We start from the raw sequence: 53,931 nt of genomic DNA on the forward strand, positions 1-53,931 counted from the left end.
GATCTCCGGGAGCTGGGAGGGCAGCCACATGCCTTCGTCGGCGAAGGCGGTGGCGGGCAGCAGGACGGCGGCGAGGGCGGCGGCGACAGGACTCAGGCGCATGTGGTTCCCGGTGTGCGGACAGCCCGCGACCATAGGCCGGCCCGGCGGCCGGGTGCAAATGCCGCCGGTCACGCGACCGGCCGTGGCCGCGCCCGGCGGTACAATCGCGGTTTCGACCCAGCAGACCGGCCCAACCATGTCGCAGCCCCAGCAGTCCACGATCCCGACCACCATGAAGGCGCTGGTCAAGCGCGAGCTCGCCAAGGGCATCTGGATGGAGGAAGTCCCGGTGCCCGAGCCGGGCCCCAACGAGGTCCTGATCCGCCTGGAGAAGACCGCGATCTGCGGCACCGACCTGCACATCTACCTCTGGGACGAGTGGGCGCAGCGCACCATTCCGCAGGGGCTGACCATCGGCCACGAGTTCGTCGGCCGCGTGGTCAGGCTGGGCCCGGGCGCGACCGGCTATGACATCGGCCAGCGGGTCTCGGCCGAAGGCCACATCGTTTGCGGCCAGTGCCGCAACTGCCGTGCCGGCCGCCAGCACCTGTGCCCGAACACGGTCGGCATCGGCGTCAACCGCAACGGCGCCTTCGCCGAGTACATCGTGATGCCGGCCTCGAACCTGTGGCCGATCCCCGACCAGATCCCGTCGGAGCTGGCGGCGTTCTTCGATCCCTACGGCAACGCCGCGCACTGCGCGCTGGAGTTCGACGTGGTCGGCGAAGACGTGCTGATCACCGGCGCCGGCCCGATCGGCGTGATGGCCGCGGGCATCTGCAAGCACATCGGCGCGCGCAACGTGGTGGTCACCGACGTCAACGACTTCCGCCTGAAGCTGGCCGCGGACATGGGCGCCACGCGCGTGGTCAACGTCAGCAAGACCTCGGTGAAGGAGGTCATGGCGGAGCTCAACATGGACGGCTTCGACGTCGGCCTGGAAATGAGCGGCAATCCGGCGGCCTTCAACGACATGCTCGACTGCATGTACCACGGCGGCAAGGTCGCCCTGCTCGGCCTGCTGCCCAAGGGCGCGGGCATCGACTGGGACCGGGTGATCTTCAAGGGCCTCGTGCTGCACGGCATCTACGGCCGGCGCATGTACGAGACCTGGTACAAGATGACCCAGCTGGTGCTGGCGGGCTTCCCGCTCGAAAAGGTGCTGAGCCACCAGCTGCCGGCCGACGAGTTCCAGAAGGGCTTCGACCTGATGGAATCGGGGAAATCCGGCAAGGTCGTGCTCGACTGGCGTTGAGCCGTCGGTTCCACGCCGCGGACGGCTGGTCGCCGCGGTCGAGAGTCCAACCATGGAAGGTGGTGCGCGTGCTCAAGCAATTCGCGGTGATGGCGTTGCTGGCGATACCCGGCGTGGCGACGGCGGGCGACCTGCTGTGCCCGGAGGTGGAAGCGCCGCCTGCACCGGTGTGCGTGTCGACTCCCCACGGGCTGGCGTACGCCGACACCGGAGAAGAAGCCCACCGGGCGGCGGATGCGCTCGGCGATGCGGCGCAGCACTACATGCTCCACTTCGGCCGTGCACCAGTCGGCACCTTGATCCTGAGTACGGATCTGGACCCGCTCGTCGCCAACGACCATGCCCGGGCCCACGGGCTCGACTACGCCCAGGTCTGGCTGCCCGCCAGTGCCAAGCGGGCCATGACCGAGCGCGCGATGCGCCAGGCCGGTGTCGACCGCGCAGGCATCACCCGGGCCCTGGCTGGCGCGGCGGAACGCGAAGCGGTCACGCTGCGTCACGAAGTCGGCCATGCGATGTACGCCGCGATGTACTGGCCGGACGCCGCCGGGGCGTCGCTGCAGGTGCGATATGGCACACCAGCCCCGGACTGGCTCGATGAGGCAGTCGCGATCCTGATGGAGCCGCCTGAAGCCCAGGCGCGCCACCTGGAATCGTTCATCGACGCGGCGAAGCACCGGCCGCAGACCATCCCTGGGCTGACCGACTTCCTCCAGGCCGAGCATCCGGTCCGCTCCGCTGCGCTTGCCCGCGCCCTGTCCCGCGGCCCCCGGTCCGGATCGGGCGTGCAGATGGTGGTCGCGGACGGCGGTGAGTTCCCCGGCGTCGACAGCTTCTACGGACAATCGCTGCTGCTGGCCCTGTTCCTGGCCGAGACCAGTGGCGACCCGCGCATCCTCGTCCCGATCAGCGCTGCAATCGCCGGCGGCGCCACGTTCGACCAGTGGCTGGCTTCGGAGGGCGTGGCGCACGGGCTGCCAATCGACGTCCCCGCGTTGCAGGCCCTGTGGGATGGCTGGCTGAAAAGCCAGGTGCTGCAGCGGGGCCGCGGCGGCAAAGGCTGAAGGCGACACGTAGAATCCGGGATCCGTTTTCGCGAAGGCGTCCCGACCATGTCCATCACCCAGCGCTACGCCGACACCCTCGAGGAGATCCGCGAGGCCGGCCTGTTCAAGGCCGAGCGCATCATCACCAGCCCCCAGTCCGCCGAGATCACGCTCGAGGACGGTCGCAGGGTGCTGAACTTCTGCGCCAACAACTACCTGGGCCTGGCGGACCACCCGGACATCATCGCGACCGCGCGCGAAGCATTGGACACGCATGGCTTCGGCCTGGCCTCGGTGCGCTTCATCTGCGGCACCCAGGACCTGCACAAGGAGCTGGAGCGCACGATCGCGGGCTTCTTCGGCAAGGAGGACACGATCCTCTATGCCGCCTGCTTCGACGCCAACGGCGGCCTGTTCGAACCGCTGCTGGGCGAAGCCGACGCGATCATCAGCGACGCGCTCAACCACGCCTCGATCATCGACGGCGTGCGCCTGTCCAAGGCGAAGCGCTACCGCTACGCCAACTGCGACATGGCCGACCTGGAGGCGCAGCTGAAGCAGGCCCGCGCCGACGGCGCGCGCACGATCATGATCACCACCGACGGCGTGTTCTCGATGGACGGCTTCATCGCGCCCTTGGACGAGATCACGGCGCTGGCGGCGAAGTACGAGGCGCTGGTCCATATCGACGAATGCCATGCCACCGGCTTCATCGGCGCCACCGGCCGCGGCTCGGCCGAGGTCAAGGGCGTGCTCGACCGGATCGACATCATCACCGGCACCCTGGGCAAGGCCATGGGCGGCGCCCTGGGCGGCTTCACCACGGCGAAGGCGGAAGTGATCGAACTGCTGCGCCAGCGCTCGCGGCCCTACCTGTTCTCGAACTCGCTGCCGCCGCACGTGGTCGCCGCGGGCACCAAGGCATTCCAGATGCTCGATGCGGCCGGCGAGCTGCGTGAGCGGCTGGCGGAGAACACCGCCTACTTCCGCGAGCGGATGACCGCCGCGGGCTTCGACATCAAGCCGGGGGTGCATCCGATCAGTCCGGTGATGCTGTACGACGCGCCGCTGGCGCAGCGCTTCGCCGAGCGCCTGCTCGAGGAAGGCATCTACGCGATCGGCTTCTTCTTTCCCGTGGTGCCCCAGGGCCAGGCGCGCATCCGCACCCAGCTGTCGGCGGCACATACCCGCGAGCACCTCGACAGGGCGATCGATGCCTTCACGCGCATCGGCCACGAGCTGGGCGTGCTCAAGGCCTGACCGGACCGGACCGGCCGCGGCCCTGCCGCTCGCGGGCGCCGCAAACGCCCTGCCCCACGCGGGCCTCGGCGGCCCTCAGGCCGCGGCGGGTGTCGACGGCGGAACCAGGGCCGCCAGCTCCGCGTCGTCCAGGGCGCGCCACGCGCCCTTGGCGAGCTCGCCCAGCACCACCGGACCGATCGCCACGCGTACCAGGCGCAACACCTCGAGGCCGCAGGCGGCCATCAGCCTGCGGATCTGCCGGTTGCGGCCCTCGTGCAGCACCACTTCGAGCCATGCGTTGCGGGCGCCTGTCCGCAGTACCCGCACCGACGCGACCGACAGGCGTTCGCCATCCACGCGCAGGCCGCGCAGCATCGCTTCGAGCAGCGGCTCGGCGGGACAGGCGTCGACCTGCACGTGGTAGGTCTTGTCGGGTCCGCGAGCCGGGTCGGTGACCGCTGCCGCCCACGCGGGATCATTGGTGAACAGCAGCAGGCCTTCGCTGGCCTGGTCCAGGCGTCCCACGGGCGCGATCCAGCCCAGGCCGGCGCCGTCGAAGCAGCGGTAGACGGTCTCGCGGCCGCGCTCGTCGCTGGCCGTGGTGACCAGGCCGCGCGGCTTGTTCAGGACGAGGTAGCGGGCCACCGGCAGCGCGGCGTCCACGCCGTCGACGTGGATACGGGCGCGACTGACGTCGACCGGGTGCTCGGGATCACGCACCACCCGGCCATCGACTTCTACCCGGCCCTCGCGGACCCGGCGTTCGGCCTCGCTGCGCGAACAGATGCCGCGCTTGGACAGCGCGCGCGCCAGCCCGTGCCGGACGCCCGGGCGCGGCGCGTCCCTCAGCGGCGCTCGCCGTCGTCGGACGTCGGCGCAGGCGCCGGCTGTGCGGTCGGCGCAGCGGCTTCGGCAGCCGCAGGCGCTTCGGCGCCGGGCGCTCCGGGGGCAACCGCCGGCACGGCCGCCGGCGCGCTGCCGCGCGCGACGCGGACGCCGCGCGCCTTCATCCAGGCATCGAACTCGTCGGCGGTCATGCGACGGCCGTTCTGGTTCATGTCGAAGCGCCAGGGGGTGTTGTCGAACTCGGTCTGCGGCTTGTAGGCGCCCGGATCGTTCGGATTGGCAACGCTGGCCGGCGTGGCGATGGCCACGTTGCGGCAGCCTTCGATCCGGCGGCGAAGCAGCACCTCGTCGACGGTCTGCGACTCGTCATAGGCGTGGCCGAGGACGCCGCTGTTGGCGCCGAGCATGTACGACGGCGCCACCAGTTCGGTCGCCAGCGGCGCAAGCACGCTGGCGCGCGGCGCGGTACCGGCGGCCGGCAGGCTGCCGCAATCGACCGCGGCCATCGCAAGGCCGGGAGTCACCAGGCCGATCGCCACCACCACCCACGCTGCACGCTTCATTTCGTCGATCCACTTCGTCTGCACAGGGCCGCGAGTGTAGCAGCCGCAAACGCACGAAGCCCGGCGCGAGGCCGGGCTTCGTGTTCACTGCGGGTGCCGACGTCCTCAGTTCTGGACGTTCAGCTCCGTGCGGCGGTTGCGCGCGCGGCCGTCCGGGTTGTCCGAACCGTCGTCATTGGTGTTCGGCGCGATCGGACGGCTCTCGCCGTAACCGTTCGGACCCACCAGGCGCGAAGCGTCGATGCCGTTGCCGGTCAGGTAGTCGTACACCGCGGTCGCGCGGCGCTCCGACAGCGACTGGTTGTAGGCGTCGGTGCCCTTCGAGTCGGTGTGGCCAGCCACCTCGACCTTCAGCTCCGGGTAACGCTTCAGGATCTCGATCGCCTCGTTGAGGATCGAAACCGCGTCCGGGCGCAGGGTCGACTTGTCGAAGTCGAAGTTGACGCCCTTCAGGTCGATCGACACCGGCACCGGGCAGCCGTCCGGACCGATGGTCTGGCCAGCCTGCGAACCGGGGCACTTGTCGTCGCAATCGTTCACGCCGTCACCGTCGCTGTCCATGTCGGCGCAGCTCGGGGCCACCGGCGCCGGGGCGACCGGGGCGGTCGGCTCCGGACCCAGCGGGATCACCACACCGACCGAGGCCAGCACGTCGCCGAACCAGTCTTCGCTGGGGGCACTGACGCTGGTGTCGTCGAAGTCGGCGCGGTAGGCGAGCTCGGTGCGCAGCTTCACGCGACCGGTGCCGCCCTGGGCGCCCACGCCGACCTTGGCGGCGAAGTTGCCGTCTTCACGCTGGCCGGGCGAATCCGGGCTCGGGAACGCGTCGTACTCTTCTTCCGAGCGCTGGTAACCGACGCCCATCAGCAGGTAGGGGTTCCAGCTGCGGCCTTCGGCCAGGAAGTGGCGACGCAGGTCGAGCGAGATGCCGTACTGGCTCCAGTTCAGGTCCTGGTTCGCGTTGTTGTTGGGGTTCTGGTAGTTCAGTTCCGCATCGACCGACCACTCGGGTGCGATGAACTTGCCGAGGCCCAGGCCGACGAACGGCGCGTCGTTGGTGCCGCGGTCGTTGTCCTGGAGGTTGAAGCCGGCGCTGCCGGTGAGGTACCAGCGGTCGTCGAATTCCTGGGCGGCGGCGGCCTGCGAGAACGCAAGGCCTGCCAGCAAGGCAGTGCTCAGCACGCGAATCTTCATTGATTACTCCTAAGGTCAATCAGGAATGAAAAGGGGGAACGGCGGGAGCATCGGGGCCAATCCAGAGGACCGACCCCGGCCAGTCGCGGGGGCATGATACACATTCAGGTAGATGTTAACCATCCATTAAACGCACGGGGCCCGGCAGTGCCGGGCCCCATGGCACGAAGCCCGGCGCAAGGCCGGGCTTCGTGTTCACTGCGGGTGCCGATGTCCTCAGTTCTGGACGTTCAGCTCCGTGCGGCGGTTGCGCGCGCGGCCGTCCGGGTTGTCCGAACCGTCGTCATTGGTGTTCGGCGCGATCGGACGGCTCTCGCCGTAACCGTTCGGACCCACCAGGCGCGAAGCGTCGATGCCGTTGCCGGTCAGGTAGTCGTACACCGCGGTCGCGCGGCGCTCCGACAGCGACTGGTTGTAGGCGTCGGTGCCCTTCGAGTCGGTGTGGCCAGCCACCTCGACCTTCAGCTCCGGGTAACGCTTCAGGATCTCGATCGCCTCGTTGAGGATCGAAACCGCGTCCGGGCGCAGGGTCGACTTGTCGAAGTCGAAGTTGACGCCCTTCAGGTCGATCGACACCGGCACCGGGCAGCCGTCCGGACCGATGGTCTGGCCAGCCTGCGAACCGGGGCACTTGTCGTCGCAATCGTTCACGCCGTCACCGTCGCTGTCCATGTCGGCGCAGCTCGGGGCCACCGGCGCCGGGGCGACCGGGGCGGTCGGCTCCGGACCCAGCGGGATCACCACGCCGACCGAGGCCAGCACGTCGCCGAACCAGTCTTCGCCGTCATTGCGCTCCGGCGGCGGATCGTCGTTCAGCAGCTGGGCGCGGGTGTCGTCGAGCGCCACCGCGCGATAGGCGAGCTCGGCACGCAGGCGCGCACGCCCGGCATTGCCCTGCACGCCCACGCCGAACTTGCCGGCGACCGCACCGTCTTCTTCCTGGAACGGGGAATCGGGGTTCGGGAAGTTGTCCAGTTCGATCTCTTCGCGCTGGTAGCCCAGGCCCATCAGCAGGTACGGGTTCCAGCTGCGGCCTTCAGCGATGAAGTGGCGGCGGGCGTCGAACGAGATGCCGTACTGGCTCCAGTTCAGGTCCTGGTTGGCGTCCCAGTTCGGGTTCTGGTAGTTCAGCTCGGCGTCCACCGACCAGTTGGGCGAGACGAACTTGCCGATGCCCAGCGTGCCGAACGGCGCGTCGTTGGTGCCGCGGTCGTTGTCCTGGATGTTGAAGCCGACGCTGCCGGTCACATACCAGCGGTCGTCGAATTCCTGCGCGGCGGCACTGTGGGCAGCGCCCAGACCGGCCAGCAGCATGGCTGCACACAGCAGCTTCTTGTTGATCATGTTGTTGCTCCTTGGGTGGTGGACGGTGCCGAGCGATGCCGAAGCCGCCTGAAACTGTCAATGGACACGACCATCAGCATGGCCGGATCGCGCTGCAGGTTAGGTTCGGTGCCGTGAAGACCGCGTTAACGATGGCATAACAAACTTCGGGCCAATCACGGCGCCAGCGCCAAACGTCCGACGAGCGGCGAGGCCTTCTCGAACCAGCCACCGGCCGGAGTTGCACCACACCCCTGTTCAGCCAGCGTTTCGAAACCGGGCAGTAACGTGCGCCAACTTTTTCTCCGCCACGTCTTCGGCGGAAACCGGCACGTCCCGCACTTCCGCGGGCTTCGCGCCCGGGCAGCAAGCGCGCCAGAGAGTGCCGCCGCCCTCCCCAACACGCCAGGCCGTTCCGCGATGCGGTGGCACGGGTCCAACAGGACCCGGCCATGGCGCGCGGCCGGCGCAACGGAGCAAGGAGCCGTCATGAAACTCGCCTGGATCCTGTGGCTGGCATCGGTATTGCCGCCGCAGGCCGCAGATTCCCTCTGCCTCAGCACCACCCTGTACCTCGAAGCCCGCGACCAGTCCGTGCTCGGGCAGCGCGCCGTGGCGGAAGTCGCCCTGCGCCGCACCGACAGCGGGCTGTGGGGTGACTCGGTGTGCGAGGTGGTGACCGCGCGCAAGCAGTTCGCACCGACCATCGTGTCGCCGCGTACGCGCCTGTCCAATACCGAGGCCTGGTCGCAGGCGGTCACCATCGCGCTGGAGTCGCAACGCAACTGGGCGCTGCCGGCCGGCGAGCGCAAGGAAGTCGTGCCCGGGGCCAGCCACTTCATGGCCCACGCGATCGCCAGCCCGAGCTGGCGCAACGCCTACCAGGTCGCGACCATCGGCGACCACACCTTCCTCCGGGTGCAGAACCTGAAGCCGAAGTCCTGACGGCCGGCGACAGCGCGGCGCCCGCGGCTTGAGCGCCCCGGACGCAGCGCCGATGATGGTGGCTTCCCCATGCCTGGAGCCGCACATGAAGCTGTATTCGAAGTCGGGCGCCTGCTCGACCGCCGTCCACATGGCGCTGGAGTGGAGCGGCCGCCCCTACGAGGTCGAGATCCTCGACGCCGGATCGATGAAGGCACCGGCGTTCCTCGCGATCAATCCCGCAGGCGCGGTGCCCGCGCTGGTCGATGGCGAGTTCGTGCTCACCCAGAACGCCGCGATCATGGGCTACATCGCCGACAGCCGGCCCGAGGCGGGACTGGCCGGCGACGGCTCGCCACGGCAGCGCGCCGAAGCGACGCGCTGGCTGTCGTTCGTCAATTCCGACCTGCACCCCGCGTTCAAGCCGATCTTCTCCGCCGCGCGCTACATCGGCGACGAAGGCCGGCACGATGCGGTCAAGGCGGCCGCCCGGACCCAGGTGCGGGCGCTGATGGAGACCGCCGACCGGCGCCTGGACGGCAAGGAGTGGCTGGCCGGATTCCGCAGTTTCGCCGACCCGTACTTCTATATGACGCTGCGCTGGGCACAGGGCACCGGCGTGGACATGTCGGGCCTGGACAACGTGGCGGCCTTCAAGGCGCGGATGGAGCAGGACGCGGGCGTGCAGGCCGCGCTCAGGGCCGAAGGCCTGGCGTAAGCGCCACGTTCGTCCGTGCGCCCGTGGGCGCGCGGCAGTAGCTCACAGCGAAACGGCGCCTCTGGGGCGCCGTTTCCGTGTCGAAGCGGCTGTCCGCAGCCAGGCGGGACTCAGCCGCGCTCGGCCATCGGCACCCAGTCGCGGTTGTCGGGACCGGTGTAGTTCGCGCTCGGACGGATGATCTTGCCGTCGATGCGCTGCTCGATCACGTGCGCGCTCCAGCCGCTGGTGCGCGCGATCACGAACAGCGGGGTGAACATCGCCGTCGGCACGCCCATCATGTGGTAGCTCACCGCGCTGAACCAGTCGAGGTTGGGGAACATCTTCTTGATGTCCCACATCACCGATTCCAGTCGCTCGGCGATGGCGTACATGCGGGTGTCGCCCTGCTCTTCCGAGAGGTCCTTCGCCACCTGCTTGATGATGCCGTTGCGCGGATCACCGACGGTGTAGACCGGATGGCCGAAGCCGATCACCACTTCCTTGCGGCCCACGCGCTCGCGGATGTCGGCCTCGGCCTCGTCCGGCGTGTCGTAGCGCTTCTGCACCTCGAAGGCGACCTCGTTGGCGCCACCGTGCTTCGGGCCGCGCAGCGCGCCGATCGCGCCGGCGATGCAGGAGTGCATGTCGCTGCCGGTTCCGGCGATGACGCGCGCGGTGAAGGTCGACGCATTGAATTCGTGTTCTGCGTACAGGTTCAGCGAGGTGTGCATGGCGCGCACCCAGCTCTCCGGCGGCGGCTCGCCGTGCAGCAGGTGCAGGAAATGCCCGCCGATCGAGTCGTCGTCGGTCTCGACGTCGATGACCCGGCCGTTGTGGCTGTAGTGGTACCAGTACAGCAGCATCGAGCCCAGCGACGCCATCAGCTTGTCGGCGATGTCGCGCGCGCCGGGGTGGTTGTGGTCGTCCTTTTCGGGCGCCAGGCAGCCCATGACCGAAACGCCGGTACGCATCACGTCCATGGGATGCGCCGACGGCGGCAGCTCTTCCAGCGCGGCCTTGACCGCGGCCGGGATGCCCCGCAGCGACTTCAGCTTCGCCTTGTAGCGCGCGAGTTCCGGCTTGGACGGCAGCTTGCCGTGCACCAGCAGGTAGGCCACTTCCTCGAACTCGGCGGCGGTCGCGAACTGCGTGATGTCGTAGCCGCGGTAATGCAGGTCGTTGCCGCTGCGGCCGACGCTGCACAGCGCGGTGTTGCCGGCGGCGGTGCCGGACAGGGCCACCGACTTCTTCGGCTTGGGCAGGGTGCTGGGGGTCTCGCTCATCAGGTACTCCATTGACGCATGATGTGGTGGCGCGCAGCGCGCGGCGATGTGGCACGGCGTGCGAGGCTGGCAGCGCTTCGCACGGCGCCGCTCAGTCCTTCGAGAACAGCGTGTCGAGCTTGTCCTCGTAGGCGTGGTAGCCGAGGAAGTCGTACAGCTCCGCACGCGTCTGCAGGGTGTCGATGATGTTCTTCTGCGTGCCCTCGCGGCGCACGGTCTCGTAGAAGTTCAGCGCCGCCTTGTTCATGGCGCGATAGGCGCCGCAGCAGTACAGCGCGATGTCGACACCGGCCGAGCGCAGCTCGTCGGTGGTGAAGAAGGGCGTGGAGCCGAACTCGGTGAGGTTGGCCAGGATCGGCACCTTCACCGCGTCCTTGAACTTGCGGTAGTCCTCGAGCGACTTCATCGCCTCGGGGAAGATCATGTCGGCGCCGGCTTCGACGTAGGCCACGGCGCGCTCGATCGCGGCATCGATGCCCTCGACGGCGGCGGCGTCGGTGCGCGCCATGATCACGAAGCCGGCTTCCATGCGGCCGTCCACCGCGGCCTTGACGCGATCGACCATCTCGCCCTTTGGCACCACTTCCTTGTTGGGACGGTGGCCGCAGCGCTTCTGGCCGACCTGGTCCTCCATGTGCACGGCGGCGACGCCAGCGCGCTCGAAGCTGCGGATGGTGCGCGAGATGTTGAAGGCGCCGCCCCAGCCGGTGTCGATGTCGACCAGCAGCGGAAGGCCGGTGGCCTCGACGATGCGACGGGCGTCGATCAGCACGTCCTCCATCGTGGAGATGCCGAGGTCAGGCATGCCCAGCGAGTTCGCGGCCACGCCGCCGCCCGACAGGTACAGCGCCTTGTAGCCGGTGCGCTTGGCCATCAGGCCGGCATAGGCGGTGATGGCGCCCATCACCTGCAGGGGGGATTCGTCGGCGACGGCGGCGCGGAAGCGCGCGCCTGCGGAAACATGCTCGGACATGGGACATTCTGCGTAGGGGATCGGCACCATTCTAACGGAGCCGGCAGGTGCCAAGCCCGCTGCCCGGAGGTGCAACCCGGACGCCCCGGGCGCGAAGCCGCGCCGCCTGCGGGACCTCAGCTACCGGCGTCGGCCCCGCGCTTGATCGCATCGGCGATCTCGCCCAGCGCCCCGGGATCGTCCAGGGTCGACAGGTCGCCCGGATCGCGATGCTCTGCCAGGGCCTGGATCGAGCGCCGCAGCAGCTTGCCCGAGCGCGTTTTGGGCAGTGACGCGACCACGTAGATCCGCGCCGGGCGCGCGATCGCGCCCAGCTGCTCCACCACCCTGCCCTGCATTTCGTGCGCGGCCAGCGACGCATCTGCGGCCTGCTTCAGCGTGGCGAACACCACCGGCACCTGGCCCTTGATCTCGTCGTGAACGCCGATCACCGCGACCTCGGCCACGCCCGGATGGCCCGACACCGATTCTTCGATCTCGCGCGTGCCCAGGCGATGCCCGGCGACGTTGATGACGTCGTCGGTGCGGCCGAGGATGTACGCATAGCCGTCCTCGTCGCGGATCGCCCAGTCCAGCGAGCTGTAGAGCGGCTCGCTGAAGTGGCTGAAGTAGCTGGCGATGAAGCGCTCGTCGTTGCGCCAGACCGTGCTCAGGCATCCCGGCGGCAGCGGCGGCTGGATCACCAGCACGCCCTTTTCGCCGGCCGGCGCGTCCTCGCCGGTGGCCTCGTCGATCACCCGCAGCCGGTAGCCCAGGTTCGGCAGGCCGGGAGAGCCCAGCTTGATGGGCTTCATGTCCAGCCCCGGCATCATGGTCAGCACCGGCCAGCCGGTCTCGGTCTGCCAGTAGTTGTCGATCACCGGCTTGCCCAGCACGCCGGAGATCCAGCGCGCGGTCGGCTCGTCCAGCGGTTCGCCGGCCAGGAACAGGTATTCCAGCTTCGACAGGTCGCGGTCGGTGATGTACGCGGTGTCGAACTTCTTCAGCACCCGCAGCGCTGTGGGCGCGGAAAACAGCGTGCGCACGCCGTAGCGTTCGCACAGCTCCCACCAGATGCCCGGATCCGGCCGGGTCGGCATTCCCTCGTAGATGATCGAAGTCGCGCCCGCGATCAGCGGCCCGTAGACGTTGTAGGAATGCCCCACCACCCAGCCGATGTCGGAGGTGGAGAACATCACCTGGCCGGGCCGGATGTCGTAGACCGCCCACATCGACAGCGCCAGCGCCACCGCGTAGCCGCCGACGTCGCGCTGCACGCCCTTGGGCGTGCCGGTGGTTCCGGAGGTGTAGAGGATGTAGCTGGGTTCGTTCGACTCCAGCCACTGCACGGGCACCTGCACGTCTTCATGGTCGCGCCGTAGCGTGGCGTAGTCGAAGTCACGACCCTCCTGCATCGCCACCTCGGCCAGCCCGCGGCTGACCACCAGCACGTGCGCGGGCGGATGCGCTGCCTGGGCCAGCGCGTCGTCCACCAGCGGCTTGAACGGGATGACCTTGCCGCCGCGGCTGCCGGCGTCGGCGCAGATCAGCACCTTCGGCTCGGCATCGTCGATCCGCAGCGCCAGGTTCTTCGCGGCGAAGCCGCCGAACACCACCGAGTGGATCGCGCCGATGCGCGCGCAGGCCAGCATCGCCACCACCGCATCCACGGTGTGCGGCATGTAGATCACCACCCGGTCGCCCTTGCCAACGCCCAGTGAGCCGAGCACGGCCGCGAACACGTTCACTTCGCGATGCAGCTCGCGGTAGCTCAGCTCGCGGACGCTGTCGGTCTCGGTGGAGTAGCCCACCAGCGCGAGCTGGTCGCCGCGATCCTCCAGATGCCGGTCGACAGCGTTGTGGCAGAGGTTGGTCTCGCCGCCGACGAACCATTTGCGGAACGGCGGGTTGGAGTAATCGAGGATCTTCTCCGGCGCCTTGTGCCAGTAAACAGCCTGCGCCTGTTCGGCCCAGAAGGCCTCCGGCTCCTCGACCGAACGCCGGTACACGTCTTCGTAGCGCATGGCGGTCTCCAAGTGTCCCGATCGAGGCTAGTCCGCCACGCCGCCACGCGCGCTACGACGTTGGTCGAATGCCTTCGCCGCACGATGTCCGGGGGCCGGACACGAAAAGGCTCTTTCCACACAGCGCGGGGTGATGGCGTGTGTGCCGGTGCACTTGGTGCGCCTGGTGCGCCTGGTGCGCTCTGGGGAGTCGATGGGGCGCGCTCCGTCGTGATCCGGGCTGTGGCGTTATTCGGCTTCGGACCGAAGATCAAAAGCGGGGCGCCCGTGTGGCCGGGCCCTGATCGTCAGGTCCGGTGAGGGCTCGATCGCTCCGGACGTAGGCGCGCTTGCTCCACCCGATCGCCCAGAAGGTCCAGGCCCGCCGTGGATGCAGGGGGAAGCCCAGAGCCGACCATGGATGGCCGGCGGCCGGATGATGGGAGCAGGGACGCGGAGACATCCGGCTGGGCATCCCCCTGCGTCCACGGCGGGCGGCGCGCATCTTCTTGAAGCAATGCCCCGCCGATCTTGAGAAGAGCCAAAACGAAAACGACCGGGCCAGGCCCGGTCGTTCCGATAGCGCCATTGCGGGACGGATCCCGCAGGCGTGTCAGCCCAGCAGGTGGGCGACGCCTTCGCGCTCTTCCTCGAGCTCGGCAAGCGTCTTGTCCATCGCCGCCCGGCTGAATTCGTCGATCTCGAGACCTTCGATCCGGGTGTACTCGCCGTTTTCGGTAGTCACAGCGACGCCGTAGATCACGCCCTCGGGGATGCCATAGCCGCCATCGGATGGCACGCCCATGGTCACCCACTTGCCGTTCGAACCCAGCACCCAGTCGCGGATGTGGTCGATGGCGGCGTTGGCGGCGGAGGCGGCCGAGGACAGGCCGCGGGCCTCGATGATCGCCGCACCGCGCTTGCCGACCTGCGGGATGAAGGCGTTCGCGTTCCAGTCGGCGTCGTTGATGCGGTCCTTCAGCGATTCGCCCTTGACGGTCGCGAAGCGGTAGTCGGGATACATGGTCGGGCTGTGGTTGCCCCAGACCACCAGCTTCTCGATGTCGCCCACAGCCACGCCGGCCTTGTTGGCCAGCTGGCTCAGCGCGCGGTTGTGGTCCAGGCGCAGCATCGCGGTGAAGTTCGTCGCCTTGAGGTCCGGCGCCGACTTCATCGCGATATAGGCATTGGTATTGGCCGGGTTGCCGACCACCAGCACCTTGACGTCGCGGCTGGCGACCTTGTTCAGCGCCGCACCCTGGGCGGTGAAGATCTTGGCGTTCTCCAGCAGCAGGTCCTTGCGCTCCATGCCCGGGCCGCGCGGGCGCGCGCCGACCAGGAGCGCGATGTCGGCGTCCTTGAACGCGACTTCGGGATCATCGGTGCCGACCATGCCGGCCAGCAGCGGGAACGCGCAGTCTTCCAGCTCCATCATCACGCCCTTGAGCGCGGCCTGGGCCTTGTCCATCGGCAGCTCGAGCAGCTGCAGGATCACGGGCTGGTCGCGGCCCAGCATCTCGCCGGAAGCGATGCGGAACAGGAGGGCGTAACCGATCTGGCCGGCGGCGCCGGTGACGGCAACTCGGACGGGGGTCTTCATGGGGTGGCTCCGATGGTGCGTGGGATTGGAGGGAATGCGTGTGCGGCGCAGGACGCGGCGACGGTCCGGGCCCGTGGATCCGGCCCGGACCGGCCAGGGCTCATTCGAGCTCGGCGAAGAATTCCTGGATGCGCGCAAGGCCCGGCGCCAGCTGCGGCGTCGGGCAGGTGTAGCTGATGCGCAGGCCGCGCGGCTCGCCGAAGGCCGAACCGGGCACGCAGGCCACGCCCTTCGCTTCAAGCAGGACGGCGCAGAACTCGACATCGTTGTTGATGACCTTGCCCGCGTGCGACTTGCCGAAGGCGCAGCTGATGTCGGGGAAGGCATAGAACGCGCCCTGCGGCACCGGGCAGACCACGCCGGGAATGGCATTGAGCGCGGCCACGACCTGGTCGCGCTTGCCCTGGAACTCGGCGCAGCGCGCGGCGGGCACGTCCTGCGGGCCCGACAGCGCGGCCGCGGCGGCGGCGGCCACGACTTCCGGCAGGCTGGTGATGTGGTTCGAGTTCATCGTGGTCACGGCCTGCGCCACGACCTCGGGGCCGGCCATCAGGCCGACGCGCCAGCCCGGCATGCCATAGGTCTTGGACAGCGAATCGACGAAGATCACGCGGTCGCGCAGCTCGGGGCGCGCGTGCACGAAGTTGTGGTAGCCGACGCCATCGAACACCATCGTGTTGTAGATGTCGTCGGTGATGATCCAGGTGTCGGGGTGGCGGGCGACGACGTCGGCCAGCGCCGCGACCTCGTCCTTCGTATAGACCATGCCCGTCGGGTTGGACGGGTTGTTGAACAGGAAGAGCTTCGGCCTCCTGGCCAACGCGGCGTCGAGCTGCTCCGGGGTCAGCTTGTAGTCCTGCTCCGCCGGGCACGGCAGCAGCTGGACGTCGGCGCCGACGATCTCGGCGATGTCCATGTAGCTGGTCCAGTACGGGGTGGCGAAGGCGAACCCGTCGCCCTCGTCCAGCAGCGCTTCGGCCAGGTTGTAGAGGATGTGCTTGGCGCCCACGCCGGTCGCGCAGTTGGCGCGGGCGTAGCCCGTCAGGCCCAGGCCGTCGAGATGGCCGATGAAGGCGTCGAGCAGGCCGGCGGCGCCGCGGTTGCTGCCGTACTGGCCGGAATCGACGTCCAGCGCCTTGCGGGCGGCGGCATAGACGTGCTCGCCGGGCAGGAAGTTGGGGACGCCGATCGAGAAGCTGATGATGTCGCGGCCTTCGGCCTTGAGGCGCTGGGCCGTTTCGGCCACCACCATGATCGCGCTGGGCTTGGCGCGACCCATGCGCTTGGCAAGCTGGGGCATTGCGGGAACCTCGGGAAGTGGAGTGGCGGGGCGCGCCGGGAAAGCCCGGAAAACGCGGTTTGCAGCCGCGTATTCTAGCATCGCGCCCCGCCGGGACCGCTGGCTCAGGCGGCCAGGATCCGGTTCCACTCGGCGACGCGGTCGGCCTTCGCGGCCAGCACGGTGTCGGCATCGCCCTCGATTTTCACCGACTTGATGGCGTCGCCCTGCTTGACGGCATCGACCACGTCCAGGCCTTCGGTGACCTTGCCGAACACGGTGTGCTTGCCATCCAGCCAGTCGGTCTTGATGTGGGTGATGAAGAACTGGCTGCCATTGGTGTTGGGGCCGGCGTTGGCCATGGACAGCACGCCGCGGTCGTGCTTCACGCCGTTGCTGGCCTCGTCCTCGAACTTGTAGCCGGGGCCGCCGGTCCCGGTGCCCTTGGGGCAGCCGCCCTGGATCATGAAGTCGGGAATGACGCGGTGGAAGGTCAGGCCATCGTAGAAGCCGCGCCTGGCGAGGTTCACGAAGCTGGCGACGGTCAGCGGGGCCTTGTCGGCGTAAAGCTCGACCTTGATCTGGCCACGGTCGGTGTCGAAAACGGCGTTCAGGGACATGTCGGGGATTCCTCGGGGGGTGTCGGGACGGGAGCTGGACCGGGCGGCGCCGGGCCGCGGACCTGAAGTGGAGCCACCCTGCCGCATTGCAACACTAGGTGGCGGGGGCCAGTGACAGTATAATGGTCGGCTTCCCCGCCACAGGCCCAATGCGCCCTGCCCCAAGAAGGCACGAGGTGCGGTTTTCCCGATGTCCATCGAACGCCTCCGCAACATCGCCATCGTCGCCCACGTCGACCACGGCAAGACCACCCTCGTCGACCAGCTGCTCAAGTCGTCCGGCACCCTTGACGAACGCGCCGCCGTCCCCGACCGCGTGATGGACAGCGGCGACATCGAAAAGGAACGTGGCATCACGATCCTGTCCAAGAACACCGCCATCCGCTGGACCAATCCGACCACCGGCGAGGTCTGGCGCATCAACATCGTCGACACCCCCGGCCACGCCGACTTCGGTGGCGAGGTCGAGCGCGTGCTGTCGATGGTCGACTCGGTGCTCGTGCTGGTCGACGCGATGGACGGCCCCATGCCGCAGACGCGCTTCGTGACCCAGAAGGCCTTCGCGATGGGCTTCCGGCCGATCGTCGTGGTGAACAAGGTCGACCGCCCGGGCGCGCGTCCCAGCTGGGTGCTGGACCAGACCTTCGACCTCTTCGACCGCCTCGGCGCCACCGACGACCAGCTCGACTTCCCGGTGGTCTACGCCTCCGGCCTCAACGGCTACGCCGGCCTCGAGGACACCGTGCGCAGCGGCGACATGACGCCCCTGTTCGAGGCGATCTGCGAGCACGTGCCCGCGCCGCCAGTCGATCCGGATGGCCCGTTCCAGATGCGCGTCACCTCGCTGGACTACAACAACTATGTCGGCGTGATCGGCATCGGCCGCGTCCAGCGTGGCAAGGTCAAGACCAACCAGTCGGTGACCGTCATCGCCGCCGACGGCAAGACCCGCAACGCCAAGGTGCTGCAGGTGCTCGGATTCATGGGTCTGGAGCGCGTCGAGGTGCAGGAAGCGCGCGCCGGCGACATCATCGCCTTCTCGGGCATCGAGGGCCTGGGCATCTCGGACACGCTGTGCGACCCCTCGGCGGTCGAGCAGCTGCCGGTGCTGACCGTCGACGAACCCACGATCTCGATGACCTTCCAGGTCAACGATTCGCCCTTCGCCGGCGTCAAGGACCGCTCGGGTGGCAAGTACCTCACCAGCCGCCAGCTGCGCGACCGCCTCACCCGCGAGACCGCGCACAACGTCGCGCTGCGGGTCGAGGACACCGCCGACGCCGACAAGTTCAAGGTGTCCGGCCGCGGCGAGCTGCACCTGTCGATCCTGATCGAGAACATGCGCCGCGAAGGCTACGAGCTGGCGGTGTCGCGCCCGGAAGTCATCGTGCGCACGGTTGATGGCGTGGTCGAGGAACCCTACGAGGCGCTGGTCGTCGACATGGACGAGCAGTTCCAGGGCGGCGTCATGGGCCGCCTGGGCGAGCGCAAGGCGCTGCTGCAGAACATGGAGCCCGACGGCAAGGGCCGCGTGCGCCTGGACTACATCATCCCGGCGCGTGGCCTGATCGGCTTCCAGACCGAGTTCAAGACGCTGACCGCCGGTACCGGCCTGCTCTTCCACGTCTTCGACCACTACGGTCCTAAGGCGGACGGCGACATCGGCCAGCGCAACAACGGCGTGCTGATCTCCAACGGCACCGGCCCCTCGCCCGCCTACGCGCAGATGGCGATGCAGGAACGTGGCCGGCTGTTCATCGAGCCGGGCGAGGAGATCTACGAGGGCCAGATCCTCGGCATCAACTCCAAGGACAACGACCTGACGGTCAATGCCCTGCGCGGCAAGCAGCTGACCAACTTCCGCGCGTCCGGCAAGGACGACGACGAGGGGCTGATCCCCGCGATCAAGTTCTCGCTCGAGCAGGCGCTGGAGTTCATCGACGACGACGAGCTGGTCGAGGTCACGCCGAAGCAGATCCGCCTGCGCAAGAAGCTGCGCACCGAGGTCGACCGCAAGCGGGCCAGCCGCGCGGCCTGATCGATCGGGGTCGACTCCGCCGCGGCCCCATCGCCGCGGCCCTGCCCAGCGCCGCCGCCGCATGATCCAGGCGGCGGCCGGGCACACGAAGACCGGCGGGGCCTGATGCCCCGCCGGCGTCGTTTCAGACGCTGACCGGCGCCTTGAGCTGCGCGTGCTTGCGCACGATCGCCATCGCGATTTCCAGCGACTGCTCGTAGTTGAGGCGCGGGTCCACCGTCGAGCGGTAGGCGCGCTCGAGGTCCACCTCGCCCAGGTCGCGAGCGCCGCCGGTGCACTCGGTGACGTCCTCGCCGGTCAGTTCGAGGTGCACGCCGCCCAGACGCGTGCCGGCGGCCGCGTGCAGGTCGAAGCTCTGTTCGATTTCGCTGCGGATGTTGTCGAAGCGGCGCGTCTTGTAGCCGTTGCTGGTCGCCTCGGTATTGCCGTGCATCGGATCGCAGACCCAGAGCACGCGCCGGCCTTCGCGCCGGACCGCGTCCAGCAACGGCGGCAGGCGGCCGGCCACCTGTCCCGCGCCCATCCGGCAGATCAGCGCAAGCCGCCCGGGCTCGTCGTCGGGATTGAGCAGGTCCGCCAGCCGCAGCAACTCGTCGGCGCCGACCGTGGGGCCGACCTTGACCGCCACCGGATTGCGGATGCCGCGGAAGTACTCGGCGTGCGCCCCATCCAGCGCGGCGGTGCGCATGCCGATCCACGGGAAGTGCGTGCTCAGGTTGAACCAGCCCCACTGCCGCGGCACCTGGCGGGTGAAGGCCTCCTCGTAGGGAAGCAGCAGCGCCTCGTGCGAGGTGAAGAAGTCGACCCGGTTGAGGTTGTGCACCTCGGCGCCCGACAGCGTCTCCATGAAGCGCACGGCCTCGCCGATGTTGGCGACCATGCGCTGGTATTCGTGGGCCAGCGGCGAATGCGTGACCCAGCCCAGGTCCCAGTATTCCGGGTGGTGCAGGTCGGCGAAGCCGCCGTCGACCAGGGCGCGCACGAAGTTCATCGTCATCGCCGAGCGCGCGTGCGCCTTGACCATGCGCCGCGGATCGGGGATGCGCGCCTGCGCGCTGAACCCGGGGCCGTTGACGATGTCGCCGCGATAGCTGGGAAGCGTGGTGTCGCCGCGCGTCTCCAGGTCGGCCGAGCGCGGCTTGGCGTACTGGCCGGCGAAGCGGCCCACGCGCACCACCGGCTGGCGCAGGCCGTGCACCAGCACCAGGCTCATCTGCAGCAGCACCTTCAGCCGGTTTGAAATCACCGTCGAGCTGCAGTCGGAAAAGTTCTCGGCACAGTCGCCGCCCTGCAGCAGGAAGCGCTTGCCTTCCTGGGCCTCGGCCAGCTGCTGCTTCAGCGCCTGGACTTCCCAGGACGTTACCAGCGGCGGAAGGTGGCGCAGTTCATCCTGGACGCCGGCGAGCTCGGCGGCGTCGGGGTAGCTCGGCATCTGCAGCGCGGTGCGCTCGCGCCAGCTGCCTGGATTCCAGTCCAGGGGCAGGTTCACGGGCCGGAGATTGCGTTCGTTGGCGGACATCGGGACTCGTCGGTGTTGCACTGCAGCGAGTCGACCATCATCCGCGCACCGGCGGATGATCGCAATGACTCAGCGCTGGCCGCGACGCCGCGTCTTGAACGCCGCCACCAGGAAGAACAGCCCCAGCAGCACGAACCACACCAGGCTCCATGCGGGCATCGACAGGCCCAGGAAGCTCCAGTCGACCGCGCTGCAGTCGCCCGAGCCGGTCAGCACGCGGCGAATCACGCCCGTGGTCGACATGGTCTCGCGCATGAACGACAGCGGCGGCAGGCAGCCGGGGATCTCGGGCGGGTTGAGCTGCAGCCAGACGTGGCGGCCCGCGAGGGCCATCCCGACCGCAGCCGCGATGAACCCCAGGAGGCCGTAGGCATGGCGGGAACCCGGCGTACGTGGCGCGTGCAGCCCGGCAACCAGGAACACCAGGCCCAGCGCGGCGAATGCCAGGCGCTGGAAGATGCACATCGGACAGGGCTCGAGGCCCCAGGCGAACTGCGAATAGATCGCGAAGCCGATCAGTGCCGCGCAGGCGGCGAAGCCCGCCAGGCACTGGCTGCGGAAGGTCCAGCGGAACGGATTGAAGGTCATCGGCAGGCTCGCGCAAAACGGAGGCCAAGATAGCAAAAACCCCGGCACGCAGGCCGGGGTTCTCACGTGCAGCGGTGCGCCACTTACTCGGCGGCGGCCTGCGGCCGGTCGACGAGCTCGACGTAGGCCATCGGCGCGTTGTCGCCGTCGCGGAAGCCGCACTTGATGATGCGCAGGTAGCCGCCCGGACGCTCGCGGTAACGCGGGCCCAGTTCGACGAACAGCTTGCCCACGGCTTCCTTGTCGCGCAGGCGCGAGAAGGCCAGGCGGCGGTTGGAAACGCCGTCGGTCTTGCCCATGGTGATCAGCGGCTCGGCGACGCGGCGAAGCTCCTTGGCCTTCGGGAGCGTGGTCTTGATCAGCTCGTGCTTGAGCAGCGACGCCGCCATGTTGGTGAACATGGCATCGCGGTGTGCGCTGGTGCGGCTGAACTTGCGGCCGGATTTCTGGTGGCGCATGGTCTTGGTTCCTGTCTGTCTTGTCTTAGCCGAGCATGCCGTGCGCCGAGACGCCGGCCGGCGGCCAGTTCTCGAGCTTCATGCCGAGCGAGAGGCCACGCTGGGCCAGCACTTCCTTGATCTCGGTGAGCGACTTCTTGCCGAGGTTCGGGGTCTTGAGCAGCTCGACTTCCGTCTTCTGGATCAGGTCGCCGATGTAGTAGATGCTCTCGGCCTTGAGGCAGTTGGCCGAACGCACCGTCAGCTCCAGGTCGTCGATCGGGCGCAGCAGCACCGGGTCGACGCCCGGGGTCGCGGCCTTCTGGCTCGCACCCTCGCGACGGGTGAAATCACCGAAAACGCTGAGCTGGTCGGTGAGGATGTCGGCGGCGGTGCGCACGGCTTCCTCGGCGTCGATCGTGCCGTTGGTCTCGATGTCCAGCACCAGCTTGTCGAGGTCGGTGCGCTGCTCGACGCGGGCCGCTTCGACCTCGTAGGCCACGCGGCGCACGGGCGAGAACGACGCGTCCAGCATCAGGCGACCGATGGCGCGGGTCTCCTCGTCCGGGCGACGACGCGCGGAGGCCGGCTGGTAGCCGAAGCCGCGCTCGATCTTCAGGCGCATGTTGATCGACGCATCCTTGGTCAGATGGCAGATCACGTGTTCGCCGTTCAGCACTTCCACGTTGTGGTCGGTCTTGATGTCGGCGGCGGTGACGACGCCCGGGCCGGACTTGGCCAGGGTGAGCGTCGAGCTGTCGCCGGTGCCCATGCGGATGGCGACGTCCTTGAGGTTCAACAGCACCTCGAGCACGTCTTCCTGCAGGCCTTCGATCGTGCTGTACTCATGCAGCACGCCGTCGATCTCGACCTCGGTGATGGCGAAGCCGGGGATCGACGACAGCAGCACGCGGCGCAGGGCATTGCCGAGCGTGTGGCCGTAGCCGCGCTCGAGCGGCTCGATCACGACCTTGGCGCGGTTGCCCGTGATGCGCTCGATCTGGGGGCCACGCGGGCGCAGGACCTGGTTGGCGGTAACCGTCATGTTTGGTGTCTCCTGGGGCCTGCCGGAGTGAACCGGCAGGCCGGGTGAATTACTTCGAGTACAGCTCGACGATCAGCGCTTCGTTGATGTCGGCGGGCAGGTCGCCGCGGTCGGGGACCGCCTTGAACACGCCGCTGAACTTCTTCGAGTCGACCTCGACCCAGGACGGCGACAGGTCCATGGTGGACGACACCGTCAGTGCCTCCTGGACGCGCATCTGCTTCTGGGCCTTTTCCGACAGGGCGATCGCGTCGCCGGCCTTGACCTGGTACGACGGCAGGTTCACGGACTTGCCGTTGACCGTCACGCCGCGGTGCGAGACCAGCTGGCGGGCCGCCGGGCGGGTGACCGCGAAGCCCATGCGGTAGACGACGTTGTCGAGGCGCGTCTCGAGGAGCTGCAGCAGGTTCTCACCCGTGTTGCCCTTCTTGGTCGAAGCCTTCTTGTAGTAGTTGCGGAACTGGCGCTCGAGCAGGCCATAGATACGCTTGACCTTCTGCTTTTCACGCAGCTGGACGGCGTAGTCGGAGAGCTTGCTGCGACGCGCGCCGGTGCCGGCACCGTGCTGGCCGGGCTTCTGCTCCAGCTTGCACTTCGAGTCGAGGGCGCGCGCGGGCGACTTCAGGGAGAGGTCGGCGCCTTCGCGGCGGGCGAGCTTGCAGGTGGGACCGATATAACGAGCCATTTCTTATCGCCCCCTTTAGACGCGACGCTTCTTCGGCGGACGGCACCCGTTGTGCGGGATTGGCGTCACGTCGATGATGTTGGTGATCTTGTAGCCCACGTTGTTGAGCGAGCGGACGGCGGACTCACGGCCCGGGCCCGGGCCCTTGATGCGGACTTCAAGCGACTTCACGCCGTAGTCGAGGGCGGCCTTGCCGGCCTTCTCCGCGGCGACCTGGGCAGCGAACGGGGTCGACTTGCGCGAGCCGCGGAAACCCGCGCCGCCCGAAGTCGCCCACGACAGCGCATTGCCCTGGCGGTCGGTGATGGTGATGATCGTATTGTTGAACGAAGCGTGGACGTGGGCGATGCCGTCGGTGACGACGCGCTTGATCTTCTTCTTCGGCTTAGCTGCCGGCTTGGCCATGATCTTGTTTCCTTATTTCCTGATGGCCTTGCGCGGACCCTTGCGGGTGCGGGCATTGGTCCGGGTGCGCTGGCCGCGCAGCGGGAGGCCACGACGATGGCGGAGGCCGCGGTAGCAGGCCAGGTCCATCAGGCGCTTGATCGCCATGCCGATCTCGCGACGAAGGTCGCCCTCGACCACGAACTTGCCGACTTCCGAGCGCAGGCGCTCGACTTCGGGTTCCGACAGGTCGCGGATCTTGGTGTTCGAGGCCACGCCGGCGGCGTCGCAGACGAGCTTCGAACGGGTACGGCCAATGCCGTAGATGCTTTGCAGCCCGACCCAGACGTGCTTCTGGGCAGGCAGGTTGACACCTGCAATACGCGCCATGCGCGGATCTCCAACTGTTTGGGGCGGCCGGACAGGTCATCCGGCGCAGTGAACAAGAAATTGTATCAGGATCCCGCGTTCCAAGGAAGCCCGCGGCCGCCAAAGGCGTCCGACCGGCCCGGCATGGGGAGTGTGCCCATGCTCCGGCGACGGTTCCAGGCTGGACATGCCCCCTTTCGGGGACCTGCCCGCCCGGCGCTACTCTGGCGCCGGGACTGGCCGGGGAACCACCTGCGTGCGGGACCGCCGCGCAGGTCGCCCATCAAGGCCCGGCCGCAAGGCGGTCGGGCCATGGATCCCTGGGCGTTCCGGCAGTGCCGGGCCCGGGATCCGTCTTGAATCTTCAGCCGCGCGGCAGGCCGCGCGCGCCACCCTTCAGGTTGGCCTTCTTGAGCAGGCTCTCGTACTGGTGCGACATGAGGTGGGCCTGGATCTGGGAAATGAAGTCCATCACCACCACCACCACGATCAGCAGCGACGTGCCGCCGAAGTAGAACGAGGCATTGAGCTCGCCGCGCATGAATTCCGGCAGCAGGCAGACCAGCACCAGGTAGGCCGCGCCGGCGGCGGTCAGCCGCGTCAGCACGCCATCGATGTAGTCGGCCGTGGCCTTGCCCGGACGGATGCCCGGGATCAGCGCGCCGGACTTCTTCAGGTTGTCCGCGGTTTCCTGGGAGTTGAAGACCAGGGCCGTGTAGAAGAACGTGAAGCCGGCGATCAGGCCCGCATACAGCAGGATGTAGAGCGGCTCGCCCGGCGACAGGGCCTGGCTCACGCGCTGCAGCCAGTTGGCCTGGCCGGCCTGGCTGAACCAGGTCGAGGCCGTGGCCGGGAACATGATGATCGACGACGCGAAGATCGCCGGGATCACGCCCGCCATGTTGAGCTTGAGCGGCAGGAACGAGCTCTGGTTCATGTACGCGTTGCGGCCACCCTGGCGGCGCGCGTAGTTCACCGTGATGCGGCGCTGGCCGCGCTCGACGAAGACCACGAAGTAGGTGAACGCCGCCACCAGAAGCACGATCAGGATCACCGCGATCGGGCTCATGTCGCCGTTGCGGGCGGCCTCGAAGGTGGTGATGACCGCGCTCGGCAGGCCGGCCACGATGCCGGCGAAGATGATCAGCGACACGCCGTTGCCGACGCCGCGCTCGGTGACCTGCTCACCCAGCCAGACCAGGAACATGGTGCCCGCGGTCAGGGCCACGATCGCCGTCAGCACGAAGCCGAGGCCCGGCGCGTAGGCCACGCCCTGGCTCTGCAGCATCGTGGCGATGCCGGCGGCCTGGAAGATCGCCAGCGGGATCGCGCCGATGCGCGACCACTGGGTGATCCTGCGCCGGCCGGATTCGCCTTCCTTCTGGATCGCCTTCAGGCTCGGCACGATCTGCACCAGGAGCTGGATGATGATCGAGGCGGAGATGTAGGGAATCACGTTCAGCGCGAACAGGCTGAAGCGCTCGAGGGCACCACCGGAGAACATGTTGAACATGTCCACGATGGTGCCTTCGGTCTGCTCCATCAGCCGCAGCATGGCGTCGGGATTGACGCCCGGCACCGGGATGTAGCACCCGATGCGGTAGACGATCAACGCGCCGAGGACGAACAGCAGGCGCTGGCGCAGCTCGGTGAACTTGCCGAGCCCGCCCACGCCCCCCATTGCGCTGCCGCTGCGTGCCATGCGGTGCTTACTCCTCGACCTTGCCGCCGGCGGCTTCGATCGCCGCGCGGGCACCGGCCGTGGCCAGCAGGCCCTTCAGCACCAGGGCCTTGCCGATCTCGCCCTTGAGCACGATCTTGGCGCGCTTGGCGGTGGACGGCACCAGCTTCGCGGCGCGCAGCGCCTTGAAGTCGATGTCGCCTTCCAGGCGGTCAAGCTGGTACAGCATGACTTCGGCGGTGTCGCCGGCGATGCGCGAACGGAAGCCGACCTTGGGCAGGCGCTTGCGCAGCGGCATCTGGCCGCCTTCGAAGCCGGCCTTGATCTTGCCCTTGCCCGAGCGGGCGAAGGAACCCTTGTGGCCGCGACCGGCGGTCTTGCCGAGGCCGGAGCCGATGCCGCGGCCGACGCGCTTGCGGTCGGTGCGGGCGCCCTCTGCGGGCTGCATGGTGTTGAGCTTCATGTGCTTATTCCTCGACCCGGACCAGGTAGTGGACCTTGTTGATGAGGCCACGGACCTGCGGGCTGTCCTTCAGTTCGCGGACGCTGTTGAGCTTGCCAAGGCCCAGGGCCTTGACGGACAGGCGGTGCTTGGCCTGCGAGCCGCGGAGGCCCTTGACCAGGCGCACCTTGACGGTGCCGCTGCCGGCTTCGTTCTTAGCCATGGACGATGTCCTCCAGCTTCTTGCCGCGCTTGGCCGCGATGTCGCCGGGCGAGTGCATGCCGGCGAGGCCCTTGACCGTGGCGCGGACGAGGTTGATCGGGTTGCGCGAACCGACGGCCTTGGCCAGCACGTCCTTGACGCCCACGGCCTCGAGCACGGCGCGCATCGCGCCACCGGCGATGACGCCGGTACCTTCCGAGGCAGGCTGCATGAACACGCGGGCGGCGCCGTGGCCGGCCTTCACCGTGTGGTACAGCGTGCCGCCGTTGAGATGCACGCTGGTCATGTTGCGGCGCGCCTGCTCCATCGACTTCTGGATGGCAACGGGGACCTCGCGGGCCTTGCCGTAGCCGAAGCCGACCTTGCCGGCGCCGTCACCGACCACGGTGAGCGCGGTGAAGGTGAACTGGCGGCCACCCTTGACCGTCTTGCTGACGCGGTTGACCGCGATCAGCTTCTCGATCATGCCGTCGTCGATTTCCTCGCGGTTGCGGTCGCGGTCACGACCGCGCGGTGCGCGTTCTTCTGCCATTTCGATGCTGCCTGTGTTGTTGAGGGATGTACGGCTTGGCGCCGCTTATGGTTGTGGTGCGGATCGGTGGACCGCGTTCCCGGGCAGAAGCCGGAAGGCGTCCGATGCAGCCCGCATCGGCAGGAGGCGAAGGGTGGGGCCTGCGCCCCACCCTTTCAATGCGTCGTCGTGACGCTTAGAACTGCAGGCCGCCTTCGCGCGCGGCGTCGGCCAGGGCCTTGATCCGCCCATGATACCTGTAACCGGAGCGGTCGAAGGCAACCGCGTCGATCCCGGCGGCCTTGGCCTTCTCCGCGATCGCGCGGCCGACCTTGGCGGCGGCCTCGATGTTGTTGCGGTTCTTCAGGCCTTCGCCCACGTCGGCCTGGGTGGTGCTGGCGGCAGCCAGGACCTTCGAGCCGTCGGCGGTGAACACCTGGGCGTAGAGGTGCTGGCCGGTGCGCAGCACCGACAGGCGCGGAACGCCGAGTTCGCGGATATGGGCGCGCGTCGACTTGGCGCGGCGCAGGCGGGCAATTTTCTTCTGCATGGTCTCGTTCTCCGAAAGCTGAAGGCCGGCTTAGGCCTTCTTGGCTTCCTTGCGGATGATGTTCTCGCCGGCGTACTTGACGCCCTTGCCCTTGTACGGCTCCGGCGGACGGTAGCCGCGGATCTTGGCGGCCACTTCGCCGACCTGCTGCTTGTCAGCGCCGTTGACCACGATTTCGGTCTGGGTCGGGGTGCTGATGGTGATTCCCGCCGGCGGCTTGAACAGCACCGGGTGGGAGAAACCGAGCGACAGGTTCAGGTCCTGGCCCTGCATGGCGGCACGGTAGCCGACGCCGACCAGCTCGAGCTTGCGCTCGAAGCCTTCGGAGACGCCCTGGACCATGTTGGCGATGACCGAGCGCATGGTGCCGGTGATCGCCATGTCTTCGGCGGTTGCCGGGGACAGGACGAGCTGGCCGTCTTCCATGTTGAACTCGACGCCGGACGGCATCGCCATCGACAGCGAGCCCTTCGGGCCCTTCGCGACGACGGTGCCGTCCTGGATCTTCAGCTCCACGCCCTTCGCCAGCGGGATGGGCTTCTTGGCAATTCGGGACATTACGGTTCCTCCCTTAGGCCACGAAGCACAGGACCTCGCCGCCGACGCCCAGTTGGCGCGCCTGCGCATCGGTCATGATGCCCTTCGAGGTGGAGATGATGGCGATGCCGAGGCCGTTGAGGACCTTGGGCAGTTCGGACTTGCCGCGGTAGTGGCGCAGGCCGGAGCGCGAAATGCGCTGCATGCGCTCGATGACCGGGCGGCCCTCGTAGTACTTCAGTTCGATCTCGAGCTCGGCCTTGGCGCCGTTCTCGTTCACGCGTGCGCCGGCGATGTAGCCTTCATCCTGCAGCACCTTGGCGATGGCCACCTTGGTCTTGGAGGACGGCATCTTCACCGTCGGCTTGCCGACGGCCGCCGCATTGCGCATGCGGGTCAGCATATCGGCGATGGGATCAGTCATGCTCATTGATGAATACCTTTGAGTGCACCGATATCCGCGGGATTGCGAATTCGTTGGACCGGGCCCTCGCGGACCCGGGTGTCGCTGTGGTTACCAGCTCGCCTTGCGCAGGCCGGGAACGTCACCGTTCATCGTCGCCTTGCGCAGCATGTTGCGGCCCAGGCCGAACTTGCTGTACACGGCGCGCGGACGGCCGGTCAGGGCGCAACGCGTGGTCTGGCGCGAGGGCGAGGAATCGCGGGGAAGCTTCTGCAGCTTGACCGCCGCGTCCATCTTCTCCTCGTAGCTCGCCGACTCGCTGCTGACGATCTTCTTCAGCTCGTCGCGCTTGGCGGCGAACTTCTTCGCCAGCTTCGCGCGCTTCGCTTCGCGGTTGATCATTGAGGTCTTGGCCATGGTCTCTTGTCCGGTCAGTTGCGGAACGGGAAGCGGAACGCCTCGAGCAGGGCGCGGGCTTCGTCGTTGGTCTTGGCGGTCGTGGTGATGGCGATGTCCATGCCACGCAGGGCGTCGACCTGGTCGAAATCGATCTCCGGGAAGATGATCTGTTCCTTGACGCCCATGTTGTAGTTGCCACGGCCGTCGAACGAACGACCCGAGACGCCACGGAAGTCGCGGACGCGCGGCAGCGCGACGTTGACCAGGCGGTCGAAGAACTCGTACATGTGGGCCCTGCGCAGCGTGACCTTGCAGCCGATCGGCCAGCCGTCGCGGATCTTGAACGAGGCCACCGACACGCGCGACTTGGTGACCAGCGGCTTCTGACCGGAGATCTTGGCCATGTCGGCGGTGGCGTTCTCGAGCACCTTCTTGTTCGCGGCGGCTTCGCCCACGCCCATGTTGAGCGTGATCTTGCTCAGGCGCGGAACCTGCATCGGATTCGTGTAGCCGAACTGCTCGGTGAGCTTCGGCACCACTTCTTCCTTGTAGAACTTTTCCAGACGGGTGGTCATTTCACATTCCTCAGGCGTCAATCGCCTCACCACTCGAGCGGAACACGCGTACGCGGCGTCCATCCTCGAGGACCTTGGTTCCAATGCGCTCGCCCTTGCCCGAGGCAGGGTTGAAGTGCATCACGTTCGAAGCGTCGATCGGAGCTTCGCGCTCGATCACGCCGCCCGGCTGGTTGGCCTGGGGGTTGGGCTTGGTGTGGCGCTTGATGATGTTGACGTTCGCGACGACAACCTTCTCGCCGAGCACGCGGACGACTTCGCCCTGCTTGCCCTTGTCCTTGCCTGCGGTGACGACGACGCGGTCACCCTTCTTGATGCGGTTCATGTCGGTTTCCTCTTCGTCCGGCTCAGAGCACTTCGGGTGCGAGCGAGACGATCTTCATGAACTTCTCGGAGCGCAGCTCGCGGGTCACGGGCCCGAAGATGCGGGTGCCGATCGGCTCCTGCTTGTTGTTGAGCAGCACGGCGGCGTTGCCGTCGAAGCGGATCAGCGAACCATCGGCACGACGCACGCCCTTGCGGGTGCGCACCACGACGGCGTCGTAGACCTCGCCCTTCTTGACCTTGCCGCGCGGAATGGCGTCCTTGACGGACACCTTGATGATGTCACCGATGCCGGCGTAGCGACGCTTCGAGCCGCCCAGCACCTTGATGCACATCACTTCCTTGGCACCGGAGTTGTCCGCCACCGTCAGGTGGCTCTGCATCTGGATCATTTCGGAGCCTCCTTATTCAGCGGCGCGCGTGACGATTTCGACGACGCGCCAGTTCTTGGTCTTGGACATCGGCGCGATCTCCACAACCCGGACGGTGTCGCCCTCGTTGCAGGAGTTCTCGGCGTCGTGCGCGTGCAGCTTGGTCGAGCGACGGATGTACTTGCCGTACAGCGCGTGCTTGACCTGGCGCTCGACGAGCACCGTCACGGTCTTGTCCATCTTGTTGCTGACGACGCGGCCTTCGACCGTGCGCAGCTTCTTTTCGGTATTTTCGGTCATGTCTGCCCGGTCCTTACTGCTTGGCGCCGAGGAGGGCATTGACGCGAGCGATCTCGCGGCGTACCCGACGGGCGTCGTGGGTCTTGGCGAGCTGGCCGGTCGCCTTCTGCATGCGCAGCGAGAACTGCTCCTTCTGCAGCTCGAGCAGGTGCGCCTTCAGATCGTCCGAAGACTTCTGGCGGAGTTCCTTGATGTCCATCAGCGCACCGTCCGGGTCACGAAAGTGGTGGTGACCGAGAGCTTGGCGGCCGCCAGGCGGAACGCCTCGCGTGCCGTCACTTCATCGACGCCCTCGATCTCGTAGATCATGCGGCCGGGCTGGATCTGGGCCACCCAGTACTCGACGTTGCCCTTGCCCGAGCCCATGCGGACTTCGATCGGCTTCTTCGAGATCGGCTTGTCGGGGAACACGCGGATCCACATCTTGCCGCCGCGCTTGACGTAGCGGCTGATGGCACGACGCGCGGCCTCGATCTGGCGGGCGGTCAGCTGGCCGGTCTGAGTGGCCTTCAGGCCGAACTCGCCGAAGCTGACTGCGTTCGCGCTCCAGGACAGGCCGTCGTTGCGGCCCTTGTGCATCTTGCGGTATTTGGTTCGCTTGGGTTGCAGCATGACTTAGTCCCTCGCCTCGCGTTCGCGACGCGGGCCACGCGGGCGCTCGCGGTCGCCACGATCACCACGCTCGCCGCGCGGAGAATCGTCCTGCTTTTCCTGGCCGACCTGGGCGAAGTCGAAGATCTCGCCCTTGTAGATCCAGGTCTTGATTCCAATGATTCCGTAGGTCGTCTTGGCCTCGGCGAAGCCGTAGTCGACGTCGGCGCGCAGCGTGTGAAGCGGCACGCGACCTTCGCGGTACCACTCCGAACGCGCGATCTCGGCGCCGTTCAGGCGACCGGCCACGTTGACCTTGATGCCGAGCGCGCCCAGGCGCATCGCGTTGCCGACGGCGCGCTTCATCGCGCGGCGGAACATGATGCGGCGCTCGAGCTGCTGCGCGATCGACTCGGCGACCAGCTGCGCGTCGAGCTCAGGCTTGCGGACCTCGGTGACGTTGATGTGCGCCGGGACGCCCATCATGTCGCTGACTTCCTTGCGCAGCTTCTCGATGTCCTCGCCGCGCTTGCCGATCACCACGCCCGGGCGGGCGGTGTGGATCGTCACGCGGGCCGACTTCGAGGGACGCTCGATCAGGATCTTGCTGATCCCGGCGGCGGCCAGCTTCTTGCGGAGCATCTCGCGGACCTTCAGGTCCGACGCCAGGTACCCGGCGTATTCCTTCTTGCCGGCGTACCACTTGGAATTCCAGTCCTTGGAGATGCCAAGGCGGATGCCGGTGGGGTGAACTTTGTGACCCATATGCTTACTTCCCCTCGCCGACAACGACGGTGATGTGGCTGGTGCGCTTGAGGATGCGCGTGCCGCGACCCTTCGCCCGCGCCATGAAGCGCTTCAGCGTCGGGCCTTCGTCGACCATGATCGCCTTGACCTTCAGCTCGTCGACGTCCGCGCCGAGGTTGTTCTCGGCGTTGGAGGTGGCCGAATACACGACCTTGTAGATCAGGTGGGCGGCCTTCTTGTCGCTGAACTTCAGCAAGTCGAGGGCGCGCGAGGCCGAGAGGCCACGGACCTGGTCGGCGACCAGGCGTGCCTTCTGCGGGGAGATGCGCACGGTGCGCAGGATTGCCTTCGCTTCCATCGTCATCTCCTTAACGCGACTTCTTGTCGCCGCCATGACCCTTGAAGGTCCTGGTCAGGGCGAACTCGCCGAGCTTGTGGCCAACCATGTTCTCGTTGACCAGCACCGGGACGTGGTTGCGACCGTTGTGCACCGCGATGGTGAAACCCACCATCTCCGGGAGCACCATCGAACGGCGCGACCAGGTCTTGATCGGCTTCTTGGTGTTGCCCGCCGCTTCCACCTTCTTGACGAGGTGGTGGTCGACGAACGGGCCCTTCTTGAGTGAACGTGCCATGGTCGGTTAGCTCCTGCGGTCGCGCACGATGAACTGCTGCGTCCGCTTGTTGTGGCGGGTCTTGTAACCCTTGGTCGGCACGCCCCACGGGGTGACCGGGTGCGGGTTGCCCTGGCCGGCCTTGGCCTCACCACCGCCGTGCGGATGGTCGACCGGGTTCATGGCCGCGCCGCGGACGGTCGGCTTGATGCCGCGCCAGCGCTTGGCGCCCGCCTTGCCCAGCTTCTCCAGGTTGTGCTCGGAGTTGCCAACTTCGCCGATGGTCGCGCGGCACTCGGCCGGAACGCGGCGCATCTCGCCCGAACGCAGGCGGAGCGTGGCGTACACGCCCTCGCGCGCCACCAGCTGCACGCCGGCACCGGCGGCACGGGCGATCTGCGCGCCCTTGCCCGGCTTCATCTCGATGCAGTGCACGGTGGAGCCGACCGGGATGTTGCGCAGCGGCAGGGTGTTGCCGGCGCGGATCGGGGCGTCGTTGCCCGCGATCACCTGGTCGCCCGTCTTCAGGCCCTTGGGGGCGATGATGTAGCGGCGCTCACCGTCGATGTAGACCAGCAGCGCGATGTGCGCGGTGCGGTTGGGGTCGTACTCGATCCGCTCCACGCGCGCCGGGATGCCTTCCTTGTCGCGCTTGAAGTCGATGATGCGGTAATGCTGCTTGTGGCCACCACCGATGTGACGGGTGGTGATGCGGCCGTGGTGGTTGCGGCCACCGGTCTTGCTCTGCTTCTCGACCAGCGGCGCGTAGGGCGCACCCTTGTGCAGCTCGGGCGTGACCACGCGGACTGCACTGCGGCGGCCGGCGGAGGTGGGCTTGAAATTCATCAATGGCATGGGGGCTTCCTCAGGCCTTGGCGTTCATGACGTCGATCGACTGGCCTTCGGCAAGCGTCACATACGCCTTGCGCCAGTCGCCGCGACGGCCGTTGCGGTTGCGGAAGGCCTTCTGCTTGCCCTTCACGTTCAGCACGTTGACCGCTTCGACCTTGACGTCGAACAGCTTCTCGACCGCGATCTTGATGTCGGCCTTGGTGGCATCGGTCGCCACTTCGAACGCGTACTGGTTGGACACTTCCTGCAGGCGCGCGGTCTTCTCGGACACGCGCGGCGCACGGATCAGTGCATAAAGCTTGGCGTCGTTGATCATGCCAGCCACTCCTCGATCTTCTTCATGGCGTCGGCCGTGACCAGCACGCTGTCGGCGCCGACCAGCGAGACCGGGTCCAGGCCCTGCACGTCGCGGATCTCGACGTAGGGCAGGTTGCGCGCGGACAGGTACAGGTGCTCCGAGGCGTCCTCGGTCACGATCAGCGGACGGCGGCCCAGGTCGAAGCCCTTCAGCTTCTCGACCAGCGCGCTCGTCTTCGTACCCTCGACGTCGAAGGTCTCGACGACCTGCAGTCGGCCCTGGCGGACCAGCTCGGAGAGGATCGCCATCATCGCCGCGCGGTACATCTTGCGGTTGACCTTCTGCTCGAAGCTGCGCGGCTTGGCCGCGAAGGTCACGCCGCCGCCGACGAAGATCGGGGCCGTCAGTGCGCCATGACGCGCGCCGCCGCCCTTCTGCTTCTTCGACTTCTTGGTCGTGCCGTTGACTTCGGAGCGCGTCTTCTGCGCCTTGGTGCCGGCACGACCCGCATTGCGGTACGCGACCACGACCTGGTGGACCAGGTCACGGTTGAACTCGCGACCGAACACCACGTCGGAGACCGACATCTTGTTGCTGCTACCCGTAATAGAGAGTTCCATCGTCATCTCTCCTTATCCTTTGCTCGCGGGACGCACGATCACGTCTCCGCCCGGCGCGCCCGGAACCGCACCCTTCACGGCGATCAGGCCGCGCTCGGCGTCGACCCGGACCACCTCGAGGTTCTGCGTGCTCTGACGGACGGCACCCATGTGGCCTGCCATCTTCTTGCCCGGGAACACGCGACCCGGGGTCTGGCGCTGGCCGATCGAGCCCGGCGAGCGGTGCGACAGCGAGTTGCCGTGCGTCGCGTCGCCCATGCTGAAGTTCCAGCGCTTGATCGTGCCCTGGAAGCCCTTGCCCTTGGTCACGCCCTGGACGTCGACCATCTGGCCAACCTCGAAGATGTCGGCCTTGATCTCGCCGCCCACTTCGAAGTCGCCGATCTTGTCGTCGGCCACGCGCAGCTCCCAGAGGCCACGACCGGCTTCGACCTTGGCCTTGGCCAGGTGGCCGGCTTCGGGCTTGTTCACCAGCACGGCGCGCTTGCTGCCGACGGTGACCTGCACGGCGCTGTAGCCGTCGGTCGCGCTGGTCTTCACCTGGGTGATGCGGTTCGGGGTGGCTTCGATCAGGGTCACCGGGATGGACTGGCCGTCCTCGGTGAACACCCGGCTCATGCCGGCCTTGCGACCGACGATTCCCAGCGAATACTTCTTCGCAGTCATGTCAGTGGCCTCAGGTCAGCTTGATCTGGACGTCGACGCCGGCCGCGAGCTCGAGCTTCATCAGCGCGTCCACGGTCTTGTCGTTGGGGTCGACGATGTCAAGCACGCGCTTGTGCGTGCGGGTTTCGTACTGGTCACGCGCATCCTTGTCGACGTGCGGCGACGTCAGGATGGTGTAACGCTCGATCTTGGTCGGCAGGGGGATCGGGCCGCGCACCTGGGCGCCCGTCCGCTTGGCCGTTTCGACGATCTCGCTGGCCGAACGGTCGATCAGTCGATGATCGAACGCCTTCAGCCGGATCCGGATCTTTTGGTCCGCCATGACGGAATTCCTTCGTTAAAAGAGCGACAGGCCCGCGGCTGGGTGCGCGGAACCCCTGAGTTCAATGATTGCCGGCCCGAAACCCTGCGCACCGGCAACCTTCCCTGCAAAAAACGAGGCAGGCCGGTTGCCCGGCCCGCCCAGACGGAGAAGCGAACGCGACGATTCCCCTGGTCCGCTGTGTCCCGAAGAGCTTCGGGAGGGACCGGGGTACTGCCGCGCGACGTGTTCCCTGTCTGGCGAAGACGAGGCGCATCCTGCACCTCATTTCGCGGTTCCGGCGGGCTCCCGAAGGTTCCCGCCGAAGTAGTCAGCAAGTATAGCCGGCTCCGCAGGTCAAGTGCAACACCCCGGAACCAATTAGGCCGTCGGCGTAAGCCGATGGCCGCTGGCGTTATCCGACCTGCTTGCAGGCCGGATCAACGGCAGCACATATCGGGGCGGCCAACGGCCGCCGGGATATGACTGTTTACTTGATGATCTTGGCGACGACGCCCGCGCCCACGGTACGGCCACCCTCGCGGATCGCGAAGCGCAGCCCCTCGTCCATCGCGATCGGGTTGATCAGCGAGACCACCATCTTCACGTTGTCGCCCGGCATCACCATCTCGACGCCTTCCGGCAGCTCGCAGGCGCCGGTGATGTCGGTGGTGCGGAAGTAGAACTGCGGACGGTAGCCCTTGAAGAACGGCGTGTGGCGGCCGCCCTCGTCCTTCGACAGCACGTAAACCTCGGCCTCGAAGTCCGTGTGCGGCTTGATCGAACCCGGCTTGCACAGCACCTGGCCGCGCTCGACGTCGTCGCGCTTGGTGCCGCGCAGCAGCAGGCCGGCGTTGTCGCCCGCCTGGCCCTGGTCGAGCAGCTTGCGGAACATCTCGACGCCGGTGACGGTCGTCTTCTGGGTGTCGCGGATACCGACGATCTCGATTTCCTCGCCCACCTTGATGATGCCGCGCTCGATGCGGCCGGTCACCACGGTGCCGCGGCCCGAGATCGAGAACACGTCTTCCACCGGCATCAGGAAGGTCTTGTCGATGTCACGCTCGGGCTCCGGGATCCAGGTGTCCAGGGCCTCGACCAGCTTGATGATCGCCGGCACGCCGATGTCCGACTGGTCGCCTTCCAGCGCCTTCAGCGCCGAACCGTGGATGATCGGGGTGTCGTCGCCCGGGAAGTCGTACTTCGACAGCAGCTCGCGCACTTCCATCTCGACCAGCTCGAGGAGCTCCGCGTCGTCGACCATGTCGGCCTTGTTCAGGAACACCACGATGTACGGCACGCCGACCTGGCGCGCCAGCAGGATGTGCTCGCGCGTCTGCGGCATCGGGCCGTCAGCGGCCGAGCACACCAGGATCGCGCCGTCCATCTGCGCCGCACCGGTGATCATGTTCTTGACGTAGTCGGCGTGCCCGGGGCAGTCGACGTGCGCGTAGTGGCGGTTCGGGCTCTCGTACTCCACGTGCGAGGTCGAGATCGTGATGCCACGCGCCTTCTCTTCCGGCGCCTTGTCGATCGCGTCATAGGCGTGGAATTCGCCGCCGAAACGCTCCGCACCGATCTTCGTCAGCGCCGCCGTCAGCGTCGTCTTGCCGTGGTCCACGTGACCGATCGTGCCCACGTTCACGTGGGGCTTGGTGCGCTCGAACTTACCCTTGGCCATGATTGCAGTCTCTCTAGAGTTGGTTGTCTGGTTGCCGTCGCCGGCGCGGCTTACTTCTTCTTCACCACTTCATCGGCGATGTTCGACGGCGCTTCCGCGTAGTGGTCGAACTCCATCGTGAAGGTGGCGCGGCCCTGCGACATCGAGCGCAGGCTGGTGGCATAGCCGAACATCTCGCCCAGCGGGATCATCGCGTTGATGATCTTGCCCGACAGGCTGTCGTCCTGGCCCTGGAGGATGCCGCGGCGGCGGCTCACGTCGCCCATGACGTCACCCAGGTAGTCCTCGGGGCTGACGATCTCGACCTTCATGATCGGCTCGAGCAGGACCGGCGAGGCCCTCTGGAAACCTTCCTTGAAGCCCATCGAGCCCGCGATCTTGAACGCCATTTCGGACGAGTCGACCTCGTGGTACGAACCGTCGTACAGCTTCACCTTGACGTCCACGATCGGGTAGCCGGCGAGGATGCCGTTGGCCACCGCTTCCTGGATGCCCTTGTCGACGGCCGGGATGTATTCCTTCGGCACCACGCCGCCGACGATCGCGTTCTCGAACTCGTAGCCGGTACCCGGCTCCTGCGGCGAGATCTCGAGCCACACGTGGCCGAACTGGCCCTTGCCGCCCGACTGGCGGACGAACTTGCCTTCCGACTTGACCGTCTTGCGGATGGTCTCGCGGTAGGCCACCTGCGGCTTGCCGACGTTGGCCTCGACGTTGAACTCGCGCTTCATGCGGTCGACGATGATGTCCAGGTGCAGCTCGCCCATGCCGGCGATGATGGTCTGGCCGGATTCCTCGTCGGTGCGGACGCGGAACGAAGGATCTTCCTGCGCCAGGCGGCCCAGGGCGATGCCCATCTTTTCCTGGTCGGACTTGGTCTTCGGCTCCACGGCCATCGAGATGACCGGCTCCGGGAACACCATGCGCTCGAGCACGATCGGCGCGTCCTGGGCGCAGAGGGTGTCACCGGTGGTGACATCCTTCAGGCCCACGGCAGCGGCGATGTCGCCCGCCAGCACTTCCTTGATCTCTTCGCGGTTGTTGGAATGCATCTGCAGCAGGCGGCCGATGCGCTCCTTCTTGCCCTTGACCGAGTTCAACACCTGGTCGCCGGCGTTGAGCTTGCCCGAGTACACGCGGAAGAAGGTCAGCGAGCCCACGAACGGGTCGGTGATGATCTTGAACGCGAGCGCGGAGAACGGCGCGTTGTCGCTGGACTCGCGGCTCAGCTCCTTGGACTCGTCATCCACGTCCGTACCGCGGATCGAGGGCACGTCGACCGGCGACGGCAGCAGCTGCACGACGCCGTCGAGCATCGCCTGGACGCCCTTGTTCTTGAACGCGGTGCCGCAGAACATCGGCACGATCTCGGTGGCCAGGGTGCGCGCACGCAGGCCGGCGACGATCTCGTCCTCGGACAGCTCACCGCCCTCGAGGTACTTGTCCATCAGCGCCTCGTTGGCCTCGGCGGCCGACTCGACCATGTAGGCGCGCGCCTCCTTCGCCTGCTCGAGCAGCTCGGCGGGGACCTCGCGATACTCGAAGGTCAGGCCCTGGCTGGCGGTATCCCAGTGGATCGCCTTCATCTTCAGCAGGTCGACCACGCCCTCGAAGCCGTCCTCGGCGCCGATCGGCACCTGCATCGGCACGGGCGCGGCGCCCAGGCGCGACTTCAGCTGGTCGCGGACCTTGACGAAGTTGGCGCCGGTGCGGTCCATCTTGTTGACGAACGCGATGCGCGGGACCTTGTACTTGTTGGCCTGGCGCCACACGGTCTCGGACTGCGGCTGCACGCCGCCGACCGCGCAGAGCACGAACACCGCGCCGTCGAGCACGCGCAGCGAACGCTCCACCTCGATGGTGAAGTCGACGTGCCCGGGGGTGTCGATGATGTTGAAGCGGTGCTCGGGCAGGGTCTTGTCCATGCCCTTCCAGAACGCGGTCGTGGCGGCGGACTGGATCGTGATGCCGCGCTCCTGCTCCTGTTCCATCCAGTCCATGGTGGCGGCGCCGTCGTGCACTTCACCGAGCTTGTGGCTCTTGCCGGTGTAGAACAGGATGCGCTCGGACGTGGTGGTCTTGCCGGCATCGATGTGGGCCATGATGCCGAAGTTGCGATAGCGGTCGATGGGAGTGGTGCGGGCCACGGCGATCTCTCTGTATTTTTTGTCCACTGTCGCGGACGTGCGGAATGGTTCCGGATGGGCGAATGCCGCCCTGCGGCGGCACCCGGCCAAGCGATCATCTGGCCGGCGTCAGGCGCCGGCCGTGCGCCGTTACCAGCGGTAGTGCGCGAAGGCCTTGTTGGCCTCGGCCATGCGGTGCGTCTCTTCGCGCTTCTTGATCGCGCCACCGCGGTTCTCGGAGGCGTCGATCAGCTCGGCGGCGAGCTTGCGCGGCATGCTGTTCTCGCCGCGCTTGCGGGCGGAATCGATCAGCCAGCGCATCGCCAGCGCCATGCGGCGCGACTGGCGCACTTCGACCGGCACCTGGTAGGTGGCGCCGCCGACACGGCGGGACTTCACCTCGACCGACGGCGAGATGTTGCCGAGCGCCTTCTCGACGACTTCCAGCGGGTTCGGGTTGCGCTCGCCGATGACGTCCATGGCGCCGTACACGATCTTCTCGGCGACGGACTTCTTGCCGCTGTACATCACCATGTTGATGAAGCGCGCGATGGTCTCGCTACCGTGCTTGGGGTCGGGCAGCACCGAGCGCTGCGGGGTGTTTCCTTTACGCGACATTGTTCTCGAGCCTTTTCAGTATCTGTTCGAAGGGCGGGAAAGGGACTGGATCAGCCCTTCGGACGCTTGGCGCCGTACTTGGAACGGGCCTGCTTGCGCTTGGCGACGCCGGCGGCGTCGAGCGAGCCACGCACGGTGTGGTAGCGCACGCCCGGCAGGTCCTTGACGCGACCGCCGCGGATCAGCACCACCGAGTGCTCCTGCAGGTTGTGGCCTTCGCCACCGATGTAGGAGATGACCTCGTAGCCGTTGGTGAGGCGCACCTTGGCGACCTTGCGCAGGGCCGAGTTCGGCTTCTTCGGGGTCGTGGTGTAGACGCGGGTGCACACGCCACGACGCTGCGGGCAGTTCTGCAGCGCGGGCGAGTTGCTCTTGTAGGTTTCCGGGCTGCGCGGCTTGCGCACCAGCTGGTTGATCGTTGCCATCGGTGTCGGGTCTTCTGCTCCGGGCGCGAGGCCCGCTGTTGGGTATGACGGGCTGGGCCCGGCTCGGTGGCGGGCCCCAGGGGGCTCGCCGGCCGCACGGTCCAGGTTCCGTGCGCGAAAACGAAGGCAGGCGGAGTCAACCCAGCCTGCCGAGACGGAAAAGTATAGCCGGCGTCGACGCCCAGCGTCAACGCAGCCAAGGGACCGGGCAGGCAGCACTCCGCATTCCGGGGCGCGCCTGGGCCATGGTCATCTTTCCCGCCCTTCCTGGGCCGAACACGAGGCGCCTCCATGGCACCTCATTTCGGGATCTGGGACGGCCCCCGGGAGGGCCGTCACTGACTTTGGATCGGTATTACTCGCCGGCGCCTTCGGCCAGGGGTGCATCGCCCCCCTCGACCTGCGCCGTCTCCTCGACCTGCGACTCTTCCACGACGGTGACCGCGGACAGGGCCTCCATCTCGGACTCGGTCAGGCCGGAGGCGTTCTTGCGACGCTGCGTATGGTACGCCAGTCCGGTGCCCGCGGGAATCAGGCGGCCGACGATCACGTTCTCCTTCAGGCCGCGCAGGCTGTCACGGGTGCCGCGGACGGCCGCCTCGGTCAGCACGCGGGTGGTCTCCTGGAAGGAGGCCGCGGAGATGAACGACTCGGTCGCCAGCGACGCCTTGGTGATGCCCAGCAGCACCGGATCGTAGTGCACCGGCAGCTCGCCCTTGGCGTTGTGCTTCTCGTTGGCCTCGATGACGCGCTGGCGCTCGGCCTGCTCGCCATTGAGGAAACGGGTGCTGTCGCCGGCATCGGTGATCTCGACCTTGCGCAGCATCTGGCGGACGATCACCTCGATGTGCTTGTCGTTGATCTTGACGCCCTGCAGGCGGTAGACGTCCTGGATTTCCTTGGTCAGGTACGACGCCAGCTCCTCGACGCCCTTCAGGCGCAGGATGTCCTGGGGGCTCGGCTCGCCGTCCACCACGGTCTCGCCCTTCTCCACGTGCTCGCCCTCGAACACGATGATCTGGCGATACTTCGGGATCAGCTCCTCGTGATCGTCACCGTCGGCCGCCTTGATGATCAGGCGCTGCTTGCCCTTGGTGTCCTTGCCGAAGCTCACCACGCCGGACTTCTCGGCGAGGATCGCCGGGTCCTTCGGCTTGCGCGCCTCGAACAGGTCGGCCACGCGCGGCAGGCCGCCGGTGATGTCGCGGGTCTTGGACGCTTCCTGCGGGATCTTCGCCACCACGTCGCCCACGCCGACGGACGCGCCGTCCTGCATGTTGACGATCGAACGCGGCGGCAGCAGGTACTGCGCCGGCAGGTCGGTGCCGGGGATGTTGAGGTCCTCGCCGGTCTTGGCGTCGACGATGCGGATCAGCGGGCGCAGGTCCTTGCCCTGGGAACCGCGACGCTTCGGATCGGTGATCTCGCGCGAGGCGAGGCCGGTCAACTCGTCGGTCTTCTCGATGACGGTGACGCCGTCGATGAAGTCGATGAAGCGCATCACGCCCTTCACTTCCGACACGATCGGGTGGTTATGCGGGTCCCAGGTGGCAACCGTCTGGCCGGCCTTGACCGCCATGCCGTCCTTCGCGTTGATGGTCGCGCCGTAGGGCAGCTTGTAGCGCTCGCGCTCGCGGCCATGCTGGTCGAGCACCGAGATCTCGCCCGAGCGCGACACGCCGACCAGGTGGCCCGCGGAGTGCGACACGAACTTGACGTTGTTGAACTTCACCGAGCCGGTGGTCTTGACCGTCACGTTGTCGATCGCGGCCGCACGCGACGCCGCGCCACCGATGTGGAAGGTCCGCATCGTCAGCTGGGTGCCGGGCTCGCCGATCGACTGGGCGGCAACCACGCCCACGGCCTCGCCGAGGTTGACGAGGTGGCCACGGCCGAGGTCACGGCCATAGCAGTGGGCGCAGACGCCGAACGACGACTCGCAGGTGATGGTCGAACGCACCTGGATCGCCTGCACGCCGGCGTCCTCGAGCTTCTGCACCCAGGCTTCGTCGAGCAGCGTGTTGCGGGTGACGATCGGATCCTCGTCGTCGCCCGGCAGGAACACGTCCTCGGCCACCATGCGGCCGAGCACGCGGTCCTTCAGCGGCTCGACCACGTCGCCGCCTTCGACGATCGGGGTCATGCTCAGGCCGTCGCGGGTGCCGCAGTCGGTCTCGGTGATCACCACGTCCTGCGCCACGTCGACCAGGCGACGGGTCAGGTAGCCGGAGTTCGCGGTCTTCAGCGCGGTATCCGCCAGGCCCTTTCGCGCACCGTGGGTCGAGATGAAGTACTGCTGGACGTTCAGGCCCTCGCGGAAGTTCGAGGTGATCGGGGTCTCGATGATCGAGCCGTCGGGCTTGGCCATCAGGCCGCGCATGCCCGCCAGCTGGCGGATCTGCGCCTGCGAACCACGCGCGCCGGAGTCGGCCATGATGTAGACCGAGTTCATCGACTTCTGCTCGACCCGCTCGCCCTTGGCGTTGGTGACGATCTCGGTGCCGATGGTCTTCATCATCGCCTGGGCGACGCGCTCGTTGGTGCGCGACCAGATGTCCACGACCTTGTTGTAGCGCTCGCCGGCGGTGACCAGGCCGGACTGGTACTGCTGCTGGATCTCCAGGACCTCGGCCTCGGCCTCGGCCAGGATGCCCTTCTTCTCGTCCGGGATCACCATGTCGTCGATGCCGATCGAGACGCCGGCGCGCGTGGCGTACGCGAAGCCGGTGTACATCAGCTTGTCGGCGAACACGACCGTGTCCTTCAGGCCGAGCATGCGGTAGCAGGAGTTGATCAGGCGGCTGATGTTCTTCTTGTTCAGCTCGGTGTTGGCCAGCGCGAACGGCAGGCCTTCCGGCAGGATCTCGGCCAGCAGGGCGCGCCCGACCGTGGTCTCCACGATCGAGGTCTTCTTCTCGCGGTTGCCGTCCTCGTCGGCCACGGTCTCGGAAATGCGGACCTTGACCTTGGCGTGCAGGCCGGCGGCCTTGTTGTCGTAGGCGCGCTTGACCTCGGCGACGTTCGCGAACGCCATGCCCTCGCCCACCGTGTTCTCCAGCGCGCGGGTCATGTAGTACAGACCCAGGACCACGTCCTGCGACGGCACGATGATCGGCTCGCCGTTGGCGGGCGACAGGATGTTGTTCGACGACATCATCAGCGCACGCGCTTCCAGCTGGGCCTCGAGGCTCAGCGGGACGTGCACGGCCATCTGGTCACCGTCGAAGTCGGCGTTGAACGCGGTGCAGACCAGCGGGTGCAGCTGGATGGCCTTGCCCTCGATCAGCACCGGCTCGAACGCCTGGATGCCCAGGCGGTGCAGGGTCGGCGCGCGGTTCAGCAGCACCGGGTGCTCGCGGATCACCTCTTCGAGGATGTCCCACACCTCGGCCTCTTCGCGCTCGACCAGCTTCTTGGCGGCCTTGATCGTCGTGGCCAGGCCACGGCGCTGCAGCTTGGCGAAGATGAAGGGCTTGAACAGCTCCAGCGCCATCTTCTTCGGCAGGCCGCACTCGTGCAGGCGCAGCGTCGGGCCGACCACGATGACCGAACGGCCCGAGTAGTCGACGCGCTTGCCCAGCAGGTTCTGGCGGAACCGGCCCTGCTTGCCCTTGATCATGTCGGCGAGCGACTTCAGCGGGCGCTTGTTGGTGCCGGTGATGGCGCGGCCACGGCGGCCGTTGTCCATCAGCGCATCGACCGATTCCTGCAGCATGCGCTTCTCGTTGCGCACGATGATGTCGGGCGCATTGAGTTCGAGCAGGCGGCGCAGGCGGTTGTTGCGGTTGATGACGCGGCGGTACAGGTCGTTCAGGTCGGAGGTCGCGAAGCGGCCACCGTCCAGCGGGACCAGCGGGCGCAGGTCCGGCGGCAGCACCGGCAGCACGGTCATGACCATCCACTCGGGGCGGTTGCCCGACTCGAGGAAGGCCTCGACCAGCTTGATGCGCTTGGTGAGGCGCTTGAGCTTGGTCTCGGAGCCGGTGGCGGCGATCTCTTCCTTCAGGCGCACCATCTCGGCCTGCAGGTCGATCGTGCGCAGCAGGTCGAACACGGCCTCGGCGCCCATCGCGGCGTCGAAGTCGTCGCCGTGCTCCTGGCGCATCTGCATGAACTGCTCTTCGTTGAGCAGCTGGCCACGCTCCATCGGCGTCAGGCCCGGCTCGGTGACGACGAACGCCTCGAAATAGAGGATGCGCTCGATGTCACGCAGCGTCATGTCCAGCATCAGGCCGATGCGCGACGGCAGCGACTTGAGGAACCAGATGTGCGCGGTGGGGCTGGCGAGGTCGATGTGGCCCATGCGCTCGCGGCGCACCTTGGCCAGGGTGACCTCGGTGCCGCACTTCTCGCAGACCACGCCGCGGTGCTTCATGCGCTTGTACTTGCCGCACAGGCACTCGTAGTCCTTCACCGGCCCGAAGATGGCGGCGCAGAACAGGCCGTCGCGCTCGGGCTTGAAGGTGCGGTAGTTGATGGTCTCGGGCTTCTTGACTTCGCCGAACGACCACGAACGGATCAGGTCGGGCGAGGCCAGCGCGATCTTGATCGCGTCGAAGTCGAGCGCCGGGCGCTGCTGGTTGAACAGGTTCAGAAGGTCTTTCATGTGTTTCTCCGGGAACGGGAATCGAGGACGTGGCTGCGGTGCTCACCGGAGGCGGGCGCGTGGTGCGCGCCCTGCCCCGGCTGGCGTCCTCAGTTCTCTTCCAGCTCCATGTTGATCGCGAGCGAACGGATTTCCTTGACCAGCACGTTGAAGGACTCGGGCATGCCCGCGACCATCTCGTGTTCGCCGTCGACGATGTTCTTGTACATCTGGTTGCGGCCCTGCACGTCGTCGGACTTCACCGTCAGCATTTCCTGCAGGGTGTAGGCGGCGCCGTAGGCTTCCAGTGCCCAGACTTCCATCTCGCCGAAGCGCTGGCCGCCGAACTGCGCCTTGCCGCCCAGCGGCTGCTGGGTGACGAGCGAGTACGGACCGGTGGAACGCGCGTGCATCTTGTCGTCGACCAGGTGGTTGAGCTTGAGCATGTGCATGTAGCCCACGGTCACCTTGCGCTCGAAGGCATCGCCGGTGCGGCCGTCGTACAGCTGCGCCTGGCCACTGGTCGGCAGGTCGGCGAGTTCCAGCATCTGCTTGATCTCGACCTCCGCCGCGCCGTCGAACACCGGGGTCGCCATCGGCACGCCGCCGGTCAGGTTCTTCGCCAGCGTCAGCAGCTCCTCGTCGGAGAACTGCTTCAGGTCCACGCGCTGCCCGTGCAGCTTGTTGTCGTGGTTGTAGATCTGGTCGAGGAACTTGCGCAGCTCGGCCACCTTGGCCTGCGCCTGCAGCATCTCGTCGATCTTCCTGCCCAGGCCCTTTGCAGCCCAGCCCAGGTGGACCTCGAGGATCTGGCCGATGTTCATTCGGCTCGGCACGCCCAGCGGGTTGAGCACGATGTCCACCGTCTCGCCGTTGGCCATGTGCGGCATGTCCTGCACCGGGACGATGGTCGACACGACGCCCTTGTTGCCGTGGCGGCCGGCCATCTTGTCGCCCGGCTGGATGCGGCGCTTCACCGCCAGGTAGACCTTGACCATCTTCAGCACGCCCGGTGCGAGGTCATCGCCCTGGGTGATCTTGCCGCGCTTGTCCTGGAAGCGGCGCTCGAATTCCTCCTCGTGCACCTGCAGCTGCTTGGCGGCGCGCTCGATCGCGTCGGCGGCGTCGTCGTCCTTCATGCGCAGCTGCAGCCAGTCGGACTTCTTCAGGCCGTCCAGCACCAGCGACGACACGGTGTCGCCCTTCTTGACGCCGGGGCCGCCGTTGGCGGTCTTGCCCAGCAGCTGCTCGCGCAGGCGGGCGTAGATCGCGCCCTCGAGGATGCGGAACTGGTCGTCGAAGTCCTTCTTGACGGCCTTGATCTCGCTTTCCTCGATCTGCTTGGCGCGCTTGTCCTTCTCGATGCCGTCGCGGGTGAAGACCTGCACGTCGATGACGGTGCCGTCCATGCCGGGCGGCACGCGCAGCGAGCTGTCCTTCACGTCCGACGCCTTCTCGCCGAAGATCGCGCGCAGCAGCTTCTCTTCCGGGGTCAGCTGGCTTTCGCCCTTGGGCGTGACCTTGCCGACCAGGATGTCGCCGGCGCGCACTTCGGCGCCGATGTACACCACGCCCGACTCGTCGAGGCGGTTGAGCGCCTGCTCGGAGACGTTCGGGATGTCGGCCGAGATCTCCTCCGGACCCAGCTTGGTATCGCGGGCGACGGCGGTGAGCTCTTCGATGTGGATCGTGGTGTAGCGGTCTTCCTTGACCACGCGCTCGGACAGGAGGATCGAGTCCTCGAAGTTGTAGCCGTTCCACGGCATGAACGCGACCAGCATGTTCTGGCCCAGGGCCAGCTCGCCGATGTCGGTCGAAGGACCGTCGGCCAGCACGTCGCCGCGCGCGACCACGTCGCCCACGTTGACCAGCGGGGTCTGGTTGATGCAGGTGTTCTGGTTGGAGCGCGTGTACTTGATCAGGTTGTAGATGTCGACGCCGGCATCGGTCTCGCCGGAGATCTCGTCCTCGTTGACCTTGACCACGATGCGCGCGGCGTCGATCTGCTCGATCACGCCGCCACGGCGCGCGTTCACCGTCACGCCCGAGTCGCGCGCCACGGCGCGCTCGATGCCGGTGCCGACCAGCGGCTTCTCGCTCTTCAGCGTCGGCACGGCCTGGCGCTGCATGTTCGCGCCCATGAGCGCGCGGTTGGCGTCGTCGTGCTCGAGGAACGGAACCAGCGCCGCCGCGACCGACACGGTCTGCATCGGCGAGACGTCCATGTAGTGGATCTCGCTTGGCGGCTTCAGCAGGTTCTCGCCCTGGAAGCGGCAGGCGATGAACGGCGCGTCGAGGTTGCCGTTGTCATCCTGCGGCGCGCTCACCTGCGCGATGACGTACTCGTTCTCCTCGATCGCCGACAGGTACTCGACGTCGTCGGTGACCTTGCCGTCCACGACCTTGCGGTACGGCGTCTCGAGGAAGCCGTAGCCGTTGGTGCGCGCGAACACGGCCAGCGAGTTGATCAGGCCGATGTTCGGGCCTTCCGGGGTCTCGATGGTGCAGACGCGGCCGTAATGGGTCGGGTGCACGTCGCGCACCTCGAAGCCGGCGCGCTCGCGGGTCAGGCCGCCCGGGCCAAGCGCCGACACGCGGCGCTTGTGGGTGACCTCGGACAGCGGGTTGTTCTGGTCCATGAACTGCGACAGCTGCGACGAACCGAAGAACTCCTTCACCGCCGCCGCGACCGGCTTGGCGTTGATCAGCTCCTGCGGCGTCAGGCCATCGGCCTCGGCCATGGTCAGGCGCTCGCGCACCGCACGCTCGACGCGCACCAGGCCCACGCGGAACACGTTCTCGGCCATCTCGCCGACCGAACGCACGCGACGGTTGCCGAGGTGGTCGATGTCGTCGACCACGCCGCGGCCGTTGCGGATCTCGGTCAGCACCTTCAGCACGTCGAGGATGTCGGAGCTGTCGCCGTTGGCCTGGCGCAGGCGCGCGGAATCGTCGTCCTTGCGCTCGGCGAAGTACTTGGCGTCGTACAGCACCGGCGAACCGGTGGTTTCCTTGCGGCCGATGCGGCGGTTGAACTTCATCCGGCCCACGCCCGACAGGTCGTAGCGCTCGAAGGTGAAGAACAGGTTGTGGAACAGGTTCTGCGCGGCATCCTTGGTCGGCGGCTCGCCGGGACGCATCATGCGGTAGATCTCGACCAGGGCCTCGAGCTGGGTCCGGGTTCCGTCGATGCGCAGCGTGTTGGACAGGTACGCGCCGCGGTCCAGGTCGTTGGTCCAGATCGTGCCCACGGCCTCGATGCCCGCCTTGCGCAGGGCTTCCAGCATCTCGTCGGTGATCTCGTCGTTGGCCGAGGCGATCAGCTCGCCGGTGGCGGCGTCGACGACGTCATGCGACAGCACGCGGCCCACGAGGTAGGCATCCGGCACGGCCAGGGCTTCGATGCCCGAGTCGGTCAGCTGCTTGACGTGGCGCGCGGTGATCCGGCGGCCGGCCTCGACGATCACGCGGTCGCCATCGGCCAGGTCGAAGTCCAGGGTCTCGCCGCGCAGGCGCTCGGGCACCAGCTCGAGCTGCACGCCCTCTTCGGGATCGATGTGGAAGTGGTTGATCTCGAAGAACTCGTTGAGCATTTCTTCGTTGTTGTAGCCGAGCGCGCGCAGCAGCACCGAAACCGGCAGCTTGCGGCGGCGGTCGATGCGGGTGAACAGCGCGTCCTTCGGGTCGAACTCGAAGTCGAGCCACGAGCCGCGGTACGGGATGATGCGGGCGCTGTACAGCAGCTTGCCCGAGCTGTGGGTCTTGCCACGGTCGTGGTCGAAGAACACGCCCGGCGAGCGGTGCAGCTGGGAGACGATGACGCGCTCGGTGCCGTTGACGATGAAGGTGCCGTTGCCGGTCATGAGCGGGATCTCGCCCATGTAGACCTCCTGCTCCTTCACGTACTTGATGGCCTTCGACGACGACTCGCGGTCGTAGATCACCAGGCGCACGGTCACGCGCAGCGGGGCGCCGTAGCTGAGGCCGCGGTTGCGGCACTCACGCTCGTCGAACACCGGGTCGCCGAGCTTGTAGCCGACGTACTCCAGCGCTGCGTAGCCGTTGTAGCTGGTGATGGGGAATACCGACTTGAGGGCGGCGTGCAGGCCGCGGTCCTCGCGGCGCGCGGGATCGCGGTCGGCCTGCAGGAACTCGCGGTACGAGTCGACCTGGATGGCCAGCAGGAACGGGACCTCGAGGATCGAACGGCGCTTGCCGAAGTCCTTGCGGATGCGCTTCTTTTCGGTGAACGAATATGACGTCGTCATGGGGAGCTACCGCCTTTGGCATCAGCGGGCCGCGCGCGGCGCGACCCAGGGGAATCTGTGAACCGCCAGTTGGAAATCGCTGGTATTGCCGGCACCAGCACGCCATCTCCCGCTACTTCCAACTGCCGACTCGTGTCGGTTCTTGCAACAGTCTCTACAACGGCCGAAGGCCGGGGGCTTTCGCCCCCAGCCCCGGTGGTCGCCGATCACGCTGGCGACGCGACAACGCTTACTTGACTTCGACCGTGGCGCCGGCCGCTTCCAGGTCCTTCTTGATCTTCTCGGCGTCTTCCTTCGAAGCGCCTTCCTTGACCACGCCACCGGCTTCGGTCAGGTCCTTGGCTTCCTTCAGGCCCAGGCCGGTGATCGCGCGGACCACCTTGATGACCTCGACCTTCTTCTCGCCAGCCGACTTCAGCGTGACGTTGAACTCGGTCTGCTCCTCGACGGGAGCGGCGGCGGCGGCCGGGCCAGCGGCCATGGCGACCGGGGCGGCGGCGGACACGCCGAACTTCTCTTCCATCGCGTGGACCAGCTCCATCACCTCGACGAGGGTCTTGCTGCTGATCGCTTCGATGATCTGCTCGTTGGAAAGGGACATCTCGATACCTCTGGTTATCTAATGTTGGAAAACGTCTGTGGTCGGGTGTCGACCGAACTGTTGCCTCAAGCCGCCTTCTGCTGGCCGACCGCGCTCGTAGCGCGGGCGACCTGCGTGGCCGGCTCGGCCAGCACGCGCACCAGCATGGTGGCGGGCTGGACCATGACGCTGAGCAGCATCGACAGCGCTTCGTCACGCGTCGGGAGCGAAGCCAGGACATCCACATGGGTGCCCGGGTACTTCTGCCCGCCGATCGCCACGAGGCGCGGCTTCAGCTTGTCGTTCGCCTTGGCGAACTCCTTGATCAGGCGTCCGGCGGCGCCGGGGTCTTCCTTCGAGAAGGCGTACAGCAGGGGACCGGTCAGCTCGTCCTGGACGATGGCGTAATCGGTGTTCTCCACTGCACGCGAGACCAGCGTGTTCTTCGCGACTTTCAGGTACACGCCTTCGGCGCGCGCCTTCTTGCGCATGCTGGTCAACTGCTCGACGGTCAGGCCCACGTACTCCGCGGCAACCAGCGAGTGCGCCGTCGCGGCGACCTCGGCCAGTTCGGCAACGACTTCCTTCTTCTGGTTCAGATTGAGAGCCATTGCACTTCCTCCGTACTTCGCAATCCGGCCTGGCGCATCCGCGCCGGGCCGGTCCTTTGGCGGCACCAGTCCCTTGGTGCCGGGGACGCCGCAAGCGGCATCCCGTTGGTGGCCGTTTTCCGTCTGGATCGATACGTCTTGATCTTTGGGAGGGTCGGCAACCATCTGCGCAGGCCCGTCCCCGCTCGCGCGGTTCGAGGATTAAGCGCCCTGCGGTGGCAACGACGGCGAATCCATGCCAGTTCGAGCATCCCTGCCCGTCGTCGCTGCCGCGCAGGCCGCGCCTGCGGTCTTTGACGGCTCCGCCTCCGGCCCAAGGCCTTCGGCGATGCCCTCAAAACTTGCTGATTACTTGAACGACAGCGTCGACTGGTCGACGGTGACGCCGGGGCCCATCGTCGAGCTGACCGAGATCTTCTGCAGGTACTGGCCCTTGGCGGTGGCCGGCTTGGCCTTCACCAGGTCGGCCAGCAGGGCCTGCAGGTTCTCCTTCAGGCGCTCGGCGCCGAAGTCGGCCTTGCCGATCGTGCAGTGGATGATGCCGGCCTTGTCGGTGCGGTAGCGGACCTGGCCGCCCTTGGCGTTCTTGACCGCCTCGCCCGGGTTCGGCGAAACCGTGCCGACCTTCGGGTTGGGCATCAGGCCGCGCGGGCCCAGCAGCGTGCCGAGCTTGCCGACCACGCGCATGGCGTCGGGGGTGGCGATCACGACGTCATAGTTGAGGTCGCCGGCCTGCATCTTCTCGGCCAGGTCGTCCATGCCGACGGCGTCGGCACCGGCGGCCAGGGCCTCCTCGGTCTTGGCGCCGGCCGGGGCGAACACCGCCACGCGCACCGACTTGCCGGTGCCCTGCGGCAGCACGGTCGAGCCACGGACCTGCTGGTCCGACTTGCGCGCGTCGACGCCCAGGCGCACGGCCACGTCGACGGCTTCGACGAACTTGGCCTTGCTGTTGTCCTGCACGATCTTCAGTGCGTCATCGATGCCATAGGCCTTGCCCGGAACCACGGCGGCCTTGATGGTCTTCTGTCGCTTGGTCTGTGCCATGTCTTCAGCCCTCCACCGACAGGCCCATCGAACGGGCGGAGCCCTCGATGGTGCGAACTGCTGCTTCCAGGTCGGCCGCCGTCAGGTCGGCTTCCTTCATCTTCGCGATCTCTTCGAGCTGGGCGCGGGTGACCTTGCCCACCTTCTCGGTGTTCGGGCGCTTGGAGCCCGAGGCGACGCCGGCAGCCTTGCGCAGCAGCACCGCAGCCGGGGTCGACTTGGTGATGAAGGTGAAGGTGCGGTCCGAGTACGCGGTGATGATGACCGGGGTCGGAAGACCCGGCTCGAGCTTCTGCGTGGCGGCGTTGAACGCCTTGCAGAACTCCATGATGTTCAGGCCGCGCTGGCCCAGGGCAGGACCGACCGGCGGCGAAGGATTCGCCTGACCCGCCTTGACCTGCAACTTGATGTAACCCACTACTTTCTTGGCCATTGTCCTCTCCGGGTGCGAACGCCTGTCAGGCTCCCCATCGGGCCGGGAATCTCGCGTCCCGGTGTCGCGTTTTCACGCGCAAAGGCCGCCAGGGCGGCGGCCAATGCGAACGCCCGGTTTCCGGGCAGGAAGCCGCGCACTATAGCAGCTTCCGGTAGACCGGCCAAGCGGCCGGGGATCAGGCCTTCTCGACCTGCCCGAATTCCAGTTCGACCGGGGTCGAGCGGCCGAAGATGAGCACGGCCACGCGCAGGCGGCTCTTTTCGTAGTTGACTTCCTCGACCACGCCATTGAAGTCGTTGAAGGGACCGTCGACGACGCGCACCATCTGGCCGGCCTCGAACAGCACCTTCGGGCGCGGCTTCTCGACGCCTTCCTGCACGCGGGCGAGGATGGCATCGGCCTCCTCGTCGCGGATCGGCAGCGGCTGGGCGGCGGTGCCGCCGATGAAGCCCATCACCTTGGGGGTTTCCTTCACCAGGTGCCAGCTCTCGCTGTCGATGCGCGGAATCCCGCCCTCGTCCTGGGTGGCGATCTGGACCAGGACATAGCCCGGGAAGAACTTACGCTCGGAACGGCGCTTCTGGCCGGAGCGCATCTCGATGATCTCTTCGGTCGGCACCATCACGTCGCCGAACTTCTCTTCCATGCCCATGCGCACGATGCGGTCGCGCAGCGCCTGGGCCACCGACTTCTCGAAGCCGGAATAGGCATGGACCACGTACCAGCGCTTGACGATCTCGCTTTCCAAACCGGACATCTCCATCAGTTGCCGAGCAGCAGGCGGATGAGCCACTGGATGACCAGGTCGAACCCGGCCAGCATCAGGCTGATGATCACCACCACGATCATCACCACCCAGCTCATGCGCATGGCTTCCTGGCGCGTCGGCCAGACGACCTTGCGCAGCTCGAAGCGGGCTTCGGACAGGAACTCCCGGGTCTGGAAGCCCTTGGTGCTGGTCAGGAACACGACCAGCGCGGCGGCGACGCCGCCGACCACTGCAAGGACGCGCAGCGGCATCGGCCACTGGCCTTCGAACCAGTAGAAGGCGACGAGCCCGCCGACAAGCAGGAGGCCCGCAACCACGTACCTGGCGATGTCGCCTGCCGAGGCGTGGCTCCTCGAATGTTCAACCCTGCTGTTCAAGTGGCTATCGCCCTCGTTGCGGCATGGCACGCCAGGAGGGACTCGAACCCCCAACCTGCGGTTTTGGAGACCGCTGCTCTGCCAATTGAGCTACTGGCGTGTACAAAAACTTGGCACCTCTTAGACGCCAACGGCGAGCCGCTCCCGACTCGCCCCGGCGTTTACCACAGGCCGCCGGCGTGAGCCGATGGCCGCTGGCGCTATCCGGCCTGCCTGCAGGCCGGATCAACGGCAGCACATATCACGGCGGCAACGCCGCCGGGATAGGCTTACTTGAGGATCTTGGCGACCACGCCCGCGCCGACCGTACGGCCACCCTCGCGGATCGCGAAGCGCAGGCCCTCGTCCATCGCGATCGGGTTGATCAGCGAGACCACCATCTTCACGTTGTCGCCCGGCATCACCATCTCGACGCCTTCCGGCAGCTCGCAGGCGCCGGTGATGTCGGTGGTGCGGAAGTAGAACTGCGGACGGTAGCCCTTGAAGAACGGCGTGTGGCGGCCGCCCTCGTCCTTCGACAGCACGTAAACCTCGGCCTCGAAGTCCGTGTGCGGCTTGATCGAACCCGGCTTGCACAGCACCTGGCCGCGCTCGACGTCGTCGCGCTTGGTGCCGCGCAGCAGCAGGCCGGCGTTGTCGCCCGCCTGGCCCTGGTCGAGCAGCTTGCGGAACATCTCGACGCCGGTGACGGTCGTCTTCTGGGTGTCGCGGATACCGACGATCTCGATTTCCTCGCCCACCTTGATGATGCCGCGCTCGATGCGGCCGGTCACCACGGTGCCGCGGCCCGAGATCGAGAACACGTCTTCCACCGGCATCAGGAAGGTCTTGTCGATGTCACGCTCGGGCTCCGGGATCCAGGTGTCCAGGGCCTCGACCAGCTTGATGATCGCCGGCACGCCGATGTCCGACTGGTCGCCTTCCAGCGCCTTCAGCGCCGAACCGTGGATGATCGGGGTGTCGTCGCCCGGGAAGTCGTACTTCGACAGCAGCTCGCGCACTTCCATCTCGACCAGCTCGAGGAGCTCCGCGTCGTCGACCATGTCGGCCTTGTTCAGGAACACCACGATGTACGGCACGCCGACCTGGCGCGCCAGCAGGATGTGCTCGCGCGTCTGCGGCATCGGGCCGTCAGCGGCCGAGCACACCAGGATCGCGCCGTCCATCTGCGCCGCACCGGTGATCATGTTCTTGACGTAGTCGGCGTGCCCGGGGCAGTCGACGTGCGCGTAGTGGCGGTTCGGGCTCTCGTACTCCACGTGCGAGGTCGAGATCGTGATGCCACGCGCCTTCTCTTCCGGCGCCTTGTCGATCGCGTCATAGGCGTGGAATTCGCCGCCGAAACGCTCCGCACCGATCTTCGTCAGCGCCGCCGTCAGCGTCGTCTTGCCGTGGTCCACGTGACCGATCGTGCCCACGTTCACGTGGGGCTTGGTGCGCTCGAACTTACCCTTGGCCATGATTGC

Annotated in this window: 59 protein-coding genes and 1 tRNA gene (1 of these 60 only partly in view); 6 read left to right on the plus strand and 54 right to left on the minus strand. The window is 67.2% G+C overall.

What is annotated here, in order from left to right:
* On the minus strand, positions 1-102 hold the beginning of the coding sequence (locus JG616_RS10145) for a S46 family peptidase (protein ID WP_235973078.1). It extends 2,097 nt beyond the left edge of the window; 102 of the gene's 2,199 nt are visible here — the first part of the coding sequence; its start codon is at positions 100-102; the stop codon falls past the left edge of the window.
* Positions 103-262: 160 nt separating this feature from the next.
* Here JG616_RS10145 and tdh point away from each other — a divergent pair, with 160 nt between their 5' ends.
* The 3 genes from tdh (at position 263) to kbl (ending at position 3,603) form a co-directional block, all read left to right on the plus strand.
* A complete protein-coding gene (gene tdh / locus JG616_RS10150) occupies positions 263-1,297 on the plus strand; it encodes an L-threonine 3-dehydrogenase (RefSeq protein ID WP_199360792.1) in 1,035 nt (344 codons plus the stop codon).
* Positions 1,298-1,365: 68 nt separating this feature from the next.
* A complete protein-coding gene (locus JG616_RS10155; protein WP_199392486.1) occupies positions 1,366-2,361 on the plus strand; it encodes a hypothetical protein in 996 nt (331 codons plus the stop codon).
* Positions 2,362-2,409: 48 nt separating this feature from the next.
* Positions 2,410-3,603, plus strand: a complete 1,194-nt coding sequence (kbl, locus tag JG616_RS10160) for a glycine C-acetyltransferase (RefSeq protein WP_199392487.1) — start codon at positions 2,410-2,412, stop codon at positions 3,601-3,603.
* A gap of 75 nt (positions 3,604-3,678) precedes the next feature.
* Here the strand turns inward: kbl and JG616_RS10165 are convergent, their stop codons facing one another.
* From JG616_RS10165 to JG616_RS10180, 4 genes are all read right to left on the minus strand, one after another.
* Entirely contained in the window at positions 3,679-4,434 is a 756-nt protein-coding gene (locus JG616_RS10165; RefSeq protein ID WP_199392534.1) for a pseudouridine synthase, read from the minus strand.
* Positions 4,431-4,994, minus strand: coding sequence for a hypothetical protein (locus JG616_RS10170; RefSeq protein ID WP_234446497.1), 564 nt, complete (start codon positions 4,992-4,994; stop codon positions 4,431-4,433). The genes JG616_RS10165 and JG616_RS10170 overlap by 4 nt, the downstream gene beginning before the upstream one ends.
* Before the next feature lie 105 nt (positions 4,995-5,099).
* Positions 5,100-6,188 (minus strand): OmpA family protein, encoded by a 1,089-nt coding sequence (locus tag JG616_RS10175; protein ID WP_199392488.1) that lies wholly within the window; start codon positions 6,186-6,188, stop codon positions 5,100-5,102.
* Between the two features lie 216 nt (positions 6,189-6,404).
* Positions 6,405-7,529 carry an OmpA family protein gene (locus JG616_RS10180; protein ID WP_199392535.1) on the minus strand — a complete coding sequence of 375 codons (1,125 nt, stop codon included), beginning with the start codon at positions 7,527-7,529 and terminating at the stop codon, positions 6,405-6,407.
* A 471-nt stretch (positions 7,530-8,000) separates the two neighbouring features.
* On the opposite strand from JG616_RS10180, the gene JG616_RS10185 reads away from it, so the two are divergent.
* Together JG616_RS10185 and JG616_RS10190 are read left to right on the plus strand one after the other, a co-directional pair.
* The gene (locus tag JG616_RS10185; RefSeq protein ID WP_199363348.1) at positions 8,001-8,456 is read left to right on the plus strand and encodes a cell wall hydrolase; all 456 of its coding nucleotides are present in this window, start codon (positions 8,001-8,003) and stop codon (positions 8,454-8,456) included.
* Positions 8,457-8,541: 85 nt separating this feature from the next.
* On the plus strand, positions 8,542-9,153 hold the full coding sequence (locus JG616_RS10190; RefSeq protein WP_199392489.1) for a glutathione S-transferase N-terminal domain-containing protein: 612 nt from the start codon (positions 8,542-8,544) through the stop codon (positions 9,151-9,153).
* Positions 9,154-9,263: 110 nt separating this feature from the next.
* Here the strand turns inward: JG616_RS10190 and prpC are convergent, their stop codons facing one another.
* The 6 genes from prpC to JG616_RS10220 all read right to left on the minus strand — a co-directional run bounded on the left by prpC (position 9,264) and on the right by JG616_RS10220 (position 16,872).
* On the minus strand, positions 9,264-10,418 hold the full coding sequence (gene prpC / locus JG616_RS10195; protein WP_199392490.1) for a 2-methylcitrate synthase: 1,155 nt from the start codon (positions 10,416-10,418) through the stop codon (positions 9,264-9,266).
* Between the two features lie 91 nt (positions 10,419-10,509).
* Positions 10,510-11,391, minus strand: coding sequence for a methylisocitrate lyase (gene prpB, locus JG616_RS10200; protein WP_199392491.1), 882 nt, complete (start codon positions 11,389-11,391; stop codon positions 10,510-10,512).
* A 116-nt stretch (positions 11,392-11,507) separates the two neighbouring features.
* A complete protein-coding gene (gene prpE, locus JG616_RS10205; protein ID WP_199392492.1) occupies positions 11,508-13,394 on the minus strand; it encodes a propionate--CoA ligase in 1,887 nt (628 codons plus the stop codon).
* 592 nt (positions 13,395-13,986) lie between these two features.
* Entirely contained in the window at positions 13,987-14,973 is a 987-nt protein-coding gene (locus JG616_RS10210) for a malate dehydrogenase (RefSeq protein WP_199392493.1), read from the minus strand.
* Positions 14,974-15,073: 100 nt separating this feature from the next.
* A complete protein-coding gene (locus JG616_RS10215; RefSeq protein ID WP_199392494.1) occupies positions 15,074-16,273 on the minus strand; it encodes an aminotransferase class I/II-fold pyridoxal phosphate-dependent enzyme in 1,200 nt (399 codons plus the stop codon).
* A 104-nt stretch (positions 16,274-16,377) separates the two neighbouring features.
* Complete coding sequence (locus JG616_RS10220) at positions 16,378-16,872, minus strand: peptidylprolyl isomerase (protein ID WP_199363333.1); 495 nt, start codon at positions 16,870-16,872, stop codon at positions 16,378-16,380.
* 190 nt (positions 16,873-17,062) lie between these two features.
* Between JG616_RS10220 and typA the strand changes: the two genes are divergently transcribed.
* Complete coding sequence (gene typA, locus JG616_RS10225) at positions 17,063-18,910, plus strand: translational GTPase TypA (protein WP_199363331.1); 1,848 nt, start codon at positions 17,063-17,065, stop codon at positions 18,908-18,910.
* 124 nt (positions 18,911-19,034) lie between these two features.
* Here the strand turns inward: typA and JG616_RS10230 are convergent, their stop codons facing one another.
* From JG616_RS10230 to tuf (JG616_RS10440), 43 genes are all read right to left on the minus strand, one after another.
* Complete coding sequence (locus JG616_RS10230; RefSeq protein ID WP_199392495.1) at positions 19,035-20,429, minus strand: 3-deoxy-7-phosphoheptulonate synthase class II; 1,395 nt, start codon at positions 20,427-20,429, stop codon at positions 19,035-19,037.
* 69 nt (positions 20,430-20,498) lie between these two features.
* Positions 20,499-21,017 (minus strand): disulfide bond formation protein B, encoded by a 519-nt coding sequence (locus tag JG616_RS10235; RefSeq protein WP_199392496.1) that lies wholly within the window; start codon positions 21,015-21,017, stop codon positions 20,499-20,501.
* Positions 21,018-21,100: 83 nt separating this feature from the next.
* A complete protein-coding gene (gene rplQ / locus JG616_RS10240) occupies positions 21,101-21,475 on the minus strand; it encodes a 50S ribosomal protein L17 (RefSeq protein WP_199363325.1) in 375 nt (124 codons plus the stop codon).
* A gap of 25 nt (positions 21,476-21,500) precedes the next feature.
* Positions 21,501-22,499, minus strand: a complete 999-nt coding sequence (gene rpoA / locus JG616_RS10245) for a DNA-directed RNA polymerase subunit alpha (RefSeq protein WP_199363323.1) — start codon at positions 22,497-22,499, stop codon at positions 21,501-21,503.
* A gap of 49 nt (positions 22,500-22,548) precedes the next feature.
* Positions 22,549-23,184: a 30S ribosomal protein S4 gene (gene rpsD / locus JG616_RS10250; RefSeq protein ID WP_189496879.1), complete on the minus strand. Its 636-nt coding sequence runs from the start codon at positions 23,182-23,184 to the stop codon at positions 22,549-22,551.
* Positions 23,185-23,199: 15 nt separating this feature from the next.
* A complete protein-coding gene (gene rpsK, locus JG616_RS10255; RefSeq protein ID WP_189496882.1) occupies positions 23,200-23,589 on the minus strand; it encodes a 30S ribosomal protein S11 in 390 nt (129 codons plus the stop codon).
* Between the two features lie 12 nt (positions 23,590-23,601).
* The gene (gene rpsM, locus JG616_RS10260; protein WP_189496883.1) at positions 23,602-23,958 is read right to left on the minus strand and encodes a 30S ribosomal protein S13; all 357 of its coding nucleotides are present in this window, start codon (positions 23,956-23,958) and stop codon (positions 23,602-23,604) included.
* Positions 23,959-24,301: 343 nt separating this feature from the next.
* Positions 24,302-25,639 carry a preprotein translocase subunit SecY gene (gene secY / locus JG616_RS10265; RefSeq protein ID WP_199363321.1) on the minus strand — a complete coding sequence of 446 codons (1,338 nt, stop codon included), beginning with the start codon at positions 25,637-25,639 and terminating at the stop codon, positions 24,302-24,304.
* Positions 25,640-25,646: 7 nt separating this feature from the next.
* The gene (gene rplO, locus JG616_RS10270; protein ID WP_199363319.1) at positions 25,647-26,081 is read right to left on the minus strand and encodes a 50S ribosomal protein L15; all 435 of its coding nucleotides are present in this window, start codon (positions 26,079-26,081) and stop codon (positions 25,647-25,649) included.
* Between the two features lie 4 nt (positions 26,082-26,085).
* The gene (gene rpmD, locus JG616_RS10275; RefSeq protein WP_199363318.1) at positions 26,086-26,283 is read right to left on the minus strand and encodes a 50S ribosomal protein L30; all 198 of its coding nucleotides are present in this window, start codon (positions 26,281-26,283) and stop codon (positions 26,086-26,088) included.
* Positions 26,276-26,815 carry a 30S ribosomal protein S5 gene (rpsE, locus tag JG616_RS10280; protein ID WP_199363317.1) on the minus strand — a complete coding sequence of 180 codons (540 nt, stop codon included), beginning with the start codon at positions 26,813-26,815 and terminating at the stop codon, positions 26,276-26,278. The genes rpmD and rpsE overlap by 8 nt, the downstream gene beginning before the upstream one ends.
* A gap of 175 nt (positions 26,816-26,990) precedes the next feature.
* A complete protein-coding gene (gene rplR / locus JG616_RS10285; RefSeq protein WP_199363316.1) occupies positions 26,991-27,344 on the minus strand; it encodes a 50S ribosomal protein L18 in 354 nt (117 codons plus the stop codon).
* 30 nt (positions 27,345-27,374) lie between these two features.
* Positions 27,375-27,902, minus strand: a complete 528-nt coding sequence (rplF, locus tag JG616_RS10290) for a 50S ribosomal protein L6 (protein ID WP_199363315.1) — start codon at positions 27,900-27,902, stop codon at positions 27,375-27,377.
* Between the two features lie 13 nt (positions 27,903-27,915).
* Positions 27,916-28,311, minus strand: a complete 396-nt coding sequence (gene rpsH, locus JG616_RS10295) for a 30S ribosomal protein S8 (protein WP_199363314.1) — start codon at positions 28,309-28,311, stop codon at positions 27,916-27,918.
* 84 nt (positions 28,312-28,395) lie between these two features.
* The gene (rpsN, locus tag JG616_RS10300) at positions 28,396-28,701 is read right to left on the minus strand and encodes a 30S ribosomal protein S14 (protein WP_199363312.1); all 306 of its coding nucleotides are present in this window, start codon (positions 28,699-28,701) and stop codon (positions 28,396-28,398) included.
* A 14-nt stretch (positions 28,702-28,715) separates the two neighbouring features.
* The gene (gene rplE, locus JG616_RS10305) at positions 28,716-29,258 is read right to left on the minus strand and encodes a 50S ribosomal protein L5 (protein WP_199363310.1); all 543 of its coding nucleotides are present in this window, start codon (positions 29,256-29,258) and stop codon (positions 28,716-28,718) included.
* Between the two features lie 10 nt (positions 29,259-29,268).
* Positions 29,269-29,583, minus strand: coding sequence for a 50S ribosomal protein L24 (gene rplX, locus JG616_RS10310; protein ID WP_199363308.1), 315 nt, complete (start codon positions 29,581-29,583; stop codon positions 29,269-29,271).
* Between the two features lie 22 nt (positions 29,584-29,605).
* Positions 29,606-29,974, minus strand: coding sequence for a 50S ribosomal protein L14 (gene rplN / locus JG616_RS10315; protein ID WP_199363307.1), 369 nt, complete (start codon positions 29,972-29,974; stop codon positions 29,606-29,608).
* A gap of 12 nt (positions 29,975-29,986) precedes the next feature.
* Positions 29,987-30,253 carry a 30S ribosomal protein S17 gene (rpsQ, locus tag JG616_RS10320; protein WP_199363305.1) on the minus strand — a complete coding sequence of 89 codons (267 nt, stop codon included), beginning with the start codon at positions 30,251-30,253 and terminating at the stop codon, positions 29,987-29,989.
* A gap of 13 nt (positions 30,254-30,266) precedes the next feature.
* Positions 30,267-30,452 (minus strand): 50S ribosomal protein L29, encoded by a 186-nt coding sequence (rpmC, locus tag JG616_RS10325; RefSeq protein ID WP_199363304.1) that lies wholly within the window; start codon positions 30,450-30,452, stop codon positions 30,267-30,269.
* A complete protein-coding gene (rplP, locus tag JG616_RS10330; protein WP_199363302.1) occupies positions 30,452-30,865 on the minus strand; it encodes a 50S ribosomal protein L16 in 414 nt (137 codons plus the stop codon). The genes rpmC and rplP overlap by 1 nt, the downstream gene beginning before the upstream one ends.
* Before the next feature lie 3 nt (positions 30,866-30,868).
* On the minus strand, positions 30,869-31,609 hold the full coding sequence (gene rpsC, locus JG616_RS10335; RefSeq protein WP_199363300.1) for a 30S ribosomal protein S3: 741 nt from the start codon (positions 31,607-31,609) through the stop codon (positions 30,869-30,871).
* Positions 31,610-31,613: 4 nt separating this feature from the next.
* Positions 31,614-31,949, minus strand: a complete 336-nt coding sequence (rplV, locus tag JG616_RS10340; protein WP_199363299.1) for a 50S ribosomal protein L22 — start codon at positions 31,947-31,949, stop codon at positions 31,614-31,616.
* A gap of 10 nt (positions 31,950-31,959) precedes the next feature.
* Positions 31,960-32,226 (minus strand): 30S ribosomal protein S19, encoded by a 267-nt coding sequence (gene rpsS / locus JG616_RS10345; protein ID WP_199363297.1) that lies wholly within the window; start codon positions 32,224-32,226, stop codon positions 31,960-31,962.
* A 6-nt stretch (positions 32,227-32,232) separates the two neighbouring features.
* Positions 32,233-33,060 carry a 50S ribosomal protein L2 gene (rplB, locus tag JG616_RS10350; protein WP_199363295.1) on the minus strand — a complete coding sequence of 276 codons (828 nt, stop codon included), beginning with the start codon at positions 33,058-33,060 and terminating at the stop codon, positions 32,233-32,235.
* A gap of 10 nt (positions 33,061-33,070) precedes the next feature.
* Positions 33,071-33,373 carry a 50S ribosomal protein L23 gene (gene rplW / locus JG616_RS10355; RefSeq protein WP_199363294.1) on the minus strand — a complete coding sequence of 101 codons (303 nt, stop codon included), beginning with the start codon at positions 33,371-33,373 and terminating at the stop codon, positions 33,071-33,073.
* Positions 33,370-33,975 carry a 50S ribosomal protein L4 gene (gene rplD, locus JG616_RS10360; RefSeq protein WP_199363352.1) on the minus strand — a complete coding sequence of 202 codons (606 nt, stop codon included), beginning with the start codon at positions 33,973-33,975 and terminating at the stop codon, positions 33,370-33,372. The genes rplW and rplD overlap by 4 nt, the downstream gene beginning before the upstream one ends.
* 12 nt (positions 33,976-33,987) lie before the next feature.
* Positions 33,988-34,641, minus strand: a complete 654-nt coding sequence (gene rplC, locus JG616_RS10365; protein WP_199363293.1) for a 50S ribosomal protein L3 — start codon at positions 34,639-34,641, stop codon at positions 33,988-33,990.
* A 10-nt stretch (positions 34,642-34,651) separates the two neighbouring features.
* On the minus strand, positions 34,652-34,963 hold the full coding sequence (gene rpsJ / locus JG616_RS10370; RefSeq protein WP_024891232.1) for a 30S ribosomal protein S10: 312 nt from the start codon (positions 34,961-34,963) through the stop codon (positions 34,652-34,654).
* Between the two features lie 469 nt (positions 34,964-35,432).
* Positions 35,433-36,623, minus strand: coding sequence for an elongation factor Tu (gene tuf, locus JG616_RS10375; protein ID WP_199392497.1), 1,191 nt, complete (start codon positions 36,621-36,623; stop codon positions 35,433-35,435).
* A gap of 50 nt (positions 36,624-36,673) precedes the next feature.
* Positions 36,674-38,770, minus strand: coding sequence for an elongation factor G (gene fusA, locus JG616_RS10380; protein ID WP_199363291.1), 2,097 nt, complete (start codon positions 38,768-38,770; stop codon positions 36,674-36,676).
* Between the two features lie 129 nt (positions 38,771-38,899).
* Complete coding sequence (gene rpsG, locus JG616_RS10385; protein ID WP_199363290.1) at positions 38,900-39,367, minus strand: 30S ribosomal protein S7; 468 nt, start codon at positions 39,365-39,367, stop codon at positions 38,900-38,902.
* Between the two features lie 50 nt (positions 39,368-39,417).
* Positions 39,418-39,792, minus strand: a complete 375-nt coding sequence (gene rpsL, locus JG616_RS10390) for a 30S ribosomal protein S12 (protein ID WP_144892849.1) — start codon at positions 39,790-39,792, stop codon at positions 39,418-39,420.
* 355 nt (positions 39,793-40,147) lie between these two features.
* Positions 40,148-44,398 (minus strand): DNA-directed RNA polymerase subunit beta', encoded by a 4,251-nt coding sequence (gene rpoC, locus JG616_RS10395; protein WP_199363289.1) that lies wholly within the window; start codon positions 44,396-44,398, stop codon positions 40,148-40,150.
* Between the two features lie 89 nt (positions 44,399-44,487).
* Positions 44,488-48,645: a DNA-directed RNA polymerase subunit beta gene (gene rpoB, locus JG616_RS10400; protein ID WP_199363287.1), complete on the minus strand. Its 4,158-nt coding sequence runs from the start codon at positions 48,643-48,645 to the stop codon at positions 44,488-44,490.
* A 229-nt stretch (positions 48,646-48,874) separates the two neighbouring features.
* Positions 48,875-49,246 carry a 50S ribosomal protein L7/L12 gene (rplL, locus tag JG616_RS10405; protein WP_199363284.1) on the minus strand — a complete coding sequence of 124 codons (372 nt, stop codon included), beginning with the start codon at positions 49,244-49,246 and terminating at the stop codon, positions 48,875-48,877.
* 65 nt (positions 49,247-49,311) lie between these two features.
* Entirely contained in the window at positions 49,312-49,836 is a 525-nt protein-coding gene (rplJ, locus tag JG616_RS10410; RefSeq protein ID WP_199363282.1) for a 50S ribosomal protein L10, read from the minus strand.
* Positions 49,837-50,184: 348 nt separating this feature from the next.
* Positions 50,185-50,883 carry a 50S ribosomal protein L1 gene (gene rplA, locus JG616_RS10415; protein ID WP_199392498.1) on the minus strand — a complete coding sequence of 233 codons (699 nt, stop codon included), beginning with the start codon at positions 50,881-50,883 and terminating at the stop codon, positions 50,185-50,187.
* A 4-nt stretch (positions 50,884-50,887) separates the two neighbouring features.
* The gene (gene rplK, locus JG616_RS10420) at positions 50,888-51,316 is read right to left on the minus strand and encodes a 50S ribosomal protein L11 (protein WP_199363277.1); all 429 of its coding nucleotides are present in this window, start codon (positions 51,314-51,316) and stop codon (positions 50,888-50,890) included.
* A 178-nt stretch (positions 51,317-51,494) separates the two neighbouring features.
* Positions 51,495-52,076, minus strand: coding sequence for a transcription termination/antitermination protein NusG (nusG, locus tag JG616_RS10425; protein ID WP_199363275.1), 582 nt, complete (start codon positions 52,074-52,076; stop codon positions 51,495-51,497).
* 5 nt (positions 52,077-52,081) lie between these two features.
* On the minus strand, positions 52,082-52,465 hold the full coding sequence (gene secE, locus JG616_RS10430) for a preprotein translocase subunit SecE (protein ID WP_199392499.1): 384 nt from the start codon (positions 52,463-52,465) through the stop codon (positions 52,082-52,084).
* Positions 52,466-52,489: 24 nt separating this feature from the next.
* Positions 52,490-52,565: transfer RNA gene (locus JG616_RS10435), tRNA-Trp, on the minus strand.
* 169 nt (positions 52,566-52,734) lie between these two features.
* Positions 52,735-53,925 carry an elongation factor Tu gene (gene tuf / locus JG616_RS10440; RefSeq protein ID WP_199363292.1) on the minus strand — a complete coding sequence of 397 codons (1,191 nt, stop codon included), beginning with the start codon at positions 53,923-53,925 and terminating at the stop codon, positions 52,735-52,737.
* Positions 53,926-53,931 lie beyond the last annotated feature (6 nt).

Origin of the sequence: Luteimonas sp. MC1895, assembly GCF_016457215.1 — a bacterium.
Taxonomy (GTDB): Bacteria; Pseudomonadota; Gammaproteobacteria; order Xanthomonadales; family Xanthomonadaceae; genus Luteimonas.

Bases quoted from the DNA above. Each gene is read 5' to 3' on its own strand.
- kbl (WP_199392487.1), top strand. From the start codon at position 2,410: ATGTCCATCACCCAGCGCTACGCCGACACCCTCGAGGAGATCCGCGAG.
- JG616_RS10170 (WP_234446497.1), bottom strand. From the start codon at position 4,994: ATGAAGCGTGCAGCGTGGGTGGTGGTGGCGATCGGCCTGGTGACTCCC.
- JG616_RS10175 (WP_199392488.1), bottom strand. From the start codon at position 6,188: ATGAAGATTCGCGTGCTGAGCACTGCCTTGCTGGCAGGCCTTGCGTTC.
- JG616_RS10185 (WP_199363348.1), top strand. From the start codon at position 8,001: ATGAAACTCGCCTGGATCCTGTGGCTGGCATCGGTATTGCCGCCGCAG.
- JG616_RS10190 (WP_199392489.1), top strand. From the start codon at position 8,542: ATGAAGCTGTATTCGAAGTCGGGCGCCTGCTCGACCGCCGTCCACATG.
- prpC (WP_199392490.1), bottom strand. From the start codon at position 10,418: ATGAGCGAGACCCCCAGCACCCTGCCCAAGCCGAAGAAGTCGGTGGCC.
- prpB (WP_199392491.1), bottom strand. From the start codon at position 11,391: ATGTCCGAGCATGTTTCCGCAGGCGCGCGCTTCCGCGCCGCCGTCGCC.
- prpE (WP_199392492.1), bottom strand. From the start codon at position 13,394: ATGCGCTACGAAGACGTGTACCGGCGTTCGGTCGAGGAGCCGGAGGCC.
- JG616_RS10210 (WP_199392493.1), bottom strand. From the start codon at position 14,973: ATGAAGACCCCCGTCCGAGTTGCCGTCACCGGCGCCGCCGGCCAGATC.
- JG616_RS10215 (WP_199392494.1), bottom strand. From the start codon at position 16,273: ATGCCCCAGCTTGCCAAGCGCATGGGTCGCGCCAAGCCCAGCGCGATC.
- JG616_RS10220 (WP_199363333.1), bottom strand. From the start codon at position 16,872: ATGTCCCTGAACGCCGTTTTCGACACCGACCGTGGCCAGATCAAGGTC.
- typA (WP_199363331.1), top strand. From the start codon at position 17,063: ATGTCCATCGAACGCCTCCGCAACATCGCCATCGTCGCCCACGTCGAC.
- JG616_RS10230 (WP_199392495.1), bottom strand. From the start codon at position 20,429: ATGTCCGCCAACGAACGCAATCTCCGGCCCGTGAACCTGCCCCTGGAC.
- JG616_RS10235 (WP_199392496.1), bottom strand. From the start codon at position 21,017: ATGACCTTCAATCCGTTCCGCTGGACCTTCCGCAGCCAGTGCCTGGCG.
- rplQ (WP_199363325.1), bottom strand. From the start codon at position 21,475: ATGCGCCACCAGAAATCCGGCCGCAAGTTCAGCCGCACCAGCGCACAC.
- rpoA (WP_199363323.1), bottom strand. From the start codon at position 22,499: ATGACGGTTACCGCCAACCAGGTCCTGCGCCCGCGTGGCCCCCAGATC.
- rpsD (WP_189496879.1), bottom strand. From the start codon at position 23,184: ATGGCTCGTTATATCGGTCCCACCTGCAAGCTCGCCCGCCGCGAAGGC.
- rpsK (WP_189496882.1), bottom strand. From the start codon at position 23,589: ATGGCCAAGCCGGCAGCTAAGCCGAAGAAGAAGATCAAGCGCGTCGTC.
- rpsM (WP_189496883.1), bottom strand. From the start codon at position 23,958: ATGGCGCGTATTGCAGGTGTCAACCTGCCTGCCCAGAAGCACGTCTGG.
- secY (WP_199363321.1), bottom strand. From the start codon at position 25,639: ATGGCACGCAGCGGCAGCGCAATGGGGGGCGTGGGCGGGCTCGGCAAG.
- rplO (WP_199363319.1), bottom strand. From the start codon at position 26,081: ATGAAGCTCAACACCATGCAGCCCGCAGAGGGCGCCCGCACCGACCGC.
- rpmD (WP_199363318.1), bottom strand. From the start codon at position 26,283: ATGGCTAAGAACGAAGCCGGCAGCGGCACCGTCAAGGTGCGCCTGGTC.
- rpsE (WP_199363317.1), bottom strand. From the start codon at position 26,815: ATGGCAGAAGAACGCGCACCGCGCGGTCGTGACCGCGACCGCAACCGC.
- rplR (WP_199363316.1), bottom strand. From the start codon at position 27,344: ATGCAGAAGAAAATTGCCCGCCTGCGCCGCGCCAAGTCGACGCGCGCC.
- rplF (WP_199363315.1), bottom strand. From the start codon at position 27,902: ATGTCCCGAATTGCCAAGAAGCCCATCCCGCTGGCGAAGGGCGTGGAG.
- rpsH (WP_199363314.1), bottom strand. From the start codon at position 28,311: ATGAGCATGACTGATCCCATCGCCGATATGCTGACCCGCATGCGCAAT.
- rpsN (WP_199363312.1), bottom strand. From the start codon at position 28,701: ATGGCCAAGACCTCAATGATCAACCGCGAAGCGAAGCGCGCGAAGCTG.
- rplE (WP_199363310.1), bottom strand. From the start codon at position 29,258: ATGACCACCCGTCTGGAAAAGTTCTACAAGGAAGAAGTGGTGCCGAAG.
- rplX (WP_199363308.1), bottom strand. From the start codon at position 29,583: ATGAACCGCATCAAGAAGGGTGACCGCGTCGTCGTCACCGCAGGCAAG.
- rplN (WP_199363307.1), bottom strand. From the start codon at position 29,974: ATGATCCAGATGCAGAGCCACCTGACGGTGGCGGACAACTCCGGTGCC.
- rpsQ (WP_199363305.1), bottom strand. From the start codon at position 30,253: ATGACCGAAAATACCGAAAAGAAGCTGCGCACGGTCGAAGGCCGCGTC.
- rpmC (WP_199363304.1), bottom strand. From the start codon at position 30,452: ATGGACATCAAGGAACTCCGCCAGAAGTCTTCGGACGATCTGAAGGCG.
- rplP (WP_199363302.1), bottom strand. From the start codon at position 30,865: ATGCTGCAACCCAAGCGAACCAAATACCGCAAGATGCACAAGGGCCGC.
- rpsC (WP_199363300.1), bottom strand. From the start codon at position 31,609: ATGGGTCACAAAGTTCACCCCACCGGCATCCGCCTTGGCATCTCCAAG.
- rplV (WP_199363299.1), bottom strand. From the start codon at position 31,949: ATGGAAGCGAAGGCAATCCTGCGCACCGTGCGCATCTCCCCGCAGAAG.
- rpsS (WP_199363297.1), bottom strand. From the start codon at position 32,226: ATGGCACGTTCACTCAAGAAGGGCCCGTTCGTCGACCACCACCTCGTC.
- rplB (WP_199363295.1), bottom strand. From the start codon at position 33,060: ATGCCATTGATGAATTTCAAGCCCACCTCCGCCGGCCGCCGCAGTGCA.
- rplW (WP_199363294.1), bottom strand. From the start codon at position 33,373: ATGATCAACGACGCCAAGCTTTATGCACTGATCCGTGCGCCGCGCGTG.
- rplD (WP_199363352.1), bottom strand. From the start codon at position 33,975: ATGGAACTCTCTATTACGGGTAGCAGCAACAAGATGTCGGTCTCCGAC.
- rplC (WP_199363293.1), bottom strand. From the start codon at position 34,641: ATGACTGCGAAGAAGTATTCGCTGGGAATCGTCGGTCGCAAGGCCGGC.
- rpsJ (WP_024891232.1), bottom strand. From the start codon at position 34,963: ATGGCGGACCAAAAGATCCGGATCCGGCTGAAGGCGTTCGATCATCGA.
- tuf (WP_199392497.1), bottom strand. From the start codon at position 36,623: ATGGCCAAGGGTAAGTTCGAGCGCACCAAGCCCCACGTGAACGTGGGC.
- rpsG (WP_199363290.1), bottom strand. From the start codon at position 39,367: ATGTCGCGTAAAGGAAACACCCCGCAGCGCTCGGTGCTGCCCGACCCC.
- rpsL (WP_144892849.1), bottom strand. From the start codon at position 39,792: ATGGCAACGATCAACCAGCTGGTGCGCAAGCCGCGCAGCCCGGAAACC.
- rpoC (WP_199363289.1), bottom strand. From the start codon at position 44,398: ATGAAAGACCTTCTGAACCTGTTCAACCAGCAGCGCCCGGCGCTCGAC.
- rpoB (WP_199363287.1), bottom strand. From the start codon at position 48,645: ATGACGACGTCATATTCGTTCACCGAAAAGAAGCGCATCCGCAAGGAC.
- rplL (WP_199363284.1), bottom strand. From the start codon at position 49,246: ATGTCCCTTTCCAACGAGCAGATCATCGAAGCGATCAGCAGCAAGACC.
- rplJ (WP_199363282.1), bottom strand. From the start codon at position 49,836: ATGGCTCTCAATCTGAACCAGAAGAAGGAAGTCGTTGCCGAACTGGCC.
- rplA (WP_199392498.1), bottom strand. From the start codon at position 50,883: ATGGCACAGACCAAGCGACAGAAGACCATCAAGGCCGCCGTGGTTCCG.
- rplK (WP_199363277.1), bottom strand. From the start codon at position 51,316: ATGGCCAAGAAAGTAGTGGGTTACATCAAGTTGCAGGTCAAGGCGGGT.
- nusG (WP_199363275.1), bottom strand. From the start codon at position 52,076: ATGTCCGGTTTGGAAAGCGAGATCGTCAAGCGCTGGTACGTGGTCCAT.
- tuf (WP_199363292.1), bottom strand. From the start codon at position 53,925: ATGGCCAAGGGTAAGTTCGAGCGCACCAAGCCCCACGTGAACGTGGGC.